The organism is Collinsella aerofaciens, from assembly GCF_005845035.1.
GTDB classification, from domain to species: Bacteria; Actinomycetota; Coriobacteriia; order Coriobacteriales; family Coriobacteriaceae; genus Collinsella; species Collinsella aerofaciens_I.
Genome location: NZ_SPFO01000013.1, coordinates 1 through 57,671 on the forward strand (window position 1 = coordinate 1; position 57,671 = coordinate 57,671).

Consider the following 57,671-nt stretch of genomic DNA (forward strand, 5'->3'; position numbering starts at 1 on the left):
GTCGCAGCCCCGACCCGCGGTCACGAGCGGGGGCTCCTATCTTTTTAGTGCCCTCGGATTGGGTCATAGTGTCTGTCCGCGCCAAAACATCGGCGTTGTTATGGGTAGTCATTGGGGACGTTCTTAAATGACTGGTCGGAAGGGGCACTCTTGTACCAAATCTGCCTGCCCACACCCGGCTCGTCCTGTACTTTACTGAGATAAAGTGAACGTGTAGATTCGTAACCCACTCGCAACCGTTCTATGGCACGATATTGAACGAATGTATGCTATGCGCCCAAATCTTTTGGGCAGAGTGGGAGACAGTATGGTTAAGCTGTACGAGGACGGCATCTACCTGCGCGGTGGCAGCGAGGTTGTGCCTGAGGCCGAGGCTGCCGAGCGCGGTATTACGCAGACGCCCGAGGATGCCAAGCGCGGCACCATCGCGTATTCGATCCTCCAGGCACACAATACGTCCGGCGACCCCGAGGCGCTCAAGATTCGCTTCGACGCCATGGCGAGCCACGACATCACCTTTGTCGGCATCATCCAGACGGCGCGCGCCTCGGGCATGGAGCAGTTCCCGCTGCCCTACGTGCTCACCAACTGCCACAACTCGCTGTGCGCCGTGGGCGGCACCATCAACGAGGACGACCACGTCTTTGGTCTCTCGGCTGCCAAGAAGTACGGCGGCATCTTCGTCCCGCCGCACATCGCCGTCATCCACTCCTTTATGCGTGAGAATTTCGCCGGCTGTGGCAAGATGATCCTGGGCTCCGACTCGCACACCCGCTACGGCGCTCTGGGCACCATGGCCGTGGGCGAGGGCGGTGGCGAGCTGGCAAAGCAGCTGCTGCGCGACACCTACGATGTCGCCTATCCCGGCGTCGTTGCCATCTACCTCACGGGCGCTCCGCGCCCCGGCGTTGGCCCGCACGACGTGGCGCTCGCCATCATCCGTGCCGTCTTTGCCAAGGGTTACGTTAAGAACAAGGTTATGGAGTTCGTGGGCCCCGGTATCGCGAGCATGACGACCGACTACCGCAACGGCGTCGACGTCATGACCACCGAGACCACCTGCCTGTCGAGCATCTGGGCCACCGACGAGGACACGCACGCGTTTTTGACCATGCACGGTCGCGGCGAGGACTACCGCGAGCTCAAGCCCGCCGATGTTGCCTACTACGACGGCTGCGTCGAAGTCGATCTGTCGAGTATCAAGCCCATGATCGCGTTGCCGTTCCATCCTTCTAACGGCTTTGAGATCGACGAGCTCAACGAGAACCTCGAGGACATCCTGCATGAGGTGGAGCTCGAGGCCGCCAAGATCGGCGAGGGCAAGACGCACTTTAGCCTGCTCGACAAGATCGTCGACGGCAAGCTGCACGTGCAGCAGGGCGTTATCGCCGGCTGCTCGGGCGGCAACTACGACTCCGTGGTCCAGGCTGCTCGCGTGCTCAAGGGCGCTAACACCGGCTGCGGCGAGTTCTCGCTGTCGGTCTATCCCACGAGCCAGCCCGTGGCACTCGAGCTTACACGCCGCGGCTACATCTACGACCTTATGGAGGCCGGCGCGATTGTGCGCACGGCATTCTGCGGCCCGTGCTTCGGCGCCGGCGACACGCCTGCCAACAACGGCCTTTCGATCCGCCACACCACGCGCAACTTCCCCAATCGCGAGGGTTCCAAGCCGGGCAACGGTCAGCTGAGCGCCGTGGCCCTGATGGACGCCCGCTCCATTGCGGCGACGGCTGCCAACGGCGGCGTCCTGACGCCGGCGACCGACCTGCCCGAGGAGACTTGGGACGAGGCCTGCGAGTACACCTTTGACGACGCGCCGTACAAGAAGCGCGTGTACTGGGGCTTTGGCAAGGCTGAGCCGGCCGACGAGCTGGTCGAGGGCCCCAACATCAAGCCGTGGCCCGCGATGGAGCCTCTCGGCGACGACATCCTGCTCAAGGTGTGCTCCAAGATCATGGACCCGGTCACTACGACCGACGAGCTCATTCCCTCGGGCGAGACGAGCTCCTTCCGCTCCAACCCGCTGGGTCTGGCCGAGTTTACGCTCAGCCGTCGCGACCCTGCCTACGTGGGCCGCTCCAAGGAGGTCGACGCGGTGGAAAAGCGCCGCGTTGCCGGCGAGGCAGCGGGCGACCTGGCGGCACTCGATGCCGAGCTTGCCAGCGTGTTTGAGGCGCTGACCGGCGCGGGTGTCGCGGCCGATGCCAAGGCGACTGAGTACGGCTCCATGCTCTATGCCAAGAAGCCCGGTGACGGTTCTGCCCGCGAGCAGGCCGCGAGCTGCCAGCGCGTAATTGGCGGCCTGGCCAACATCGTCCACGAGTACGCCACCAAGCGCTATCGCTCCAACGTGATGAACTGGGGCATGGTGCCCTTCCAGATGGAGGCCGAGCCCAGCTTTGAGGTGGGCGACTACGTCTTTGTGCCGGGTATCCGCGCCGCGCTCGACGGCGACCTGAAGGACATCGCCGCTTACGTGGTTCGCGCCGATGGTGCGGTCGAGCAGATTGAGCTCTACATTGCCGATATGACGGCAGAGGAGCGTGCCATCGTCAAGGCCGGCTGCCTGATCAACTACAACAAGTTCAAGGCCGCTGCCGAGTAACTCTGCTGTACGCCCCGGCCACACCTTTCCCTCGTGCTCACGCGCTTCGCGAGGGTCGCCCGAGGGAAAGGTGTGGCCGGGGCTACTGCGACGTTCTCGTTGGGTCTTGAGGGACGCTAATAAATAGACTTGTTTGATGCCGCCTCCTTTTATTGGGGCGGCTTCTTTTTGTCGAAAACCACCACGAAGGGGTAGGCGCCTTTGCGGTGGTTCCGTTTGTCTCGACCTGTAACATCTGGGCCCCTATTTGACGAGCGGCTGTTACAGATTGAGACAAACGATCGCCGCCGATCATTTCATCTCAATCTGTAACATCTAGGATCGAAAAGGGCCGCTAGATGTTACAGATCGAGACAGTGGAACATCGGAACCGAAACCACCACAAAGGTGCCTGCCTGGCGGGTCCTTATTTCGATGGGGCCCAGGTTATTTCATCGTCAAATAGCCAAGTGCGTGCTGAGCCACTGTCGCGCGCTGTCTGTGGATCGGGCTCGCAAGTTTGTTCGTAGGCATCCTCGGTACACCGATCCATAAAATCGACGACTGCCGTCTGGTCGCCCTCCATGACGTAGATTACGTCGCCATCCGAGATATAGACCCCCGGTCCTTCATTGTCCACGCAGCCGGGGTCGTATGAGACGTTGCACAATTTGCTCCCGTTTGCCGCATCGAGCTCAAGGGTCGAATGATACCCGCCAACCATTTGGCCGTTCTTGGCTCGATATGTTGCGGCGCCGTACCACCGCTTAAACGTCTTGCCTTTGAGTAAACTGGTTGCCTTGCCGATAAGCTGCTCATCTTGGGTATAGCGCGTGGCTCCAAGTTCGATTCGGGGATAGTTACTGACCCCAAGCGCTGCGGGCGTACCGTCGAAATCGACGGTGATCGAATCGGGTTTGACGATATCGGTGAGGATTTCGATGGGGTAGCTTACGGTTTCAACCGCCGCCTGCGTTGCCGAGGCAGGGAGAAATGCGAGATAGATAATTCCTACGCCGACTGCGGTAATCGCAAACGCTAAGACGAGCAGGCCGATATAGGTGGAGCGTTTCACGGCGGGTACCTCGCAAACAGTATGCATTCATTAAGATAAGTGATACCAGCTTACGACAATATTCAAAAGAAAGCGATCGGTCGAAATGACGGGGCGAAAAGGCCCTATTGGGCTTCGATTTGACCTCTAATAGGAATATTTGCCTCCCCTCATTCTGGGCGAGGGGTCAAAATTGAGTTCACGAGTTTTGCGCAATACTATTCTCACTAAACCCGCTATTTTTACTATAAGCACTATAAAAACGACAGGGACGATGACGAGAGTATTGTGGCGTACGATAACCAAGCCGTTTAAGCCGGCACCCTTGTCTTGAATCTCCATCTATATCTGCGCGAACGGGCTATCGGTGGCTCTCGATTTTGTCGCTGTGCTCTCGTTGGATCTTGGGATCGCCAAACGTAGACTGGGCTTGATGTCGCCTCTTTTAATCGGGGCTGATTCTTCTCTGGACCACCACAAAGGGGACGGGCATCTTTGTGGTGGTTCTTGGTTTGTCTCGATCTGTAACAGTTAGACCCTAATTTGCCGAGTAGATGTTACAGATTGAGACAAACGGGCGCCGTTGGTCATTTCGTCTTGATTTGTAACATCTGGAGCCATAAACAGTCGCTAGATGTTACAGATTGAGATAGTAAGGGGACGAGACCGCAGTGGGTGAGCGTGCCTGCCCCTATCTCTCAATCACTCAGAAAATCTTATATATAGAGACTTAGATTTGTGTATAAGATCGCGCAAAGCTGGCAACAATACTTCTCGAACAACGTGAAGCCGCCCCGTAGGGCGGCCGCCCCAAGAGAGGTGATTCCATGAGAATCGATAAGCTAGCAATGACGTCGCGCGAGGCGTTGCAGACCGCCATGAGCACGGCTGCCGACGCGCAGGCCGGCGCGGTGGAGCCGATTCACCTGCTGTCCGCCCTGCTCGGTGCCGGCGAGCGCAATATCTCCGTGATCATCGAGCGCATCGGTGCCGACCCGGCTCAGCTTGCACGCTCCACGCAGGATGCCATTGACCACGCGCCCAAGGTTTCCGGCGAGGGTCAGCAGATGGGTCTTTCCAACGAGCTCGTCCGCGTTATCGAGAAGGCCGAGAAGAAGGCCACCAAGATGGGCGACAGCTTTGTGGTGACCGAGCATTTGCTGATGGCGCTTGCCGAGGACAAGGGCGAGGCCGGTCGTGTACTGCGCGACGCCGGCGTCACCAAGGAGCGCATCGAGCAGGTCTACGAGGAGCTGCGCGGCGATGACCGCGTGACGTCCGCCGAGGACAAGACACAGTTTGAGGCGCTGGAGCAGTACGGCCGCAATATCTGCGACCTTGCCCGCGCCGGTAAGCTCGACCCGGTCATCGGCCGTACCGACGAGATTCGCCGTACCATCCAGGTCCTGTCCCGTCGCACCAAGAACAACCCCGTGCTCATCGGCGAGCCGGGCGTGGGCAAGACGGCCATCGTCGAGGGCATCGCCCAGCGTATCGTGGCCGGCGACGTGCCGAGCACCCTGCGCGACCGCGACCTCATCGAGCTCGACATGAGCGCGCTGGTCGCCGGCGCCAAGTACCGCGGCGAGTTTGAGGACCGCTTGAAGGCCGTGCTCAAGGAGGTACAGAAGTCCGAGGGCAAGGTCATCCTGTTCATCGATGAGCTCCATACCATCGTGGGCGCGGGTGCCACCGAGGGCTCCATGGACGCCGGCAACATCCTCAAACCGGCGCTCGCCCGTGGCGACCTGCACGCGATCGGCGCGACCACGCTCGACGAATACCGCAAGTACATCGAGAAGGACGCGGCGCTCGCCCGTCGTTTCCAGACCGTTATGGTCTCCGAGCCCTCCGTCGAGGACACCATTTCGATCCTGCGTGGCCTGAAGGAGAAGTACGAGATCTTCCACGGCGTGCATATCACCGATAGCGCGCTCGTGGCAGCTGCCGACCTCTCCGATCGCTATATCGCCGACCGCTTCCTGCCCGACAAGGCCATCGATCTGGTCGATGAGGCGGCAAGCCGCCTGCGCATGGAGCTCGACAGCATGCCGGTCGAGATCGACGCCACCACGCGTCAGCTCACCCAGCTGCAGATCGAGGAGCAGGCGCTCATGAAGGAGACCGATGACGCCTCCAAGGAGCGTCTGGAGGCCCTGCGCCAAGAGATCGCCGAGGTCCAGGAAAAGCTCAACGTGCAAAAGGCCGGCTGGCTCAACCAAAAGAACGCCATCGACCACGTACAGGAGCTCAAGGGGCAGCTCGACGAGGCCAAGAGCGAAGAGGAGCGCGCGACGCGCAACGGCGACCTGGGCCGTGCGTCCGAGCTGCGCTACTCCGTGATTCCGGGCCTGCAGCAGCAGATTCAGGATTCCGAGGCTGCGCTCGAGGCACAAAAGCAGCAGGACGGCGAGGGCCTCAACGAACAGGTGACCTCTGATGAGATCGCCGAGGTCGTGAGTGCCTGGACCGGCGTGCCCGTGTCCAAGATGATGCAGGGCGAGCTCGACAAGCTGAAAGGCTTGGAGGGCGAGCTGCATAAGCGCGTCATCGGCCAGGACGAGGCCGTCTCCGCTGTCGCCGCGGCCGTGCGTCGCAGCCGTGCGGGCCTCTCCGATCCGGACAAGCCCATCGGCAGCTTCTTCTTCCTGGGCCCCACCGGCGTGGGCAAGACCGAGCTCGCCAAGGCGCTGGCCGAGTGCCTGTTCGACGACGAGCGTGCGCTCGTGCGTATCGACATGTCCGAGTACATGGAGAAGTTCAGCGTCCAGCGTCTGATCGGTGCGCCCCCGGGATACGTGGGCTACGACGAGGGCGGCCAGCTCACCGAGGCCGTGCGCCGTCGTCCGTACTCCGTGATCTTGCTCGACGAGATGGAGAAGGCTCATCCGGATGTCTTTAACGTGCTGTTGCAGGTGCTCGACGACGGCCGTCTGACCGATGGCCAGGGTCGCCAGGTGTCCTTCAAGAACACGATTATCATCATGACGTCCAACGTGGGCTCCAAGGCCATCGCCGATCTGTCCGGTAAGGACGAGGAGGAGATGCGCCATCAGGTCGACGCCGCCATGGCTCAGACCTTCCGCCCCGAGTTCCTCAACCGTATCGATGACATCGTGGTGTTCCATCCGCTCGGTATGGCACAGATCGAGAAGATCGTCGACATTCAGCTCGCCGACGTCCGCGCGCGTCTGGCCAAGGAACGCATGACGCTTGCCATCACCCCGGCGGCCAAGCAGCTGCTCGCCGTGGGCGGCTTGGACCCGGTCTTTGGTGCCCGCCCGCTCAAGCGTCTGGTGCAGCGCGAGGTCGTGGATGCCATCGCGGCGGCCATCATCGACGGCACGGTGCGCGAGGGCGATCAGGTGACGGTCGATGTCGACAAGGACGGCGGCTTTACCGTCGTGTGCGACAATACGCCGGCGGCCACCTACGAGGTCCCCGACGCCGAGTAGATTTTGGGGCAGGCTTTAAACCGCCCCTCATCGCAAAACGCCAAGGGCGGTGGATCCAATCGGGTCCGCCGCCCTTTTTCGTGCGACAATCGATGATGTTGAGCGGATGCGATGCAAGGAGCTATGCAGATGAAAGACGAGAACAAGACGCACGCACCGGTTGCTGAGGCAGCGCCCGCCGCGCCGGTCGCACCGAAGGCTTCTCCCAAACCGGCGCCCAAGCCGCGCGACCCCTACATCCGTGCCGAGAACGAGGACGATGACGGCTACGATCCCTACAGCGATCGCCGCCCCGAGCGCGAGCCGATGTTCGAAGCCGACCCCTGGCGCTAAGTGCCACCCAAAAGGCCACCAATATGTTGCGGTGAAATAGGGACTGTTTTGCGGTTTGACCAGCAAAAACAGCCCTATTTCACCGCAACTGCGTTAGGGATTTTTCTACAGGGGGAGGGTAGTCAAAAAAGCCCCGTCCCAAATTGACTGCTCGGGGAGTCGCATTCGAGCTCGGTTGTCCTCTTAGCCACTCGATATCCTTCGGAGCAATAACGGTGATAAAACTTGCTTAAGTGTTAATCAAGCTACACACAATCTTGCTCTCTAATTAATCAAGAATCGCTATAATTTTGATTAGCTAGAGAGCAAGATTGGAGAATCATGGCATTCAACGACTTGATCGCCCAGAAAATAAAGGACTTTGAACAGCAGGGGGTTCCGCAGGTCTTTGAGCGAGACCTTGATCTAGGAAACCCACAGGAGCCAAAGCGCGACAACATCGTAAATGTGATTGTGGGGGCCCGCCGTTGTGGAAAGACGTATCGCCTGTATCAGGAGATGTGGCGGCTTCAGAACCGGGGCGTCGAGCTTGACCGGATGCTTTACTTCAATTTTGAGGATGAGCGCTTGCGCCCGTATGAGCCATCGCTGCTGGCGGACGTGCTCGACACGTTCTATGCGCTGTATCCTGTTGCTCGAACCGAGGGCGCTTACATTTTCTTTGACGAGATCCAGGAAATTCCCGAATGGGGTGCGTTTCTGCGGCGTGTAGTCGATACGGAGAAAGCGACCGTCTATGTGACGGGATCTTCTTCTAAGATGCTGTCCTCAGAACTTAAGAGCGAGTTCAGGGGTCGTTCTCTTGTGCGAGAGCTTTTTCCGTTGAGTTTTTCGGAATACGTTCGATATAAGACGGGGAGCGTTCTCGAGTCAGATGCGACCTTTTCCCCGAGCGATGCAGCGCTGCTTCGACATCATCTGATCGGGTATCTTGAACGAGGGGGATTCATCGCGACACTTGAGCAGACGCCTGCAGACGCGATTCAGCTGCTACAGGAATATGCTTCGCGAACGGTCGCCATGGACGTCGTTGAACGTTACGACGTCAAGAACCCTCGCCTGGCATCGCTGTTCTTGACGCGGTGTATGGCATCTTCGGGACGAGAGCTGTCAGTGAACAAAGTGTACAACGAGTTCAAGAGCAGACAGATACCCGTCAGTCGTAATTCGCTCAGCGACTTACTTGAGTATTATGAGGACGCCTATCTGTTATTTTCTGTGCCGGAGTTCATGCGTTCACTGGCAAATAACATGCGGTCTGCGTCTAAGGTCTACGCTGTCGACCCTGCGATGTTTGGAGCATTCTCTCCCGCATCGGCATTGGACCAGGGCCAGAGGCTCGAGACCGCAGTGTTCAATGCGCTAAGAAGAAGGACTCCCGCGGTGAGGACCGGCTCGGTCTGCCGCCTGCTAATCAAAGAGAAGAGCAAAAGCCATGAGGTGGACTTTGTGGCTGGGGATGCGCTTCTCATGCGGGCTTATAGCCTGATTCAGGTGAGTGCGGATATGGCAAGTGAGAAAACGCGCGAGCGCGAAATCGCCGCGCTTGATGCCTCGATGGCCCAGTTTGATCTTGGCGAGTCGGCAATCGTTACCATGGATGAACAGACCGATATTCCATGCGAGCACGGTGTGGTACACGTTATGCCCGCATGGAAGTGGCTCCTTGCCTAATCATCTATGGGCCTGTGGGGTCAGGACCTCCTGGCTCCTTCATCACGGTTGGGGAGCACCTTGCTGCGCCAGGCTAGTCCTGGGTTTTGATACTCGGCAGCAGGATCTGCGCGAGGTAGTCGGTCTCGAGTTTGGTCGCGGCGTCTGCGTTGCCGTCTTTGCCAACCAGGTCGTTCTTGATCTGGCTATAGGTGTAGCGGTTGCCGGTCGTAAGCTCGACAAGCTCAATGGCCGTGTCCATGGGGTAGGTTGACACGGGGTTCTGCGTCCGTCCGTTGATGGTCTGGGGCACCACGTACGGATAGACGGGGCCGCTGGCGTAGACGGTATAACCGTTGCCTAGATTGGCCGCGCCCAAAACCGTATCGCCTTCATCGGGCGTAAAGCTCTCGCCCTCGCGCACCGCAACGAGCGTCACGAGCGGCGTATTGGCGTCGTCGCCCAGATAGATGCATAGCGTGCTTCCGTTTTGCCAAGTTGCGACCTTGCCGTACCACTCGACGGGAATATCGAGCTGGTAGAGGTCGGTTGCCTTGTGGCGAGCGTCAGCATCACGGGACGCCTGTGCCTTTTGCGCGCTCACGGCATTGACGGCGGCGTCGCGCCGCGCGGTTGCTGCCTGCTGGAGCACTTTGGCAGCCGCGGCGGAGCTCGCACCGCCCTCCTCGGCATACTTGGCGGCGGCATCGATCTGGTCGTCAGTCACCGTGTCGGCCGAAGGCACCTTGAGCTTAAAGGTGGCCTGGGCACTTAAATCCTGTCCATCGCTCTTAACGGTGACCTGCGTCTTGGTGGTCGGGACGGTATAGATGGTGCCGTCGGCCGCGATGGGGGAGGCAGCGATGGAGAGCGTGTAATCGCCGGGCAGCAGTTTGATGCCGCGGCCGTGCTCGTCAACGTAGAGTGTTTCGCTCACAGAAGAGCCGTCGGAGTCCTGGCCACTCACCTGCACGGGGATCTTTGAGCCAGTGGAACAGTCGAGGCCCGCGGCCTGCACGCCAATCTGCACTGACATCATCGTGTGGGCATTGGCGGCGACAGTGGCAGCCTGCTCTTGCTGATATCCGTTCCAGGCAGCATAGCCTGCGCCGCCGGCGACGAGCGCGACGGCCACAACGCCGGCAACCATCAGGTTGCGGCGCTTGGGCGACATCTTGCGATGGCGAACTTCGGCCTCGCGTGCCGAGGGAACGGATGGTAGGGGAATATCGCCCATGGCGATGGTCTCGTCCACGGCTGGTGCGGAACCCAGGCCAGGAAGCTCGCGGGTCAGCGAATCCTCGGCCGGTAAGCTGTCGAGCAAGACGGTTTCCTCGCCCGTGTCGGATTCGGGCTGGTTGCCGGCCTCGCTTTCGGTGTCTTCGTGATCTGCCTCATCCTCGGCAGGCTCAACGTCGCCTGCATCCTGATCATCGGATTGCGCCTCGGTTTCCGGCTCATCCTGCACATCAACGCCCGAATCGTCAAACGCAATCTCATCGAGTGAAATCCGGTCTAAGCTCTCCAAGGCCTCAGCGCAAGCTTCTGCATCTTGGGCCGCATCCTCTTGGCCCATCGTCTCATCTTTCATATATCCCCCAAGCTCAATATCGGGACAACACTGTACCCAAAAATGGAGCCATATAAAGCGCGTGCGAAATATAAGATCCGATTTAACTCGAGCGCATCGTTCGGCCGCATCCTCGCGGCGGCAAAAGGCCCCCGGAACGCGAACGAATCACATTCCGGGGGCTCTACAATGCGTTGAGTTGCGCGGAGCCGGCTATGCTGCTTCGTGCTCAAGCGATGTCTGCGCCAGGCGCGTTACTCGGCGTGTGCGTAATCCACCTTGGCGCGGCGAGCGGTAGCCTTCTCCCAATCGCTGGTGCCCTCAAAGACATCCTGCTTGTAGGGATTGCGGCCGAGCTTCTTGGCACGGTAGGCGATGTAGATGATCGCGGCGACGTTGGCGACCAGTGCGGCGATCGAGACCGCGGTGGCGGCGCCGGGGTCGAGCGTGGAGTGGGTCACAAAGATGGACTCCTCCTGGAAGTACGGGAACACCTGGGCAAACATGCACCAAATAGCAAGCGTAAAGGCGCGGTTCTGGATCCAGCCGCCCTTGTTCCAGATAAAGGCGGCGACGGTGGGCGCCAGCAGCAGCGCAAAGCCGCAGAACCAGGAGTGGGTGGGCAGGCAGTTGTAGGTGTAGCAGAAGTTCCAGATATCGTAGGCGATGATGTAGACCCAGGTCATGTCGGGCCACAGCATATCGGTCTGATCCTCGGAGGCGTAGACGCTCCACCAACCGGTCATGCAGAAGATGTTGATGATACCGGCGATGCCGTTGAACACGTTGTTCCAGCCGGCCAGCTGCGTAGCACCTTCGGAGGTGACCCAGGTGGACTCGCCCAGGACAAAGAAGTGATAGGCGCTCTCAAAGTCGGATACGACGGCGATCATGATGTTGATGGCGACGATCACAAACGGCCATGCGCGGAACCAATGCGCCTTGCCGATCTTTCCCCACTGGTACTTAATGGCAATGAAGCCCCAGCAACCGGCCAGCGCAGCGTATACCTTGGCGTAGTGGAACCAGCTGTTCTGGTACACATGGGTGGGGTTGGTGAGCGCCCACTCGGCACCCTGCGAAACGCCGATGGCGATGGCGACGCAGTAGATGGTCATGGCCAGCGGAGCCACGCCAAAGATGATTGCCGCGCCCAGCTTAGTGCGGCGGCCGACCTCGTTGAGCACGATCAGGCCAATAAAGACCATGGCCCAGCCGGCCCAGTGGATAAGGTATCGCTACCCCAAACATCGAACAGCATGCTGCTCTCCTTTCACACGCCCGCGGCCCCTCTTCTGATCGCGGGCAGTTTGGCCAAATGTCGTCAGTTCTGGGGCTTGCGCTCCGGATACTTGGCGGTATAGCCCTCGATGTGGAGTGTCGAGGCGATGATTTCCTTGACCGTTTCGTCGGGCACATCGGGGTGCGTGCGGATATACATCAAAAGACCCATGATGAGGGTGTAGAACGTCTCGTAGACATGGTCGATGCGTAGCTCATGATGGGCGACAAAATCCACTACGGTGGTGTCGCAGATATACTGCGCCACGCGCTGGACCACGTTGTGCAAAAAGCCGCCGTAGAGCGCGCCGCTGCTCGAGGTAAGCGTGCTCGGCAGCTCGTGGCCGCTGGCGACCAGGCGCTTAAAGAGCGGGGCGACGGTGTCGAGCGCGCCCTCGATATCACCGACGGTGCGGTCGGCGTTCCACCGCTCGAGTTCGGAGATAAAGCCGTCGATCGCCTCGTCCATAACAGCGGTGACGGCGGCGTCCATGTCGGCGAAGTAATGGTAGAACAATGAACGCGTGCAGCCGGCTCGCTTGGTCACGGCCGATACCGATAGGTGGGACACGCCCAGCTCGGAGCTTACGGTGCGCACGGCATCGAGGATCTCGCGACGGCGTTCGTCGCCCGTCAGGCGCTTTGCCGCGCTATCGGATGCGGGGACGGCATCGACCACAGAGGTACCTGCTGTGTTGTTGCCCATGTTTTGCCGCCTTTCATCCTCTTTTGCCTGACCGTTCGCCTAACAGTCTTGAATATTGTTGACGGTTCGTCAATACTATTTTTGACACAATGTCAACAATGGCGGGTGAACGGCATGGGGCATGCCCGGCCTGCAAAAAAAGAGGGGCGCTGCGGCCTCGTCGGGCTGTGGCAAGAGAAGGGACAACCATGATTCTCAACGGACCGGGGATTAGCTACACCGAGCCCGACATCGGTTCGGAGTTCGTGCCGCCGCTGCCGGAGCATCCGCGCGAGGCCATCGTCAAGCTGTGCGAGCACTGCACCAACCGTCTGCTGCATCGCGATGAGCTGCTGGGCTACGAGTACTGGTCGTTTGCCGAGGCCGCGACTGACGAGCAGGCCGAAGTGCTCTGCAAGATGAAGATGCGCCGTCCCTATACGCTGCCCGAGATGGTCAAGCTCACCGGCATGACCGAAGCCGATATCGAGAAGATGCTCGACGATATGAGCTACACGGGCCTGCTCGAGTACAACTGGGAGAATCCCGAGCGCGCCAAGCAGTGGGTGCTGCCCATGCTGGTGCCGGGTTCCGCCGAGTTCCTCAACATGCGCGTGAGCCAGCTCGACGAGCACCCGGTCTATGCCAAGTTCTTTGAGCAGGCGTCCAAGGGGCCGCTGTCCAAGGCTACGCCGATGGTGCCGCCCGGTGGCGCCGGCATCGGCATGCACGTCATTCCGGTCGAGAAGGCCATCGACGCCGCGAGCACCTCGGTGCCGATCGAGCATATCGAGCACTGGCTCGACAAATACGATGGCAAATATGCCGCCAGCACCTGCAGCTGCCGCGCGAGCCGTCGCGTGATGGGTGAGGGCTGCGCCGACGACCCCGCCGACTGGTGCATTGCCGTGGGCGATATGGCCGACTATGTGGTTGAGACCGACCGCGGCCATTACGTGACGCGCGACGAGGTCTACGACATCCTGCGCCAGGCCGAGGACAACGGCTTTGTGCACCAGATCACCAATATCGACGGCGAGAACAAGATCTTCGCTATCTGCAACTGCAACGTCAACGTGTGTTATGCCCTGCGCACCTCTCAGCTGTTCAACACGCCCAACCTGTCACGCTCGGCCTATGTCGCCAAGGTCGAGAAGGACAAGTGCGTGGCCTGCGGTCGCTGCGTTGAGGTGTGTCCGGCCGGCGCCGCCAAACTGGGCCAGAAGCTCTGTAGCAAAAAGGCCGGTGGACAGGTGCCCGAGTATCCGCGCCAGGAGCTGCCCGATGCCACCAAGTGGGACCACACCAAGTGGTCGCCCAACTACCGCAACGACAACCGCATCGAGACGCACGAGTCCGGCACCGCTCCCTGCAAGACGGCCTGCCCCGCGCACGTTGCCGTTCAGGGCTATTTGAAGCTCGCGGCGCAGGGTCGCTATGACGAGGCCCTAGCACTCATTAAGCGCGAGAACCCGCTGCCCGCTATCTGCGGCCGTGTGTGCAACCGCCGCTGTGAGGATGCCTGCACCCGCGGCCGTGTGGACGCCGCCGTGGCCATCGACGAGGTCAAGAAGTTCATCGCCCAGCGCGATCTGGATGCCGCGACCCGCTATGTCCCACCTGTGGTGACCCCAACGCGTGCCGGCGGCTTCGACCAGAAGATCGCCATCATCGGCGCCGGTCCGGCCGGTCTGTCCTGCGCCTTTTATCTGGCCGAGAAGGGCTACAGGCCCGTCGTGTTCGAGAAGAACGAGCACCCGGGCGGCATGCTTACCTACGGCATTCCCAGCTTTAAGCTGCAGAAGGATGTTATCGAGGCCGAGGTCGAGGTCATTCGCCTGATGGGTGCCGAGTTCCGCTATGGCGTGGAAGTCGGTCGCGACGTGACGCTCGACGAGCTGCGCGCGCAGGGCTTTAAGGCCTTCTACGTTGCCATTGGCTGCCAGGGCGGCCGCCTTGCCGGCATTCCGGGCGAGGATGCCGAGGACGTGACCGTAGCCGTCGACTTTTTGCGCGAGGTCAACAGTGGCAAGATCGACGCGTTGCCCGGCCGCACCATTGTGGTGGGCGGCGGCAACGTGGCTATCGACGTTGCCCGCAACGCCTGCCGTCTGGGTTCTGAGCACGTTGAGATGTTCTGCCTGGAGAGCGAGGCCCAGATGCCCGCCAGCGAGGAAGAACGTCGCGAGGCCGTTGAGGACGGCGCGCACATCAGCTGCGGCTGGGGCCCCAAGGAGATTCACTTGGACGAGGCCGGTCGTGTGTGCGGTATCACCTTCAAGCGCTGCACGCGTGTCTTTGACGACGAGGGCCGTTTTGCGCCCGAGTACGACGAGAACGACCTGCGCCGTGTCGATGCCGACCGTGTCGTCATGTCGATTGGCCAGTCCATTGTGTGGGGCGACCTGCTGGCTGGCTCCAAAGTGGAGCTCGGCCGCGGCCAGGGTGCCCTTGCCGATCCCCAGACCTACCAGACCGCCGAGCCAGACATCTTTGTGGGCGGCGACGTCTACACCGGCCCCAGCTTTGCCATCGACGCCATCGCCGCCGGCCACGAGGCCGCGGTGTCCATCCATCGCTTTGTGCAGCCGGGCTCCACGCTCACCATCGGCCGCAACCAGCGCCGCTACACCTCGCTCGACCGCGACGATGCCGTGATCGAAAGCTACGACAACGCGAGCCGCGAGGTTGCCCACGTGGACCGCGAGCGCGAGAAGGCTGCACCGTTTAGCGAGTATGTTGAGACCTTTTCCGAGGAGCAGGTGCGCGCCGAGACCGCCCGCTGCCTGGGCTGCGGCGCCTCGATCGTCGACCCCAACAAGTGCATCGGCTGTGGCCTGTGCACCACCAAGTGCGCGTTCGACGCCATCCATCTGGATCGCGACCGCCCCGAGTGCTCCACGATGGTCAAATACGAGCAAAAGCTCCCAAGCCTGGGCAAGTACGCGCTCAAGCGCGCCATCAAGATTAAGTTCGGTCGCAAGTAAGTAGCCATAACGGGAACGGCGGAAGAAAAAGTGCATGAATTGGGGATCGTTTACCACATCATTCGCGATGTCGAGAATGTAGCGCGCGCTCATGGCGTGCGTCGCGTTTCGAGCGTAACGTTGCTGTTGGGCGAGGTCTCGGGCGTCGTTCCCGACTTGCTGCTCGACGCTTGGCGCTGGGCAGCAGATAAAAAGCCTATCGCGCAGGGCGCGGAGCTTGTTGTGGAGCCCGTCGAGGCTGTGACGCATTGCGAGGCATGTGGCCGCGACTACGCGACGGTCGAGCACGGCAAGACCTGTCCCCATTGCGGTAGCGGCGAGACATACCTGCTGCAGGGCCAAGAGGTCATGATCAAACAGATCGAGACCCCCGACGAGGACCCGGCAGACGCTGCTCCTGACGGCCTCTCCGACGCCCCCGATGCCGTCGACGCCGCCAACCCTCTCCACATCGCCTAGGATTCCCTATAAGTTGCGGTGAAATAGTTCCTAAATTCAGCCTTCTGGCTCTTAAACAAGAACTATTCCACCGCAACTATTTTGAGTGGTTTCATAGATCATAAGTCACGAAAATAGTCAAGCCATGTCTGTTTAAACAAAATAGCGGCAGTACAAGCGCGTTCGCGCTTGCCTAAAATCGATATTAATGAACAGCCTGCTTGTATCTGTAAAATGCATGGCTTGATGAGCGACGCCTTGTCGTGTAATGAGTCAAAAAGCAGCAACGTAATCAATTTGTAACAAACATAGACGTTTAAACAAATAATCCAACCTTTTGCGAATTTAGCTATAATTCCACAATCCAAACAGGTATACTCCTTTCATGTCGTGTAGGAAATACGTAGACAAAAAGGAGGTTATGTGATGGTAAGTATTGTTCTTGCTAGCCACGGGGACTTGGCAGCTGGAATCAAGCAGACGGGCTCGATGGTCTTTGGCGATCAGCCGTCTGTTGCCGTGGTCTCGCTCGAGCCGAGCATGGGCCCCGACGACTTCCGTGCCAAGGTCGAGGAAGCAATCGCTTCCTTCGAAGACCAGGAGCAGGTGCTCTTCCTCGTTGATCTGTGGGGCGGCACGCCGTTCAACCAGATCAGCGGGCTCATCGAGGGTCACGATTCCTGGGCTATCGTCACCGGTGTCAACCTGCCTATGCTCATCGAGGCATATTCGCAGCGCTTTGACGCAAAGAACACTGCACATGCGATCGCAAAACATCTCGTGACTGAGGCTAAGGCTGGCGTGCGCGTCAAGCCCGAGTCTCTGGAGCCCGAGGAGAAGAAGCCGGCTGCGGCCGCCGCTGCTCCTGCAGGCGCCATCCCTCCGGGAACGGTCATCGGCGACGGGCACATCAAGATTGCCCACGTCCGTATCGACACCCGCCTGCTGCATGGTCAGGTGGCCACCACGTGGACCAAGCAGATCAACCCCAACCGCATCATCGTGGTTTCCGACGGCGTTGCTCACGACGAGCTCCGCAAGACCATGATCGAGCAGGCTGCCCCTCCGGGAGTCCATGCCAACGTCGTGCCCATCAAGAAGATGGCCGAGGTCGTCAAGGACACGCGTTTTGGTGACACCAAGGCCATGCTGCTCTTCGAGAACCCGCAGGATCTGCTCAAGGCCATCGAGGCCGGCGTCCACATCAAGGAAGTCAACATCGGTTCCATGGCTCACTCCAAGGGCAAGGTCGTCGTCACCAACGCCGTCGCTATGGGCGATGACGACGTTAAGACTCTCGAGGCCCTCAAGGCCAAGGGCGTCAAGTTCGAGGTCCGCAAGGTTCCTTCGGATGCTTCCGAGGATCTCGACGCCATGTTGAAGAAAGCTAAGGCCGAACTGGCCGCTCAAGCATAGTAAAGGAGGGTCCGATACATGTCTGCAATCACTATTCTGCTTGTTGCGATTGTCGCGTTGCTTGCCGGTATGGAAGGCATTCTGGATGAGTTCCAGTTCCATCAGCCGCTCGTGGCATGCACGCTTATCGGTCTCGTAACCGGTCACCTTCAGGAGGGCATCCTCCTGGGCGGTTCGCTCCAGATGATGGCCCTTGGCTGGGCTAACGTCGGCGCCGCCGTCGCGCCTGACGCCGCTCTGGCCTCGGTCGCTTCTTCGATCATCATGGTGCTCGCCCTCAACGGCGGCGCCACTGATTCGGCCAAGGCCGTTACCGCGGCCATCGCCGTCGCCGTCCCGCTGTCGGTCGCTGGTCTGTTCCTGACCATGATCTGCCGTACCATTGCTACCGCTATCGCTCACGCCATGGACGGTTGCGCCGAGAAGGGCGACTTCTCCGGCATCGAGCGCTGGCAGTACGCTGCCATCCTCATGCAGGGCCTTCGTATCGCCATCCCGGCAGTACTTCTGTGCATCATCCCGGCCGAGGCCGTTACCAACGCGCTTAACGCTATGCCCGACTGGCTGTCCGGCGGCATGGCTGTCGGCGGCGGCATGGTCGCTTCCGTCGGTTACGCCATGGTCATCAACATGATGGCCACCAAGGAGACCTGGCCGTTCTTCATCCTCGGCTTTGTCCTTGCTGCCATCCCTCAGCTCACGCTGATCGCCCTTGGCCTCATCGGCATCTCCCTTGCCCTCATCTACCTTGGCCTTAAGGATCTGGCCAAGCAGGGTGGCGGCATGGGCGGTGGCTCCGGCGACCCGCTCGGCGACATTCTGAACGATTACGAGTAGGAGGGGAGTGATACATATGGCAGAGAACAAGATTCAGCTCACCAAGGCTGACCGCAAGAAGGTTTGCTTCCGTCATCAGTTCCTTCAGGGCTCGTGGAACTACGAGCGTATGCAGAACGGCGGCTGGTGCTTCGCAATGATCCCTGCGATCAAGAAGCTCTACACCAGCAAGGATGACCAGATTGCCGCTCTTAAGCGCCACCTGGAGTTCTATAACACCCACCCCTATGTTTCCGCCCCCGTCATTGGCGTTACCCTCGCCCTCGAGGAGGAGCGCGCCAACGGTGCTCCGATCGATGACGTCGCCATCCAGGGCGTCAAGGTCGGTATGATGGGCCCGCTCGCCGGCGTCGGTGACCCCGTCTTCTGGTTCACCCTTCGCCCGATTTTGGGCGCTCTGGGCGCTTCCCTGGCCCTGTCCGGCAGCATCGCCGGTCCGTTGCTGTTCTTCTTCGCGTGGAACATCATCCGTTACGCCTTCCTGTGGTACACGCAGGAGTTTGGCTACAAGGTCGGCTCCTCCATCGCCAAGGACCTCTCCGGTGGTCTGATGGGCAAGGTCACCGAGGGCGCTTCCATCCTGGGTATGTTCATCATCGGCGCCCTGGTCGAGCGCTGGGTGTCCATTTCCTTCACCCCGATCGTCTCCACGGTCAAGCAGTCTGCTGGCGCCTTTATCGACTGGGCTAGTCTGCCCTCCGGTTCCGAGGGTATCAAGGAAGCGCTGACGATGTACAACTCCGTCGGTGCTACCGCCCTTGATCAGATGAAGGTCACCACGCTTCAGGCCAACCTCGATCAGCTCATCCCCGGCCTTGCCGCCGTGTGCCTGACCCTGCTGGTCTGCAAGCTCCTCAAGAAGAAGGTCAGCCCGATCGTCATCATCCTGGCTCTCTTCGCCGTCGGCATCATCGGTCGCTTCTGCGGCTTCATGTAAGCACGCTTCGGCTTAAGACCGAGAATTGCTAGGCAAGGGCTTTTGAGCCATTGAAACGGACCGCACCCGGTGGGTACACTGGATGCGGTCCGATTGTTTTATTTGGAGGGCGAGGCGCGCATGGCGCAATCTCAGAACAGCACGGTCGATCTGGCAACGCCGGCAACCTGCCTGATGGGGCTTACCAGCCACGGTAACGTGATGGTGGGCAATAAGGCGTTTGAGTACTATAACGAGCGCAATCCCGAGGATTATATTCAAATCCCGTGGGACGAGGTCGACTATATCGCCGCCGAGGTTTTGCGCGGCACCAAGAAGATCACGCGTTTTGCCATCTTCACCAAGGATACCGGCCACTTTACGTTTTCGACGCGCGATGACAAAGAGACGTTGCGCGCGGTCCGCAAGTACGTCGACGAGGATAAGCTCGTGCGTTCGCCCGACTTTATCGATGTGACGGCCAAGGGCGCCAAGAGCATCCCCTCCGTTATCAAAAACCTCTTCCACAAAGGTAACTAGCTCCTCATAAGTTGCGGTGAAATAGTTCCTAAATACGGCTTTAGATGCTTCAGACAGGAACTATTCCACCGCAACTTCGAAGTCTAGTCATGCGACGTATTGCGATGCAGTAAATCTGCTACACTAGTACAACATGCCTCCGTAGCTCAGGGGATAGAGCACCGCTCTCCTAAAGCGGGTGTCGACGGTTCGAATCCGCCCGGGGGCACCAGAGAAATATCGAGCCCGGTACCGCTACGGTGCCGGGCTCTTCTGGTCTAAGGGCAGGATTCGAGCCGTCGACACCCGCGTCACTCATTTCCCCGCGGGGGAGTTTTCGAATCCGCCCGGGGGCACCAGAGGAATATCGAGCCCGGTACCGCTACGGTGCCGGGTTCTTCTGGTTCAATGCCATGTCAAAAACGAAGCGCCCGCTTGCTGGGGGAGCAAGCGGGCGCCTGTGAGCGAATATGTTTGCGGCGAGAGCCGTGATGAGCGGTGGGGTGGCGACTAGTTGGTCGTACCGGAATCGTCACCCGTGCCCGAGCCAGAGCCCGAACCCGAGCCAGAAAGTGCGACCGTCAGCGTAATCGTGCTGTCGGTGGACTGCTTGCCAGTGGGGGAGACGCCCGTAACGGTGGCATCCTCGTTACCGCTTACGGGATTGCCGTTCTGGTCACAGAAGCCGATGTTATAGAAACCGGCGTTGTTGAGCGCGGTGACGGCGGCGGAGATGCTCTTGCCGTACAGGTTGCCCGGAACACTGGCCTTGCCGGACTTCTTGGCAATGACGACGGTAATCGTGGCGCCGGGCTTCTGCTTGCCACTGGGGTTCCAGCTGATCACGGTGCCCTCGGTAACCGAGTCGTTCTCCTGGTAGCTAACGTCGACGCCAAAGCCTGCCATATCGAGGGCGTTGCGCGCCTGGGCCTCGGTCATGTCGGTCAGATCGGGGACGGACGTGGTATCCGGGCCGCTCGAGACCTTGTACGAGATGGTCGTGCCCTTCGCGACTTCCTTACCGGCTTCGGTGCCCTGCTCAAAGACCTGGCCCTCATCGGCCTCGTTGGCCTGCTCGGAGGCGTTGCCCTTCAGGCCAACGCTTGCCAACGCGGCCTCGGCCTGGTCCTTGGTCAGGCCGACAAGCAGGGGAACCTCAACCTTCTCGGAGGGCTTGGGGCCCTTGGAGATTACTAGGTTCACCTTAGTGCCCTTGGCCTTCTTGGTGTTACCGTTGGGCGTCTGCTCGGCGACCTTGCCCTCGTCGACGTCGTCGTTGTAGCTCTGGTCGATGGTGCCGACCTCGAGGCCGGCTTCCTTGATCAGCTCGACGGCAGTCTGCTGGTCCTTGCCCAGCACGTCGGGCACGGTGACCTGCTCGCCGCCAAAGAGTCCTGTGGCAAAGGCCACCACGATGCCGATGACGGCAACGGCTGCCACCACGGCGGCGATGATCTTGTTCTTGTTGGATTTGGGCTCTTCGACCTCGTAGGAGCCGGTGGAGCCCGAAACCGAGCTACGGGCGGTATTTTGGCCGCTCACGCCCGAGACGGGACGCACCATGGCGCGCGTCTGATCGGAAAGCTCACGAGTCTTGGTGGCGCCCAGCTCACCGGGGGCACCGATGATGCGCGTGGGCTCCGAGACGTTGACGGCACGGCCCGACAGGTAGCTGTTGAGCACCTGACGCAGCTCGTCGGCGGTCTGGAAGCGGTTTGCCGGGTCCTTCTCCATGCACTTGAGGATGATGCGCTCAAGGTCGGCGTCGACACCGGAGTTGATCTGGCTCGGCGGAATAGGCAGCTCGTTGACCTGCTTGAGTGCGACCGAGATAGCGTCGTCACCGTCAAAGGGGACGCGGCCGGTGGCGCACTCGTACATCACGACGCCCAGCGAGTAGATATCCGAGGTGGGGCCGAGGTCCTGACCACGGGTCTGCTCGGGGCTGACGTAGTGGGCGGTCCCCAGCACGTTGTTGTCTTGCGTGAGGTGGCTGTTCTTGGCGCGCGCGATGCCAAAGTCCATCACCTTGATGTTGCCGTCGGGCAGCACCATGATGTTCTGCGGCTTAATGTCGCGGTGGATGATCTCGTGCTTGTGGGCGACCGAAAGCGCGGAGCTGATCTGCGAGCCGATCTGGGCGACCTTCTTGGGGTCGAGGGCGCCGTGGCTCTTGATGCCGCTCTTAAGGTCGGTGCCGCGCAGGTACTCCATGACGATGTAATAGGTGTCGCCGTCCTTGCCCCAATCGTAGACGCCCACGATATAGGGGGAGGAGAGACCGGCTGCTGCCTGGGCCTCCTGCTTAAAGCGTGCGGCGAAGGTTGCGTCGCCAGCATACTGCGGCAGCATGATCTTGACGGCAACCGTGCGGTCGAGGACCTGGTCCTGTGCACGGTAGACGGTCGCCATGCCGCCTGTTCCCACCTTATCCTTGAGGAGGTATCTTCCCCCGAGGACCCTCTGTTCCATTCCTGCTCCTAACATAACTATTCGCTCAACGATGTGTGTAGTACCTACGATGTGGCCGCTGGGGCCGTGTGGCGCGTTGCCGCTAACTCTTCGGCCGCGGCGCGCCTCGGGTGTCCGATTCGATCATGGGCATCACGCTCCCTGTGCGGCAAGCGCCGCGGTCAGGACGATACCGGCAATCTTGGCGGCCTTGACGTCATGCTTGTCGAAATCCTCCAAGGCCACCGAGATGGCGACCGTGGGTGAATCGTAAGGTGCAAAGCCAACAAACATCGAGTTGACGTTGGTGCCGCCGGTCTCGGCCGAGCCGGTCTTGCCGGCGACCTTGACGCCGGGGATCTGGGCATCGGTGCCGGTGCCGGACTGGACGACGGCAAGCATGGCCTGCTTGACCTGGTCGGCCGTGGCGGAGCTGACGGCCTGACCAAGCGAGCGGGACTGCGTGGTCTTGACCACGGTTCCGTCCGGGGCGAGTACCTGGGCTACAAAGTACGGGTCCATGACCACGCCGCTGTTAGCGATGGCGGCGGCAATCACGGCGTTTTGCATGACGGTGGTCTGCGGGCCGGGCGTGTGGTCCATGCCGACAGGCTGGCCGGCGCCGGCCCAGGCGGTCTCCCACTCGGTCATGAGCGACGGGTCGGCCATGATGGAGGCCGCGGAGGTCAGGTCCTGGCCGAGCTTTTGGCCGTAGCCAAAGGCGTTGGCAAACTGTATGAGCGTATTTGCGCCAACTTCGTTTGCCACCTGGCCAAAGACGACGTTGGAGGACACGGCAAAGGCCTGCTGCAGGCTGATGGTGCCGTAGCTCTCGTTGGCATAGTTGGTGACCGGTGCGTTGCCGATGTCCATGGAGCCGGGCGCCTGGTAGGTGCTGGTAAGGCTGGCGGTACCGGTCTCGAGTGCCGCGGAAAGCGTAACGACCTTAAACGTTGAGCCCGGCGTGTACAGCGCGTCCATGGCGCGATTGTACATGGAGCCGTCCTCGCCGCCGCCCGTCTGCAGCAGGGCATCGATGTTGGTGTTGTCGTAGGTGGGCGAGCTGGCACATGCGAGCACCGCGCCGGTACGCGGGTCGATGACCACTACAGCGCCCTTAAAGCCCTTGAGTGCCTGCTCGGCCGCCGTCTGGATGCGCGAGTCGATGGTGAGCTTGGCGGTGTTGCCCGGCTGGGTCTGGCCCGCGAGCGACGCGATGGCGTTGTTCCAGCTGGAGTAGTCCTTAGAACCGGTGAGCGTGTCGTTCATGACGCTCTCGATGGCGGTGGTGCCATACTGCTGGCTCACGTAGCCAACCACGTGCGCTGCCAGGTTACCGTTGGGGTAGGAGCGTACGTAGGTGCCGTCCTCCTGCTGCAGCGACTCGGCCAGCGTCACGCCGTCGGACGTGATGATGGAGCCGCGCTGGATGTACTTGGAGCGGGCGATGGTGTGGTTGTTGGTCGGCATGTCCTGATAGTCCTTGGCCTTAATGACCTGGACATAGGTGAGGTTGCCGATAAGGATGGCGAACAGCGCCGTAAAGGCGAGCACCGCGCGGGTTAGACGGTTGGCGAGCGCAACGCGGCCGAGCACACCGGATTCAGGCGTGTCGAGCAGGCGACGGCGCATGCGCGAGCCGACGGAATGGCTGCCGCTGCCGTAGGAAGACGAGGTGGCAAAGCGCGTGCCCGTCGGGGCGGCGGCAGATGCGACCTGATCATCGGTGATGGCGGCCATGGTGCCGGTGCCGGTAAGCTCGGCCTCGCGTCCGGTCGCCTCGTCACCGGCGCGCAGCAGGAGCGCGACGATGATGAAGCTCGCCAGCAGCGAGGAGCCGCCCTGGCTCATAAAGGGCAGGGTGACGCCGGTCAGCGGGATCAGGCGGGTTACGCCGCCAACGATCAAGAAGGCCTGGAAGCTGATGGCGGCCGTAAGGCCCGTGGCACTAAAGGCGGCGAGATCGGACTTTGCGCGGGCAGCTGTGGTCAGGCCGCGAACGGCAAAGAGCATAAACAGGATGAGCACGGCGCCGCCGCCCAAAAGGCCCATCTCCTCGCCGATAGCCGAGAAGATAAAGTCGGACTCGACGACAGGGATGTTGTTGGCCATGCCGTTGCCGATGCCAACACCGACCAGACCGCCATCGGCAAGCGAGAAGAGCGACTGGACGATCTGGTAGCCCTGACCCTGGGCGTCCTTAAACGGATCGAGCCAAACCTGGAAACGCACCTGAACGTGAGACAGGAACTTGTAGGCGCCCACGGCTCCAACGGCTAAGAGCGCAAGGCCGATAACGACATACGAAAAGCGCCCCGTGGCAACGTAGAGCATCAGCAAGAAGATGGTGTAGAACAGCACGGCCGAACCCAGGTCGCGTTCAAAGACGACGACGAGCAGGCACACACCCCACACGGCAAACAGCGGCAGCAGCAGTCGCAGGCGAGGGATCTTAAAGCCCAGGATCTTGCGGTTGGAGATGGAGAGCAGTTCGCGGTTCTCGGCCAGGTACCCGGCCAGGAACAGCACGATAAAGACCTTGGCGAACTCGCCGGGCTGGATGGTAAAGCCCGCGATGCGAATCCACAGCTTGGAGCCCGAGATCGTGGTGCCGATAAAGATAGGCAGCATCAGCAGAATGATGCCGATGATGCCAAAGGTGTACTTGTAGCGCATGACTACGTCGAGGTTTTTGACCAGTGCGAGCGTTCCCACCATGAGCGCCACCGAGACAAACAGGATGATGAGCTGTGAGATGGCGAGAGCGGGGGCGAGACGCGTCACGAACGTGATGCCGATGCCCGAAAGTATAAATACGATGGGTAGGATGGCGGGGTCGGCGCCGGGCGCCAAGATGCGCACGGCGATATGTGCCGCGGCGAAGGCGGCAAAGAGGCCGATCGGTACGGCGAGCGTCTCAAAGGAGATGGCAGCGCCCGCGGTGAGCACGTACATCGCATACAGCAGGATGACGGGGAACGCCGAGGCGATGAGCAAGAGCAGCTCGGTGTTGCGGCGACTCATAAGCGGCACTCCCTTTCTAATTCTTATCGGAGGCTTCGGCCTCGGCGGACTGTTCGGCGGTTTTCTCGGAATCTGATTCGGAGGTCGATCCCTGATTGGTGTTGTCGCGAATCGTTTGCGCGTCGATCACCTGGCGGGTCTGCTCTTCATCGATCTGGTGGCGGTACTTGGATATCGTGTCCTGCGCATCGTCGACACTTGTTTGCGGAATGCCCGCCTTGAGTCGGTTTTGCGTGTCTTCGGGCAGGTCGGACAGCTTGATGCTGGTTTCGCTTTCGAGCCAGTGGAGCTTGAGTCCGAGCGGCTTGCCGGGCAGGCCGCGCCAGACGGCGACATTGCCCTGGTAGGTACCCAGGTAGTACGAGCCGGTGACACCCGTGTAGGCCCAGATGCCAGCTGCCAGCACAAAGACGAGGGCCAGAATGGCGGCGATAGTAATGTTGCGGCGACGCACGCGCTGCGCCTCGCGCATAACGCCATCGTCAACCAGGTCAACGACTACTACGGTCACGTTGTCGTGGCCGCCGGCGGCAAGCGCCGCGTCCACTAGGTTGTCGACGCAGATTTGCGCGGTTGAGGACTGCGTGGCGATGTTCTCGATATCGCTATCGGGAATCATGCTCGAAAGGCCGTCGGAGCACAGGATCAGGCGGTCGCCTTCCTCGATATGCAGAGTGAAGTGGTCGGCATACATGGCGGGGTCCGAGCCCAGCGCGCGGGTGATGACCGAACGGTTGGGGTGGACGCGAGCCTCGTCTGCCGTGATCTCGCCGGCGTCCACGAGCTCCTCCACGTAGGAGTGGTCGCGGGTCACGCGGATGAGCGTGCCCTCGTGGAGCAGGTAGGCGCGAGAGTCACCCACGTGGGCGATGGCGAGCGTGTCGTTTTCGATATAGGCGCAAGTGGCTGTGCAGCCCATGCCGGGCTTGCCCAGGCCATTCAGGGCCGCCTCGATTACGGCGGCGTTGGCGGCCTCGACGGCTGCCGCCAGGCGTGCGGCGTCGGCAGACTGAGGAGCTGTCTTGGCGATGGTCTCGACAGCGATAGAAGAGGCCACCTCGCCGGCAGCGTGACCACCCATGCCGTCGCATACGCAAAAGAGCGGCGACTGCACCAGGTAGGAATCCTCATTGTGCGGGCGCACGCAGCCAACGTCGGAGCGGGCGCCCCACATGAGTTGCGTGGTGGTGCCGGCATCATAGGTCGAGTCGGTCTCGATGCGCTCCTCGGTTAGGGGTTCAAAGCTCATGGTCGAGCCGGGGTCTTTGAGCTTGGCCTCAACGGCGGCAACGTCGATTTCGGCGGTGTCACCGGGAGAGACGGTGTCGGTCACGGCGTTTGATTCGGAATCGCCGGTGTCCGGGGAGTCGGGCTCCTCGGAAACGCGGGCGGTCGACTCGTCGTCTTGCGGGCTGACGTCTATAGGCTCGGGCGTCGCAAAGTGCGACGGCGCGGGCGTGTTTTGCGAATGGGTGGCGGGCTCGGCCACGGTATCGGACTCGCTTGCGGGCGCAGGCTGCGGGGTCCTGGGTGCAGGGCCGTCCTCGGGGGATGGCCCTGCCTCGGGCGCCGACGTAGACGCGGGCGCAACCTCGGATGCCGGGGCTATGGGAAACGCCGGCGCGGCGGGCTCGGGTGCCGCAAACACCGCAGCGCTCTCGTTGATTGCCGCGGCGACGGGCTCTGCAAAGTGAGCCGGCGCCGGGGTTGCTTCGGGCGCTGTGGGCTGTTCCGCAACATGTGCGCCGATGGGCGCCGCTGCGGCATCCTCTTCGTCCTCGTTATCGGCTAGATCCGAAATATCATGCGTTACATGCGAAAGAGGCAGGGAGAACACGGTGTCCTCGGGCTCCACGGGTTTGGAGCCCGCCGGAGCGGCGTGGGCCGGCACAGCTGTGGCGGCAGCCGGTGCCTCGGTCATAGTTGCGGACTTGTTCTCCTCGTCGATCATCGACGGTTCACCTTCATGACCACGTCGCCAATCTGGACTTCGTCGCCCTCACGCAGCGTCGCGGGCTCCACGAGCTGGCGGCCGTTGACGAGCGTGCCGTTAAGCGAGTTGAGGTCCTCGATGATGAGCGCCGGGCCCTGCAGCGAAAAGCGCGCATGCGAGGCCGAGACGAACGGTTCGTTGATGCAGATGTCCGAAGATGGCGAGCGACCGACGATGACGGGGCCGAGCATGTCTACGTGGATGCCGCGGATACCGCGCGGACCCTTGTCCACATCAATCGTCCAGATAGCCGAGTCGCGGCGCTGCCCGCGCACAAGTCCCACGCCGGTCTTCATGACGGCGAACAGGAAGATATAGAGCAGGGCGACCAGGACGATGCGGCCTGCAAAAAGGACGATATCGATGTTCATAAGCGACTATCCCCTAAATTCAAAGGTGCTCAGGCCAAACGTCAGCAGATCGCCGTTGCGCAGCGGGCAGCGCGTAATGCGGCGGTTGTTGACGAGCGTGCCGTTGGTGGAATTGAGGTCCTCGATCGACCAATCCGAGCCCGTAAAGGTGAGCTGGGCGTGGCGGCGCGACACGTTGGGGTCGCGCAGGGCAATGTCGGAAACTGAGCGCTCGCGACCGATGGTCACCTGTGCGGAGGTGATGCTATGGCTCTCGCCGCTCACGACGTCGACGAGCTGGGCGAGCGGGCGCTGCGGGGCGCGAGTGCTCGCCATGTTGGAGGCGATGCCGGCTGCGGCGCCTAGGCCCACGGCGGCACCGGTCGCGGCGGCTCCGCCCATGCCGGCAAGCGCGTCGCGCGAGACGGTCTGCGGCACCGGGATGGGTGCGGCGGCGGGGTCGGGGACGCTAGGCGCGAAGGGGTCTGCCACGGCAAGCGGGTCGGGAGCGGCGGCGCGAGGCGTCGGCTGCTGCTGGGGCATGGCGGCGGGGCGCTGCTGCTGCGGGGCAGCAAACTGCTGCTGGCCGGCGCGCGGGGCGCTGGCGGCGCGGCTTGCGGCCGAGTTATTCTGTCCCAGGCCGTTTTGGTAGGCGCGCTCTTCCTCGTACAGGCGGCCGAGCGTGGGCGCATCGACGTTCTCGGCAAAGACCGAGAACTTGCCGGCGCGCAGTTGCGGATCGATCATAAAGCGCACGAGGGGCTCGCCGACAAAGACATAGCGGCGCTTTTCGGCCTGCGCCTTCACAAACTCGCGGACCTCGCGCGAAAGCTCGGGGTAGAACGGGGCGAGCATGGGATCGTCGTCGGCGGCGATAAGGATGGTATAGAGTGCCGGCGCCGTGTTGACGCCGTTAATCACCAGAGTCTGATCCTCCATGTCGCGAGCGGCCTGCTTGGCAAGCTTCTTAAAGGAGAACGGGGCACGGGTGGCACCGAAGATGCCGGCCACGTGGTCCTCGAAGATGTTCAGGAAGTTCACGAAAGATCACTCTCCGTATAGGTTCTTTGGTATCCGAGCAAATATAGGCATATCCCAACGATTATAGAGGATAGGGTTCCCGCAACCGCCGCCTTGGCGACGACCGCGGCTGCAAGGCTGGCAATTTCCATATGGTGTGCAAGACAGGACGCCGCTGCGCAGCCGATGCCGGTGACAGCGATGGCGGCGATTGCGGCAAGGTTTGAGCCCTGATCGGCACGCTTGGCACGGGCATTGAGCAGCGCGGATGACACTGCGGCAGTTGCCGCGACCAGCACAAAGGCAGCCCAAAGGAGCGGGTCTCCCAGCGCTGCGGCAACGTTACCGAGCCCCAGCACGCCTCCGGCTGAAAGCGCGACCGTGGCCAGACGGGCAAAAAGCGCGCCCATGCCCGTTGCCGCGGCGGCGCTTGCCGGGCCGAGCCAAAATGACGCGACGCCGGCGGCGACCCCAGCTGCCAGGAAGGTATTGCCGGTCAGACAGCCAAGCGCGAGTGCGCAGGTGAGCGTGGCGCTCGCGGCAGTCTCGGTGCGACCCCAGGCGATCCACCAACCGGACATGGCGGCGGCAAAGATCACCGCGACGGGCAGCATCGACAGGATGCCCTGTGCCTGCATGGTGGCGTTGGCCATGAGCACCAAAAAGCCCACAGCCGAGATGGCCGAGCCAATCTGGGGGGCCAGGCCAGCCGCCGCTCCGATCGCGATGGCCGCAATGACCAGACCGGGAAGCGCCGCGACCCCGGCCGTTTGCATCAGCAAAAAGCTAAAAGTGCCGCACGTTAGCGCCGAGATAGCGCGCATGGTGTAGTCGCGCGCAGGGCTCCAGCGCGTGCCCGCCCAGCCGAGTGCGGGGTCGACCTCGATGGCGTCGTCCTCGTAGTGCGACGGCTCGATATCGTCGAGCTCCTGCTCGTCATCCGAAAGCTCGCCAACCATTTGCTCCAGGCTGCGACGGCCCTCGCGCACACTGCCCAGACCGGCAAGGAGCTGGTCGCAAAATGCCTCGATGCTGTTGGGGCGGTCCTGCGGCATGGGGGAGAGCGCGCTCATGAGCGCGGCCTCGGCTCCCGGGGGAAAGTGTGGTATCAGCTCGCTGGGATAGGTGGCGCCGCCGATGATGCGGTCGAGCGAGTCGGCGGGCGTGGCCGCCATAAAGGGAGCGCTGCCGCACAAGCCCTCATAGATAACGCAGGCAAGGGCAAAGACATCGGCGCGTTCGTCGACCGTGCCGGTCTCGATATCGAGCTGCTCGGGCGGCATGTAGCCGATGGTGCCGCCGCGCGAGCCGCCAAAGCCACCGGCGGACGACAGTCGCGCCATGCCAAAGTCGGTGAGCTTTACATTGCCCGAGTGGTCGATGAGCACGTTGGCGGGCTTAATGTCCAGGTGGAGTACGCCATTGCTATGGGCGAAGGTGAGCGCCTGGCCCAGGGCATCGGCAATGGCCGCGGCCTCGTCAAAGGTGAGCGAGTGGCCGTCCACGCGATGCAAAAACTCGGCCAGCGACATACCGTCGACATACTCCATGACCAGGTAGGCATAGGCGGTGTCATGCGTAAAGTCGATGACCTGCACGATATTGGGATGTTGAAGCATGGCGGCAGTGTGCGCCTCGCGCAGGACATCCATGATGTCGCTGGCGGGCATGCCGGCGCCGTTGATAAGGGGGATGCGCTTAATGGCGACGCGGCGGCGCAGGTGCGTGTCGCGGCAAATCTCGATGGAGCCAAAACCGCCGGTCGCAAGTGTCTCGAGCGGCTGGTACCGCTTGAGCAGCTCGCGAGAGCTGGTGCCCTCCAAAGGAACGTCCGGCGAGAACCGGGCGGTATGTTGCGAGAAAAGCGGCATGGCCAACCCTCGTGCGTTTAAAGTTCGTTTGCGAGCGGCGGGCGTGGGGCCGAGCCATTCGCGGTGGCATAGATGCTGCTAGTGTAGCACGCTCGGGTGCATGGGGAGGATAGCGGGATGCGAGGCCGTCTGTCTGGTTTGGTCTTAGCGCTTCTTCTTGTTCTTCTTCTGCTTGCGCTGCTTGCCTTTGGTCTCCTGGGGCTTGTCGCCCTGCTTGGCCTCGGCGGCGGCCTTCTCGGCCTTCATCTTCTTGCGTTTGGTCTCGATGCGGAGTTTTTTGTTGATGCGCGCCTTGAGGAAGGGACCGAACTGCTCGGCATCGCCGCGGACAAAGGTGTCCTTAGGGATCGTCACGCCCTGGTCGGCGAACATGGCCACAAAGATGCGCTCGCCGTCGAGCACGTGGTCGAGCTTTTCAAACGGGAAGAACTGCGACTTGCCGCTCTTGCCCCAAACCATCAGGCCGTCCTCGTTGGCGGCGACGCGGCGATAACGGCCACCCATGGACTCGTCGGCCTCGACGGCGTCGATAAAGTCGCGGGCGAGGGTGTGGTGCAGGTTTTTGCTCCACCAGGCCAAAAAGGCGCCGAATACGATCAAGACGACGCCAAACTTGATCCAGTTGCCGCCGGCCACCAGCATGCCGATGCCGATGAGCGCGGCAATCGCGGCGGCGACATACAGCGAGCCGCGACGCCTGGGCGAGGCGACCAGGCGGGCGAAGTCGGTGACGAGGTCGTTTTCGTACTGATACTCGTTGAGGTACAGAATGCCGTCATCGGCCGCGGCCTGCGCCTCGAGCGCGACCTCGACCTGGTCGGCTGCTTCGGAGGGAATGAGGTTGCTCTCTGCGTCTGCCATGCTCTTTGGACTCCTATCGCGGCGGGCTCGCCGTACGGGTTATTATGGAATGCAGTATGCCGTGCGACCGCATGACCGCCGCGGCAACAAGACTCAGTATACCCGGGGGAGCACCCATGGAATCGTTGTACCGAAAGTATCGCCCGCTCACCTTCGACTCCGTGGTGGGCCAGCAGCATATCGTCTCGACGCTCGAGCACGCCATCACCGAGGGGCGCCTGTCCCACGCCTACCTGTTCTGCGGACCGCGCGGCACGGGCAAGACCACCATGGCGCGCATTCTGGCCAAGGCGCTGCTGTGCCGCAATGCCGAGGCGGCGCGCGCCGAGGGTGCAAGCGGCTGCATGCCCGACGGTACTTGCGAGGAGTGCGAACTCATTGCCGAGGGCAACCACCCCGATGTCTACGAGCTCGATGCCGCAAGCCGTACCGGCGTGGACAACGTGCGCGAGGAGATCATCAACTCCGTCAACTTTGCCCCGGTGCGCGGCAAGTACAAGATTTATATCATCGACGAGGTCCACATGCTCACGACGGCGGCGTTCAACGCGCTGCTCAAGACGCTTGAGGAGCCGCCGGCACACGTGATCTTTGTGCTGTGCACCACCGACCCGCAAAAGATTCTGGAGACCATCCTCTCGCGCTGCCAGCGTTTCGATTTCCATCGCATCGGCAACGAGGATATTGAGCATCGCCTGGCATACGTGTGCGAGCAGGAGGGCTTCGATTACGACGACGAGGCGCTGGCTATCGTGGCGCGCCATGCCAAGGGCGGCATGCGCGACGCGCTCTCCACGCTGGAGCAGCTGAGCGTCTTCGGCAACGGCACCGTGCATGCGGACGATGCCCGCTCGCTTTTGGGCGAAGTTTCGGACCAGATTCTGGGCGAGTTTGCGCGCGCCATTGCTAATCGTGATGTCGCCGAGCTATATGGGCTTATTCGCGCGCAGGTCGAGGAAGGCAACGATCTGCTGGAACTGACGCGCGACCTGGTGGCGCACGTGCGCGACGTGTATGTTGCCTGCGTTGCCGGTGCCCGTGCCGAGTTGTTTGAGGGCGGTGCCGAGCAGGCCGAGGCGCTTGCTGCCGAGGCCGCTGCCTTTGGCGAGCATCCTGCCGACCGCCTGGCCCGTGTGCTGACGGTGCTCGACGATGCCGCACTGGAGATGAGGGGCGCGAGCGACGTGCGCCTGGTGCTCGAGATCGCCTGCACGCGTCTGGCGCGTCCCGAGGCTGATTTAACGATTGAGGCATTGGCCGAGCGCGTGGCACGCCTGGAGGCCATGGTTGCCAACGGCGCCGTGCCGGCGAGCGTGGCTGCTGCTCAGGCCGCCGCGCCTGCAGCATCCGTACCCGCTGCTGCCCAGCAGCCGACTCTAATTTCGGGCGCCCGTGCTGCCGCTCCGACGGCATCCGCTGCCCCCGCTGCTACGTCCGCGCGCCAGGGCGGTATGCCTTGGGACCGTGGTGCTGCCGCTCCGGCGGCTCAGCCTGCGCCCCGTTCTGCGTCCGTGTCAGTTTCCAAGCCTGCAGCGCCTGCACCTCAGCCTGCGCCGGCTCCGACGTCTCAGCCCGTTGCGGCCCCCGCGCCTGTCACCGCTCCGGCACCTAAGCCCCAGTCCAACAATGCCGCCCAGGTTGCCGCCGCCGGTGCTGCCGAGACGCCCGCGGTCGAGGATGCCGGAGAGCTGCAGCGCAAATGGGTCGAGGTTGTCGAGCGCGTCAAGGCGCGTCAGGCTTCCTACGCAGGGCTTTTGCTCAACGCCCGCGCCACGGCCGACGACGGCTCCAAGCTCACCGTCTCGTTCCCTGCGGGCTCGACCTTTGCCATCAAGATGCTCGGCCGCGCTGACACGCAATCGGTGGTCCTGCCGACGGTCTGCGCAGTCTTCGGTCGTCGTACCGTCGACTATGTCCTGGATGGGGGTGGCACGCCGGCTCCTCAACATGAGGAGCATTCTCCATCTGCACGGGCTGCGGCATCTGCGGACCCGCAACCCGTGTCCTCGGCGGCCCCTGTATCCTCGAGCGCCAGCGCGCCGCAGCAGCAAACGGCGCCGGTAGCGGCATCGACCCCGTCGGCGCCTAAGCCCGCGGCGCCCAAACCGGCTGCTCCGACACCAGCGCCCAAGCCCGCCTCGCCCGCGCCCAAGTCGTCTGACCTGGGCAAAGCCCCCTGGCTACGCTCCGACAACCCTGCCGGCGCTCCTGCCACGGGTAAGCTCCCGACCGAGCCCGCACCCCGTGCGCCCGAGCGCTCGGCTGCCCCCAAGGCTCAGCCTGTCGCGCAGTCCGCGCCGTGGGAATCCGAGCAGGTGCCCTACGACGACGCCATGGTCGGCGGCTTTGCCGGCGATGCGAGCGGGGACGATTTTCCTCCGTTCGACGTGCCGGGTGCGACGCCCGCGCCCAAGTCCGCTGTAGCTGCCCCCGAAGAGGAGGACGCTCCTGCAGCTCCCTGGGAGTCCAACCCCGGCGCCGGCAGCCCCTTCGGCCACCAGGGCGCAGCCCCGAGCATCCCGCAGACCGAGGACGAGGCCAAAGACCTCATCCGCAGCGTCTTCGGCCAGGCCACCATCTTCAAACCGGTGGAGTAGCCGTACGGGCGGGTATACTGCTCAAGAAGAGAACCCCTTGCCCGGGCGCATTTGTATTTCGGACATGTGCAGCGTGGTGCCGCGTATATCGCATTCGAGCAGACAAGTGCGTGACGGTCGGCCTAGGATGCTGAGGTCGATACGATACGTCGCATGGCTGTCCGTGTATTCGACTTGCTCGGCGTTGACGGTTGCTCCGATTGTCAATAAAGAGCCTAGTTCGGCATCGACAATCTTGAAGTCCTTTATCTTGACCTTGACCTCTTGGTAGAGGGACGGGCTGTTGTAGTAAATGGTTCGAGTTCCGTCGGTGCACTCATCGGTCGCTTCCCATTTGACGACGGGCTGGTCCGAGCTGGCTATCAGTAGTTCTGCTCCAAAGGCTATAGCATGGGTGATGATAACCAGCAATGCCCAGCCGACAAAGAGATAGAGAACCACATATGCAACGGGGTGTTTTGAGCGGATGTTTTGGAGCACGTCGGGGGCATTCATGGGGCACCTCCAAATTGCTATCTATGGCAATCAAATTATACCCCGCCGTCATGAGCGCCGCCTCGAGTAGTGGCTCGGCATTTAGCCATTTAGTGGTACGCATTAAATGTCGGATTCCGGCTCTACAAGATTTAGCTTTCAATATTATGCAGCTGCGAATTATTCAACTTTGCATAATCTATGGGTGCGGCTTGCACTCCAGGACATGTATATCGACTGAGGTAGCGTGTCCGCCCCGCTTGCTTGCCCCGCGCCGTGGTACGATTTTTGAGTTTGAAAGTCCCGCCGTGCTCCGGCTGCCCTTGCAGCTCGGCGTGCGGCCGCACGTAAAGGAGCCGTCATGGCCGGTATGAACATGCAGCAGATGATGAAGCAGGCCCGCAAGATGCAGGAGCAGCTTGCCGCCGCGCAGGAGAACCTCAAGTCCCAGACCGTCGATGCCTCTGCCGGCGGCGGTATGGTCAAGGTGACCGTTAACGGCGAGATGGAACTCGTCAACCTCACCATCGATCCCGATGCCCTCGATCCCGAGGACGTCGATATGCTGCAGGACATGATTATGGCTGCCGTCAACGAGGCCGTTCGCGGCGTCAACGAGCTCGCCAACAAGCAGATGGGCGCCATCACCGGCGGCCTCAACATCCCGGGCATGCCGTTCTAAGACGCGCATATATATGAGTGCCAACCATAGCCTGCAAAAATTGCTCGATGAGCTGGGTCGCCTGCCGGGCATTGGCCCTAAGTCGGCTCAGCGCATCGCCTATTACCTGTTGGAGGCTGACGCCGAGGAGGCGCGCCGCCTGGCCGAGGCCATCCTGGAGGTTAAGCAGGAGGTTCACTTTTGCAGCCGCTGCTTTAACTACGCCACGGCCGACGAGTGCTCCATCTGCCAGGATTCGATGCGCGACACCACTCGCATTTGCGTGGTGGGCGAGCCGCGCGACGTCCAGGCAATCGAGCGCACGGGCAGCTACCATGGCCTGTACCATGTGCTGGGCGGCGTGATCAGTCCCATGGACAAGATTGGCCCCGAGCAGCTGCACATTCGCGAGCTGCTGGCACGCTTGGGCCACGAGGACATCCACGAGGTCATCATCGCCACCAACCCCAATATTGAGGGCGAGACCACGGCGAGCTACCTGGCTCGCACTATCAAGCCGCTGGGCGTTGAGGTGTCGCGTCTGGCGAGCGGCCTGCCCGTGGGCGGCGACCTGGAGTATGCCGACGAGCTTACGCTTGGGCGCGCCATCGAGGCCCGTCGCACGATTTAGGTGGCGAGCCTGCTCCTGCCGTATGTTTTCCTCGCGACGCACGGGGTAGTCATAATTTCCCCGTGCGACTGTAAGTTTGTTGTGCAACAAAGATGCTTTGTATCCGCTTATCGCATGGATGCTTCCACTCGCATCCTTAATTTGCCCATTCGTTGCGCAACCTTTTGGGTTCGCTGATACACTCAAATATGGATTCGAATGAATGCGCCGCTCCCGAGCGGCGTGTTTTTGTTGGAGGAGAACGCATGCGGCCCGGTGGCACTCAGACAAAGCGCGGCGCCGCGGTGCGCATGCGACGCCGACTGGGCTTGGCGCCTCGGGCGTACGCGCTGCTGTCGTGCTCGCTGGTGCTGGTCATAGCTGGCGTTTCTGCCTATGGCATGACCGTGCCGTCCATGATACAGGCACATGCCGCATGCGAACCGCGCGTGGGGCATGAGGTCAAAAGTGATCTGGGCACCACGACTGGATATGCTTGGGCAAGTGTGGTCGCGCATATTGTGTTTGGCGCCGACGACGCGGACGGCGCCGAGGCCCCGGACAACGAAGTCACGCTTGCCAATGGCAAAACCATCGTGCTCACCAACACCAAGATCATCGATCGGTTGTCCAACAATAGCGTGGCGGCAACGGTGAATAAGGTCGAGCGGCAGAAGGAGCAGGACGCCCAGCAGTCCGGAAAGCCCGGTAGCTCGGATACTTCTGGCTCCGGCTCAGATTCGTCGAGTTCGGGCGGCGGCTCTGGGTCGGGTTCCTCTGCCGGAGGGTCTGGAAACGGCGGCTCGACGGGCGGCAACGCTGACAACGATGCAAACTCCGGTGGCCTTTCCGCTGCTGAGGAAGAGAGCATTCACAGTTGGCTTGTGACCAAGTACAACATGCTCGACGGCTATGTTTCTCGTGCCAATGACGTGGTCTCGACCTATAACTCTACGGGAGATCCCAGGCCGTGCGACAGCTTGGTCGGGGAGATGTTTGTCATTCGAGCCGAGTTCGGTCGTCAGACATTCTCGCCCCGGTCAAAGTGGTATCAGCAGTATGCCAATCTGTGGGGCTGTTACACCAACCTATGTCAATGGGTCGGCCATTACGGCGATGATGACGTCGCGCTCGGTAACTTCAACAATAACGTGGCGGCGCTTGCCCTATGATGACCGATCTTGCATCCACCACACCACAATCGCTCGGTCGCGATCCCATGGTCGGCCTGCGCCTGGCGCGTGTCGACGGGTTTGAGCCGGCCATTGCGCTCGGTCAGGACGAACTGCCTGCCTATCTGCGTCGTTTTACGATACTGTTTGCCGACGATGCCACCATGCGCCGTGGCGGTATCGGCCGCGTGACGCGTGCCGTCAACGCCCAAGGCGAGGCCGTAGCACTCAAACAGCTCATCTTGCCGACGCGCGATGAGTTTGACGACGATGCCGCCCATGAGGCGCTGGTCGCCAAGTTCAAAGCGGCATTTCGCGAGGAATATGAATGCCATCGCGCCCTTTCGGGCCTTAAGGGCTTTCCCCGCCTCTATGGCTGGGGCGAGGTTGACGGTGTGCCTGCAATTGTCATGGAATGGGTCGAGGGCGAGACGCTTGCCCGCTTGCGTTCGCGACTCGCCGTGGACGATGCCGGACGCCTGTCGCCGCTTGTGGCGGCGCGTCTGGGTCGCGACCTGTTCGATCTGCTCTGCCGTATGAGCCTGGTGGGCGAGGGCTTTGTCCATCGCGATATCTCGCCCGCTAATATTATGGTGCGTACGGCGCGCCTGCCGCTTGACCGGCAGCTTGCCGAGGGCACCTTTGACCTGTGCCTGATCGACTTTGGCTCGTCGCTGGCGCTCGAGCCTGCGTCGGCCGTGGCCGGTACCGGCGGCAAGGCGTCGTTTACGGAGCGTTATGCCACGCTGCGTCGCGCGACGGTTGCCTATGCCCCGCCCGAGATGCTCACCGACGATATTCCCGACCTGCGCGCTTTGCGTATGTCGCCGGCGATTGACGTTTATGCCGCGGCAAGCACGGTTTACGAGCTCATTGCCGGCGTCGCGCTATACGAAGCCGCGCCGAGCACTTCGGGTTCGCGCAAAAAGACGCGCGACATCGCGAGCCCCTACCGTCTCAAGATGGACACGCGGCCCGACTATCCCATTGGTGCCCATGCGCCCGGTTGCGATTTGACTCAGCTGCTTCGTCGTGAGCCCGATGTGGTGCTCGCCGCGGCCGAGCAGGCCCAGCAGCTAGGGCTTGAGCCGGATTCCGAAGAGCTACGCGATGCGCTGGCGTTTGTCGATGCCCAGCTGTTCGACGTGGTGATGGCCTGTCTGTCCAGCCATCAAAAAGATCGTCCCGAGCCGGCGGCGGTCGAGGCGGCGCTCTCGGCGTTTTGTGACCACTATGCGCAAAATGTCGGTCGTTCGCTCCGCGGCGAGCCGCTCACGCCGTGCCCCATGGATGCGTCTGGCCGCGCGGTTCGTCGCGCGCTGATGGTCGGCGCGACGGTCGTCTGTGGCGTGGTTTGGGCTGTGGTCGTGGTTTCGGCCGCGCTGCTGGCGTCGGGCGCTCGCGTGACGGCGACTTTGGGATCGCTCGTGTGGTCTGGGTCGCTACCGGGTATTATTGCCGCACTGGCGTTGGCGCTGCCAGGCATAGCCGGCGTTGCCGCGGGGGCACTTGCGCGTGATCGGCGCTCGGGCTTCCTGCAGGGTGTGCTTGCGCTTTCTGCCTGCGAGGTTCCGGTGCTGGTTGTGGCTGCATGTAGCGTATTTTCCCAACGCGCCGTGATGGGCGGCCTTGTTGCCGCTCTGGTTGCAACCTATACGCTTACGTGGTTTTTGCTTGCGATGGGCTTTGCCTTTGAACTTCCCGTTTCGGCACCGCGACGCACAAAAGCCCAGATGGCGACTCCGCTTGCCGGTGGAGCCGCAGCTGCCCGTACTTTTGGCGGACCTGTCGAAGTATCGTCCGATTCTATTTCTACGACCAAGGAGGCCTAGGTCATGGCATCTCAAGTTGAGCTCACCCCATGCGGGGCCATGTTTGACATCTTTAAGCGCGCGGCGCATCTGAGCCATATCGAGCTGTGCGGCTTGGTGCTTTCGTCCCGTCCGCTCGCCGACGGCCGCAGCCCGCAGAGCCGAGCCGCCGATCGCTCTTGGGTTTCCCGCTTTATCGTTCGCGCGCCGGTCGGCACGCTTCAGCAGCGCTACTTTGCCGAATACGGTACCTCGGCTGCGCGTATTATGTCGCAACTGGCCCTGCGCCAGCGCAATCCCATGGACTCCACGGCTGTGATCAATATGGTGTGCGGTTCTGCAGGTGAACCGATGGTACGCGCGCTCGAAGAGTGCCACCAGGACACGAATCTCTATCGCAACGCGCTCGATCGCCTGTCCCAGGCGGCGGAACTCATGCCCGCCGAGCGCGCCGAGGCCGTGCTGGTGCTGTTTGTCGCCGTTGGTTGTTCGGCGGATGTGCGGTCCTCGGTGAACTATGCCATCGACTACGCGCACGCGACCTGTGGCGGAGGCACATCCACGCCGCGTTCGCTTGGCATGTCGATGACCGCGGGCGAACGCGAACCCGCCCCGGCGCACCCCTTGGGCTTGCTGCGCGTGCAAAACAGTTTTGTCGTGAGCGCCCCGCGCTGGATTCAGCCGAGTGAGCAGGGTGTTGAGATTGGCGCGCTGGCCACTGGTGAGGGCGATATTACCGACGTCGGCGACGATGTCTCGGCCCGCCATGCCCATATCTGGTGCGATGCTCAAAATATCTGGCACGTCGAGGACTTGTCGTCCACCAACGGAACCGTGGTGGTAAACGGGGCCACGCGCGTCTGCATTCAGGTCGAGCCCGGCCGTTCTGCCCAACTCAATCCCGGCGACGAGCTCAAGCTCGGCGAATCCACTACCTACGCCATCCTCTTCGGTGCCCTCTAGCCGGCAGATAGGGACGTTCCTTTTCTCTGCCGGCTGGGGACACTCCTTGGCGCGCCAGAGCCGGTCGCCCGGGGATGGAGGGGCCATTTTGGCCCTTGGCGGTCACCCGAGGTAAACCTTTACCGCCCGCCTATATTTGCCGAAATTACACTTGACGGCGGGGTACAATAAACCCGCATGCGGATTTCCGTTGCGGGTGCTTCCCATCGCCGGGGCGTGCCCGGGAGCATCCGGCATGCGGCCTTTGCGGCGCTCGGTCATGTGCAAGACGGGCGGTCGGGTCTGTGGGGCGCATCAGCTGTCCCTCGCCTCGGCATGTCTTCTCTCCACGCCACGTACCTGCTGCTGAGCCTGCCTGCCAGATGATTGGAAGCAACAGCGTAAATCCCATCACGCCAACATCCCGGCGATCGCCGGGGCCTGTATACCTATATGAGAGGAGAGGGGTATATGGCGCGTAAGTTTAAGTCTATGGACGGCAACGAGGCGGCCGCATATGTTTCGTATGCGTACACCGAGGTAGCGGGAATCTATCCCATTACGCCGTCCAGCCCGATGGCCGACCATGTCGACCAGTGGGCGGCCCAGGGTCGCAAGAACATCTTCGGCACCCCGGTCAAGGTCGTCGAGATGGAGTCCGAGGCAGGTGCAGCCGGTACCGTTCACGGTTCGCTGGGCGCCGGTGCTCTGACCACCACCTACACGGCTTCTCAGGGTCTGCTCCTGATGATTCCGAACATGTACAAGATCGCGGGCGAGCAGCTCCCGGGCGTCTTCCACGTCTCCGCGCGTTGCGTCGCTTCCCACGCCCTGAACATTTTTGGCGATCACTCCGACGTCATGGCCTGTCGTCAGACCGGCTTCGCCATGCTCGCCGAGGGCAACGTCCAGGAGGTCATGGACCTCTCGCCGGTGGCTCACCTTGCCGCCATCGAGGGTAAGACCCCGTTCCTTAACTTCTTCGACGGCTTCCGCACCAGCCACGAGATCCAGAAGGTCGCCATGTGGGACTACAAGGATCTGGCCGAGATGTGCGATATGGACGCCGTCCAGGCTTTCCGCGACCACGCGCTCAACCCTGAGCACCCGCACACCCGCGGCAGCCACGAGAACGGCGATATCTTCTTCCAGAACCGTGAGGCCTGCAACAAGGTCTACGACGAGCTTCCCGCCGTCGTCGAGGGCTACATGAAGAAGATCAACGAGAAGCTCGGCACCGATTACGGCCTGTTCAACTACTACGGCGCTCCCGATGCCGACCGCGTCGTCGTGTGCATGGGCTCCTTCTGCGACGTGCTCGAGGAAGTCATCGACTACCTCAACGCTCACGGCGAGAAGGTCGGCCTGGTCAAGGTTCGTCTGTTCCGTCCGTTCTCCATCAAGCACTTCGTCGACGTTCTCCCCGAGACCGTCCAGAAGATCGCCGTCATGGACCGTACCAAGGAGCCGGGTTCCATCGGCGAGCCGCTCTACCAGGACGTCGTCTCCGCTCTCTACGAGGCCGGCAAGACGGGCATCAAGGTCGTCGGCGGCCGTTATGGCCTGGGCAGCAAGGACACGCCTCCCGCGTCCGCGTTCGCTGTCTTCGAGGAGCTCAAGAAGGATGAGCCCAAGCGCGAGTTCACCATCGGCATTGTCGATGACGTGACCAACCTGAGCCTGCCCGAGGCCGAGGATGCGCCCAACACCGCAGCCCCCGGCACCATCGAGTGCAAGTTCTGGGGTCTGGGTGGCGACGGTACCGTCGGCGCCAACAAGAACTCGATCAAGATCATCGGCGACCACACCGACAAGTACGTCCAGGCCTACTTCCAGTACGACTCCAAGAAGACCGGCGGCGTCACCGTCTCGCACCTGCGCTTTGGTGATTCTCCGATCCGTTCGCCGTACTACGTGACCAAGGCCGACTTTGTCGCTTGCCACAACCCCAGCTACATCGTTAAGGGCTTCAAGATGGTCCGCGACGTCAAGCCGGGCGGCACCTTCCTGGTCAACTGCCAGTGGAGCGACGAGGAGTTCGCCGAGCACATGCCCGCCGTGGCCAAGCGCTACATCGCGAACAACAACGTCAACGTCTACCTGATCGACGCTATCGACCTGGCCGCTAAGGTCGGCATGGGCAAGCGCACCAACACGGTGCTCCAGTCCGCCTTCTTCGCGCTGGCCAAGGTCCTGCCCGCCGAGGATGCCCTGCAGTACATGAAGGACGCGGCTACCAAGTCCTACATGAAGAAGGGCCAGGCTATCGTCGACGCCAACCACAAGGCCATCGATGCCGGCGCTACCGCCTTCCGTAAGTTCGAGGTTCCGGCCGACTGGGCTACCGCCGAGGATGCCGCTCCCGTCGAGCTCTCCGAGGAGACCAAGTCCGCTATCGCCCAGCAGGTCAAGAACCTGCTCGAGCCCATCGATCGCATGGACGGCGACAGCCTGCCTGTTTCCGCCTTCGTCGATTGCGCCGACGGCCAGTTTGAGCTGGGCGCCTCCGCATACGAGAAGCGCGGCGTCGCCGTGGTCGTTCCCCACTGGGACGAGACCAAGTGCATCCAGTGCAACCAGTGCGCCTACGTGTGCCCGCATGCCACCATCCGTCCGTTCGCGATGACCGAGGACGAGGCTGCCGCCGCGCCCGAGGCTACCCGCACGCTCGACGCCATGGGCCCCAAGGCCAAGGGCATGAAGTTCACCATGGCCGTGTCCCCGCTCGACTGCATGGGCTGCACCAACTGCGTCAAGGTTTGCCCCAAGGGCGCGCTCGAGATGGTTCCCACCGAGCAGGAGATGGACCAGCAGCCCGTTTGGGACTATATGGTCGAGAACGTCTCCGAGAAGAAGGAGCTCATCGCGGCCAACGTCAAGGGCAGCCAGTTTAAGCAGCCCTACCTGGAGTTCTCCGGCTCCTGCGCCGGCTGCGCCGAGACCGCCTATGCACGTCTGGTGACCCAGGTCGCCGGCGACCGCATGTTCATTTCCAACGCCACCGGCTGCTCCTCCATTTGGGGCAACCCCGCTGCCACCGCTCCTTACTGCAAGGACAAGGACGGTCACGGCCCGGCGTGGAACAACTCCCTGTTCGAGGACAATGCCGAGCACGGTCTGGGCATGGCCGTCGGTTACGAGGCCGTCCAGAAGAAGCTGATCGCCGCTACCCAGGACATCATCGCTGCCGATGGTCCGTCCGATGAGCTCAAGGCTGCCGGCCAGGCTTGGATCGACTCCGTCAACGACGCCGAGGCTTCCAAGACCGCTGCCGCTGCCTACGTTGCCGAGCTCGAGAAGTGCGGCTGCGACGCTTCCAAGGCGATCCTCGCCGACAAGGCTTACCTCACCAAGAAGTCCTTCTGGATCTTCGGCGGCGACGGCTGGGCCTACGACATCGGCTTCGGTGGCCTGGACCACGTCCTGGCTTCCGGCCACAACGTCAACGTCTTCGTCTTCGACACCGAGGTCTACTCCAACACCGGTGGTCAGGCCTCCAAGGCCTCGAACCTGGGCCAGGTCGCTCAGTTCGCCGCTGCCGGTAAGGTGACCAAGAAGAAGTCTCTGGCCGAGATTGCCATGAGCTACGGCTACGTCTACGTGGCGCAGGTCGCCATGGGCGCCAACCCGGCTCAGACCCTCAAGGCCATCCACGAGGCCGAGGCCTACGACGGCCCGTCCCTCATCATCGGCTACAGCCCCTGCGAGATGCACTCCATCAAGAAGGGCGGCATGCAGAACTGCCAGGCCGAGATGAAGAAGGCCGTCGAGTGCGGTTACTGGAACCTCTTCCGCTTCAACCCCGAGGCTGCTGCCGGCAAGAAGTTCTCGCTCGATTCCAAGGAGCCCGCGGGCGGCTATCAGGAGTTCCTGATGAACGAGGCCCGTTACGCTTCGCTGACGCGTTCCTTCCCCGAGCGCGCCGAGGAGCTCTTCAAGGAGAATGAGCAGGCCGCTATGGACCGCTATCAGCACCTGCTGAAGCTCAAGACGGTGTACAACGAGGCCTAGGTCTCCCACCGCAGGATCTGAGGGCTAACCTTCGCGGACGTCCTCGGACATGAAAGAACCCCCGCTGCGCACTACGTGCGGCGGGGGTTCTTTCGTCCTACGGAGTGTCCGCGAAGGTTAGCCCTCAGATCCTGCTACGACTACGTCCTCGGATTGTGCGGGCGGATGAAGGACGTAGTTGGCCGGGTATTCCGTCCCCCTTCGCTGTTTCGCGGCTTTGCCGCGAAACCTCGCGCCACTTTGGGGATGGATGGGGGACTTGGCTGTTGCCGCCTTTTCGGAGCTCTTCTTTATTCCTTTTGTTGGATGAAAAGCCCCTTGTTTTTGCAGGGGTGCATACTCGTCTTATAAGTGCATAGAATCTCGTATAGTGCGAGTAAGATTTTGCGCTGTCCGTTTTGTGTTTAGCAAAGATATAGTTTGCATAATCTGGTCTAATCCCTGCTCTATTTAAATAAAGTTGCACGTAAATGACGTAGATATGCGTGAGCTGGGGTTCTTTACGCTGAGCGGGTAAAAACGACCGTTCACCGTTCAACTATTTTCAAAATGAATAAAATGAGGGATAACAGGAATATAAACCTTAATAAACTCGCGTATCGCACGGACACGAGTTATTAATGGGTTGTAGGCCTTTTACAGAAAGGATTCCAGCAATGTCTAAGCCTCTTGGCAAGCCCGATCGCATTGTCGTCGCCCTCGGCGGCAACGCCCTCGGCAACAACCCCGTCGAGCAGATCGAGGCCGTGAGCAACACCGCTCACGCTCTTCTCGGTCTGATCGAGCAGGGCAACGAGATCATCATCACCCACGGCAACGGCCCGCAGGTCGGCATGATCCAGAATGCCTTCGCCGCTGCTCACGACGCCATCGGCACCCCTGAGATGCCGCTGCCCGAGTGCGGTGCCATGTCCCAGGGCTACATCGGCTACCACCTGCAGCAGGGCATCGGCCGCGAGATGCACAAGCGCTACAAGCGTTGGCACGCCGCCACCGTCGTCACCCAGATCGAGTGCGACCCCGACGACCCCGCGTTCAAGAACCCGACCAAGCCCATCGGCCCCTTCTACACCGAGGAGCAGGCCAAGGAGTTTATGGCCGAGGATCCTTCCAAGGTCTTCGTCGAGGATTCCGGCCGCGGCTGGCGTCGCGTCGTCGCTTCCCCCGATCCCAAGAAGATCGTCGAGGCTGACTCCATCCTCAACCTGCTCGACAACGAGTTTATCGTCATCGCCTGCGGTGGCGGCGGCATCCCCGTCGTCCGCGACTACGAGAACAAGGGCTGCTACAAGGGCGTTCCCGCCGTCATCGACAAGGACCTGGGCGGCGAGCTGCTGGCCGAGGACTGCGACGCCGACGTTCTGTTCCTGCTGACCGCCGTTGAGCATGTTGCCATCAACTTCGGCAAGCCCAACCAGGAGGAGCTCGAGGACATCACTGCCGACGAGGCCGAGCGCCTGGCCGACGAGGGTCAGTTCGGCAAGGGTTCCATGGAGCCCAAGGTCCGCGCTGCCATCAAGTTCGCCCGTTCCCGCAGGGGCCGCACCTGCATCATCGGCGCCCTGGACAAGGCCGCCGAGACCATGGCCGGCCTCTCCGGTACCCGCATTCACGAGTAGTCTCTACTCTGCTGCCTCTCTTCATGAGCCCCGCAGTCCGCTCCGGCTGCGGGGCTTTTGCTATCTAGTCATTGGGCGGCACTTGGGGACGTTCCTATTGTGCCGGCAGTTAGGGACAGTCCTTATCGGCCCCGCGCGAAGGGGCAGCCGCAAAGACTGTCTCTAATGACTAGTAATAGGCCCACATGGCTTCGATTTCGTTGAGGACCTCGACGACGCCCCAGCGGCGGGCGCTGCGGCTTTGCGAGTTGGGGTCGTAAACGCCGATCTGGTCGGCGTCGTCGATGCCGTAGAGCACGATATAGTGGCCAACGTTGGTAAACGTACCGGGGCGCACTGCGGCGATGACGGGCGCACCCGAGCGAAGTGCTTGAGTAATCGATTCGCGATCGTTATAGAGCTGTGTTCCGTTGAGCCCCAGCTGCCACGCACCGCCTGTCATAAACGACCACTCGGTGGCACCAGTGGGGGCGTAGTTGCCGGCTTCGGCCAGTGCGCATATATCGACCGGTGTCTTATCGGTGTGGCCGGTCTTAAAGATATAGACCATGGTGAGGCAGGTGGGACCGCAAGCGTTTTCGCGAATAGTGCCACCGGCATAGGGCAGCTCCGACCATGCGGGGTCAATTTGGTAGATGTGGGGCATGGTGCCGGCCTGCCATTGCGAGCGTGGGGTCGAGAACGCAAAGGAGTAACCGGGCGCGACGGGAGCTTTAAGCAGCTTGTCCTCGGCAGTGGGCTCAAGACCGGCTGATCCGTGGGAGATGCAGGATCCCAAAAACACAAAGACGAGGCAGGCGGCGATGGAGCAAAGCGCAAGACGTAGGCGGCGGGCCGGAAGCGTGTGGCTTGTGGTATGCGACGCGGGGTGAGGGGCGGAATTGCCGCGATCGCGTTGAGGTCGCGAAAAGGAGCGCTTGACGTAGTAGTCGGTCTTATGCCGATCGTAGCGGCGTGGCTGCGATGTGTCGGTCTGGCGTTGGCGTGTGCTCGTACTCACGCGGTCTGACTGCTGCACGGTACGGCTTTGTTGCCGCGAAGAAGCCCCGAGCTGCTCTTGGGGGCGCTGCGGGTTGTCGTTGTCGGAGGTGCTTCTGGGCGTTGGCATGGTGCGGCCGGCAAGGCGCACGCTTTGTGGCCGTTGGTCGCCGTCATTGTATCCGTATGCCATTCGAATCACCTTGCCTCATGTGTAACTTGTCTATCCTACATAAAAAGATGCACGACACATGGGCATGTGCGCCAAAAGCCTGACAAATGGTATGAACGTTGCCGCGCCGCGCGCCAAGCGTCACGGCAGCAGGTATTCAAAAGCAGACAAGATGAAAGCGTCCAAGACGAATGACGTCTCCCGCCGTTCGTCCCAAAAACGGTGCCGCTCGTTTTGCAGTTCTGCCTTCGGTCGAGCTGCGAGCGGCGCTGCTGCGCCAAGGCCGTATCTTAAAGCCATGGAATAAAAGCGCGCGGCAAAACGGACCGCGCAAGGGGTGACGCCAAGGGCGTCAAAAAGGAAAGGAGGGGAACAATGGCGGACAAGAACGCAGAAGTTGCAGTCGAGGATAACGGCGGCATGAAGAAAACGCTCTCGCTCTGGAACTTCTTCACCATCGGCTTTGGTGCCATCATCGGTACCGGCTGGGTCCTGCAGGTTGGCGACTGGATGGTCGTGGGCGGCGGCCCCGTTCCCGCTATGATCGCATTCCTCTTGGGTGCAATCTTCCTCGTGCCCGTCGGAGCCGTTTTCGGCGAACTCACGGCTGCTATCCCCATCTCGGGCGGCATCGTCGAGTACGTCGATCGTAGCTTTGGCCGTACGCTGAGCTACATCACCGGTTGGCTCCTTGCCCTGGGCAACGGCATTCTGTGCCCGTGGGAGGCCATCGCCATCTCGACCCTCGTGTCCGAGATGTTCGGCAGCCTGCCCGGTCTTGAGTGGCTGCGCGCCGTCAAGCTCTACACCATCCTGGGCGCCGACGTTTACCTGTTCCCGACGCTGATCGCGCTCGGCTTTGCAGTCTACGTTATCTTCCTCAACTTCCGCGGTGCCAGCTCGGCTGCCAAGCTCCAGGCCTTCTTGACCAAGGCCCTGCTCTGCGGCATGCTGCTCGCCATGGGCGTCTCGCTGTTCACCGGCTCGCCGGACAACGCCATGCCCGTGTTCTCCCAGGTCACCGGTGCTGGCGGCGGTAAGGCCGCTACCGAGGGCACCAGCCTGGTCGCCGGCATCGTGTCGGTCCTGGTTCTGACCCCGTTCTTCTACGCCGGCTTCGACACCATTCCTCAGCAGGCTGAGGAAGCTGCCGAGGGCCTCAACTGGAACAAGTTCGGTAAGATCATCTCCCTGGCCCTGCTGGCCGCCGGCGGCTTCTACATGGTCTGCATCTACTCGTTCGGCACCATCCTCGACTGGCATGAGTTTGTTAAGAGCCCGGTTCCCGCGCTTGCCTGCCTCAAGGGCATCAATATGCTCCTGTACCTGGCCATGCTCGTCATTGCCACGCTTGGACCCATGGGCCCGATGAACTCCTTCTACGGCGCTACGAGCCGCATCATGCTCGCCATGGGCCGCAAGGGCCAGCTGCCCGAGAAGTTCGCCGAGGTCGATCCCAGCTCCGGCGCTCCCAAGCTCGCCTGCGCCGTTCTGGGCGTCATCACCGTCGTCGGTCCGTTCCTGGGCAAGAACATGCTCATCCCTCTGACCAACGTGTCGGCTCTCGCCTTCATTTTCTCCTGCGGCATGGTCGCTCTCGCCTGCCTGCGCATGCGCTTCACCGAGCCCGACTTGCCTCGTCCCTACGAGGTGCCCGGCGGCAAGTTTGGCATCTCCCTCGCTATCGCTGCCTGCGCCATCATCATCGGCCTGCTCGTGATTCCGTTCTCTCCCGCCTCCCTCAACATGGTGGAGTGGAGCATCGTGATCGGCTGGCTGGCCGTCGGCCTGGCTCTCATGGCCTTCACCAATTCCCGCAAAAAGTAACGCCGAGCCGGGGCGGATCAGGTGCGCGGGACCCTCTCTTCCGCGCACCGAACCCGGCACCACTTGGGTAGCTTTGTGAGGCCTTAACCCAACACGGCCTCGCCCACTATATGGATCCATAAGGAGGAACCATGTCCACTAAGTATGCAATCGTTGGCGGCAAGCTCATCGACGGTACCGGTGCCGAGCCGGTCGAGAACTCCCTCGTTCTCGTCGACGACAACGGCAAGATCGAGTACGCCGGCGCCATGCGGGACCTTCCCGAGGGCGTTGAGGTCATCGACGCCGCCGGCAAGACCGTCCTTCCCGGCCTGATTGACACCCACCTGCACTTCTCGGGCAACTTGACCGACGATGATACCGATTGGGTCATGCAGCCGCTCCTCGAGAAACAGGCCGTCGCCGTCAAGCAGGCCTACGACTGCCTTACTCACGGCCTCACCACCGTCTGCGAGATCGGCCGCTTTGGTATCCAGATCCGTGACTGCATCGACAAGGGCGTCTTCAAGGGCCCGCGCGTTCTGGCCACCGGCCTTGGCTTCTGCCGCGTTGCCGGCCACGGCGACTCCCACCACTGCACCCAGGAGCTCAACAAGGAATCCCACCCCTGGGGCGACCAGGTCGATGGTCCTTGGGATCTGCGCAAGGCCGTCCGTCGTCGCCTGCGCGAGAACCCCGATGCCATCAAGATTTGGGCTACCGGTGGCGGCATCTGGCGCTGGGATTCCGGTCGCGACCAGCACTATTGCTCCGAGGAGATCCAGGCCGTGGTCGAAGAGGCAAAGATGGTCGGCATCCCCGTGTGGAGCCACTGCTACAACAACCACGCCGCTGCCTACGACTCCGTTCGCTTTGGCTGCGAGCAGCTGATTCACGGCTTCGATATCGATGAGCGCACCATGGACCTCATGGCCGAGCAGGGTACCTTCTTCACTCCGACGATCGCCTTCCTGCCCACCTGGTACGCCACCTATCCGCCCGTCTACGTCCCCGAGCTGCACGACAAGTACGAGGGCACCCTGGTCGAGAAGGAGCTGCAGCGCAACTACGACTGCCTGCGCGAGGCCAAGAAGCGCGGCGTCGTCATGACGATCGGCTCCGACTCCTTCTCCTTCGTCACCCCGTACGGCACCTGCTCCATCGAGGAGATGTACGAGTTCGTCGACAAGATCGGCTTCACCCCGGTCGAGACCATCACCTGTGCCACTCTCAACGGTGCCAAGATGTGCCACATCGAGGACGAGACCGGTTCCATCGAGGCCGGCAAGTGCGCCGACCTGCTGGTCGTCAACGGTGACGTCGCCGCCGACATCCACGTGCTCAACACCGACAACATGGACGTCATCATGAAGGACGGCTGGATTGTCGAGGCCGGCACCTTCGGCGAGGCAAACAAGTACAGCGCCTAAGCTACCGTTCATCGATGGCTTGATGTAAAACACAGTATTTGATTGCATAATGCAATGGAGAGGGTCGCTTGCGGCCCTCTTTATTGCTATGGGGTGCGTCAGTAAGAAGGAGATGACGGTGGATCTCAATAGGCTGATTCTGGGCAAGAGCTACAACTCTACTAAGGTCTTTCGTACCGCTCAGCATGTGGTTCAAGCCATCTTGCTCGGTATTGTCGTTCCGCTGCTTATCCTGCTGCTCATCTGGGATCTAACCGATAATCCCAATCCCGTTCCGGCCGTTGTCGTCATTGCCGGCTTGGTCATGCTGTGCTTCTTCTTCTCGTACGTCTTTGTCGTTCCCGACGACCTTACATCGAGCGCAACCGACCGCACGCTCGCCATCGCTTCAAAAATATTCGCCTACACGTCGCGCGGCCTTACGCCCGAAGCTGCCCTGGGCGCCTCTAAGATCATCCTGTCCGAAACTATCGCCTCTGCCATCTGCTTTACCGACGGCAAGCAGGTGTTGGCAAGCTGGGGCGAGGACTCGGCAAAATGCCCCGCGGGCACCCCGGTGGTGCTGCGGACTACGCTCAACGTGATCAACAGCGGTGAGCAAAGCGTGTTCTCGCGCGATGCCTCGACCGAGACGGGTGGCTACTTTCCGCGTCTGCGCGCCGGCATTGTCGCGCCGCTTACCGTGCGCGGGCATTGCGTGGGCACGCTCGAGTTGTATTACCCCCGCCTGAGCAGCATCGATATGCGCCAGACGGCCCTTGCCTCGGGTTTTGCCGATCTAATTTCCACGCAGCTCGCCAGCTTTGAGCTCGAGCGTCAAGACGAACTCACGGCCCGCGTTGAGCTTCGCGCCCTGCAGTCGCAGGTCGACCCGCATTTTCTATTCAATACCATTAGCACGATCGTGTCGCTCGTTCGAACCGAGCCCGACAAGGCGCGATCGTTGCTGATCGACTTTTCCAACTACTATCGACAGACGCTTTCTGACTCCGATACGCTCACCACGCTCGAGCACGAGGTGGAACAGGGCACTCGCTATATCAATCTTATGCAGGCTCGGTATGGCGACGGCCGTCTGCGCGTTTCGGTCGACATCGACTTTGAGGTGCGCGACAGCTTGGTACCGCCGTTTATCTTGCAGCCGCTGCTCGAAAACTGCATCAAGCATGCGCAGCGCGAGACCGAGCCGCTTTCTATTCGTGTTAGGGCTTTTGAGACCGATGACGGCTTGGAGATCATCGTCGAAGATGACGGCATCGGTATGAGCGAAGAAGTCTGCGCGCATCTGTTTGAGCAGCATCGCCGAGAGGAGCCCGAAAGCATTACCGCCGACGGCTCCGTCAAGCGAGGCTGCGGCCTGGCGCTCTTCAACGTGCTTCAGCGCATCCATTTCTTTTACGGAGAAGATTCTGGCATGCGCGTGAAGTCCCAGGAGGGCGTGGGAACGCAGGTCATCGTTGAGTTGAACGGCGAGCCGCATGAGCCGGCACCGCTAACGGTGTAGCGCGCGGTTGGATTGAGAGAAAAAAGAGGGGAAGCGCATATGTCCGAAGGCTGGAACATCTTGGTGGTTGATGACGAACCTCCAATTAGGGCTGAGCTACGCTATCTGTTGGAAAAGGATGCGCGTGTGGGCCAGATTGCCGAGGCGGGCAATGTCACCGAAGCCGTGGAGTCGATTCTGTCGAACAAGCCCGACGTGCTGTTTTTAGACATTACCATGCCCGGTCGCTCGGGAATTGAGCTTGCCGAGACGCTGCAGAACCTAAAGACACCGCCGGTCGTGGTGTTTGTGACGGCATTTGCCGAGTATGCGGCTGATGCCTATAACCTCGATGCCGTCGATTATGTCGTCAAGCCGGTCGAGGATGCCCGCCTGTCAAAGGCACTCGACAAGATCGAGGCAGCCTTGGGTGTCCGTCGTGTTATCCGCGCCCCGCGTCAGCCTTTGCGCCTGACGGTGGATCGTGGGGGCAAAAAGGTGTTCATTCCCGCCGCAGACGTCTGCTACTTTGAGGCGCGCGCCGATTTTTGCAACGCCGTCTGCGCCGAGGGAACATACCTGATCAATGAGTCGATCTCTTCGCTCGAGCGTCGCTTGGGCTCCGAGGGCTTTATTCGCGTTCATCGCAGCTATCTGGTCAATTTGGAAGACGTGCACAATGTTGAGATTGGCTCCACGGGGTTGATGGAGCTCAGGCTCGACCGCGTGAGCTCGACGGTACCGGTGTCCCGTCGTCGTGCCGCCGAGGTCAAGTCGCACCTGGGGCTTGCGTAAGAGGCTTGCGTGCCGTCGTTTACCATCGCAGGTTTGGCATGGGCGCGCGGTGGGCATAATGGGTGGCATCGAATGAAATCGAAAGGATCATTATGCCCGCGCTTATCACCCATCATCTGTTTGGCGAGGAAAGCATCGACCGTCTTCCGCAGGGCGTCATCACGTCCGATGAAGAGCACATTGCCTTTATCTTGGGCAACCAAGGCCCCGACCCGTTTTTCTTTCACATTCTGACACCGCGTGTTTCCGACTGCACGCTGCTGGCGCAGGTCATGCATCGGTCGCGCATGTCTCGCCAGTTCGCGTGCCTGCGCGACGGCGTGTCGCATCTGCTGCCGCGCGACGCCAGCTTGGGTCGCGCCTTTGCGCTGGGCCTGCTGTCCCATTACGTGCTCGACCGCAACGCCCATCCCTTTGTCTATGAGCAGCAGTTTGGCATCGTGGAATCCGACTCAGAGCTTGAGGATTCGAGCAGTCAGGTCCATGCCGTGATCGAGAGCGACCTGGATGTACTGATGCTGCAGCTTAAACGCGCCGGCGCTACGGTCGACGATTACCCGCCGGCGGGCGAGATCGTCACCACCGATCGCATCAATCGCGTGGCCGGCGTGCTGATGAGCTATGTTGCCGGACGCGTGTACGGCATAGACATTCCGGCGGGGGAGTACGGTGCTGCCGTTGCCAATATGCAGCGACTTTACCGCGCGATTGAGCCGGCCGGCTCCGCAAAGACGCGCGCGATCTCGCTGGTTGAGGGCTTGGTGCACGACTACTCGCTGCTCGACGGCCTTGCCCATCGCGTGACGACGGAGCTGCCCGAGCGCACCGGTAACCTGGGCCATCTGACATGGAAGAATCCCTTTACCGACGAGGTCTCGAACGAGAGTTTCCCCGAGGTCTTTGATCGCGCGCTGGTCGATTACGAGTGCACGGTCGCACGTTTTATCGAGACCGGTGACATGGATGCCGTGACCAGTCACGTCAACTACAGCGGTCGCGTGCTCAATGCCGATGAGGAGTTCGACCGCGAGGAATAGGGCTCGTGCGTGTCCCTTTGCCGAATCCTTACCGGTGCTTCTGGACAATTGGGGTACGATGAACTAACTGCATATCGGGCAAATACGAAGGGTCCCTGTCCATGAAATACACCAAGCTCGAGCGTAACTGGGTTATGTACGATGTGGGCAATTCGGCCCTCGTGCTGCTCAATACCTCGGTGGTGCCCATTTACTTTAACGCCATCAATACCGGCGCTTCCTCGGCCGACCTGGTGGTCGCTTGGGGCAATGCGCAGACGATCGCCTCGCTGGTCATCGCCATGCTCATGCCCATTCTGGGCGCGCTTGCCGACTACGCCGGCAACAAGATCAAGTTCTTCTTGGGCTTCTTCCTAACGGGCCTGGTGCTTTGCCTGGCGCAGGCTATCCCAATGTCCGCCATGGCATTTTTGACCGTGTACGTGCTGTGCACCATCGGCCTTAACTCTTCTATGACGTTCTACGACGCCATGCTGCCCGACATTACCACCGACGAGCGCATGGACGCCGTGTCCAGCTCGGGCTATGCCTGGGGCTACATCGGTTCCACCGTGCCGTTCGTCATCTGCCTGGCGCTTATCATGGGTGGCCCCGCTCTTGGCGTCCCCACCATGCTGGCAACGCGTCTGTCGTTTGTCATCACCGGTGCCTGGTGGCTCATCTTTACCCTGCCGCTCATTCGCACCTATAAGCAAAAGTACGGTCGCGAGCGTGGTCCCGAGGATACCATCGGCCACATCGTGGGCGGCGTGTTCTCCGAGGTCGGACACACCATGCGCGAGATCGCCCACAACAAGACCGTGCTGGTCTACATGGTCGCGTTCTTCTTCTATATCGATGGCGTGCACACGGTCATCTCCATGGCAACCAGCTACGGATCGGCCTTGGGCATCGATTCGACCCAGTTGGTCCTGGCGCTGCTCGTTACGCAGTTCGTGGCCTTTCCGTCCGCTATCATCTACGGCAAGCTTGCCGGACGCGTGGGCACGCTCAACATGATCCTGGTGGCGGTCGCCGCCTACATGGGCATTGTGCTGTTCGCCGCGTTCTTCTTAAAGACCGCCTTTGAATTCTGGGTGCTTGCCATTATGGTCGGCCTGTTCCAGGGCGGCGTGCAGGCGCTCAGCCGCAGCTACTTTGGCCGCATTATCCCCAAGGAAAAGTCCAACGAGTACTACGGCTTCTTTGACATCTTTGGTCGTTATGCAAGCGTTATGGGCACCTTCCTGGTGTCGGTCGTCACCTCGCTGACCGGCAACCCGTCGCTGGGCGTCCTTTCCATTGGTGTGCTGCTGGTCGTTGGCTTTATGCTGCTGGTCCGCCTGTCCCGCATGACTCGGGTGGCAGAGCATGCCGCATAGGAGCGAGCGGCTATTGTGCCTGTCCACGGTACTCTTTTGGGGTTATCCGCAATAAACATTGCGACTTGCGAGCAATGATTTGCCCAAGTGGGTATGATGGAATCAGCTAGGTCGCGGGGCGTCGCCTGTGTTTGGCGGCGTCCCGTTTTTGTGTTGCAGGGAGGGTAAGGCATGAACGCCACGGTCGTGATTCCAACGTATTGGGCGGGCGATGACGCTTGCGCAAACGCCCCTGGCACCTATGACCATTCGACGCGACTCAACGCCGACAATCCCGAACTCGACCGCTGCCTGGCCTCGCTTGAGCAGGTACGTGACATCCCGCGCATCATCCTTTTGGTGGTCTGTCCCGTTTCTGCCACAGCCGATGTGTCGCTGCGCGTGCACGAGATTGTCGACGCGCATCCCACGCTCAAGGTCACCGTTGTCACCAACACCCAGGCCTCGCGCATCGCAGACCGGGTTGCTCAGATCGCGCCCAAGGGTTCGGGCGAGTGCGTGAGCCTGCGAGGCTACGGTGCCATCCGCAACATGGGGCTGGCCTGTGCTGCGGTGCTGGGGCATGACGCGGTTATCTTTTTGGATGACGATGAGACTGTCATCGACGCCGACTTTATGAAGCGCGCGACCTATGCGTTGGGGCAGCAGACGCGTCAGGGCTTGCCGATCTTGGTCAAGAGCGGCTATTTCTACGATCGCGACGGCTCGCCGTTGGCTCCCACGGACAAGGCGGGCATCTGCCATCGTTGGTGGACCAAGCGCATCGAGTTCAACCGTTGGATGAAAAAGGCGCTCTCGGGCACCCGCATCTCGCGCTCCAACTACGTGTGCGGCGGCCTGATGGCCCTGCACGCCCGCGCCTTTACGCGTGTGGCCTTTGACCCGTTTATCACCCGCGGCGAGGACTTGGACTACCTCTTTAACATGCGCATGTTTGGCTACGACGTGTGGTTCGATAACGAGTGGACCGTGCGCCATCTGCCCCCGGAGTCCGAAAAGCGCTCACCGCGCTTTATGCAGGATGTATACCGTTGGTACTACGAACGGGCCAAGTTGACATTCGCCGCGCATCAAAAGGAGCTCATTCCCGTTACGGCGGCATCGCTCATGCCCTACCCGGGCCCGTGGATTTCGCGCGAGCTCGACGACCGCGTGCGCAAGACCGCTATGGTCCGCAGCGTGTTTACCCGCGAGCATGAAGGCTACCTGCGCATCTGGCGCCATGGTATCGACGAGGCAAAGGCCTATGCGCGCCAAAACGCTGCAAGCTACCTGCGTTTCCAGAGCTTTTGGCCCAAGATCATGGACGGGCTTTGGCGTGACGCACAACTGATCAGTATCCTGGAGGGGGCCGAATGATCGACCGCCGCGCCCAGCGCGATAGTTCAATATCAATCTTTCGCATCATTGCCGTTGCCTGCGCCATTTGCGTGCTGGTGTACTTTATTTTTGCCTTGGTGACCGGTATCGAGCCGATCGCCACGGTGATTGCCTGCGCGCTGCTGTGCATCTTTCTGTGCATCTTTATCTTTTTGACGCTCAATCCCGATTCGGTGCGCTCCCAGTACACCGAGGAGACGCTCTCGGTGGCCTCGGCCATGCTCGAGGACATTAAGGGCGGTCTGACGCAGGAGTCGGCGCGTTTGGTGTGCCAGCGCATTTTGCCCGAGACGCGTGCCATGACGGTTGCCATCACCGACGAGGGCAACGTGCTGGCCTGCGCGGGCGAGCTTGAGAAAAAACTACTGCCAGATTCTCCCATCCACACGCTTGCCACGCGCTACGTTATCGAACATGGCATCGTGCAGTCGTTCAACCGTATGGTGGATGTCGTGGGCTCGGACGGCTCGCACAACCAAGTCCCCGCCGGCATTATCGCCCCCATCAAGGTGGGCGATCGTACCGTCGGCACGCTCAAGTTCTACTACAAGACCCCGCGTGCCGTCGACCGTACCCAGTATGCGCTCGCCTCGGGTTTTGCCGAGATCCTGTCCACGCAGCTCGCCATCCACGAGCTCGAGGTGCAAAAGGAACTCACGGCCCGTGCCGAGGTGCGTGCCCTGCAGGCGCAGATCAACCCGCACTTTCTGTTTAACACGCTCAACACCATCGCGTCGTTTACGCGTACCGACCCGCTGCGTGCCCGCGAGCTGCTGCGCGAGTTCTCCTCGTTCTATCGCGCCACGCTCGACAACTCGGGGTCGCTTATCCCGGTCTCGCGCGAGGTTGCCCAGACCAAGCGCTACCTGACGTTTGAGAAGGCGCGCTTTGGCGAGGACCGCGTACTGGCGACCTTCGATGTCTCCGAGGATGTCGAGGACACGTTGGTTCCGGCCTTTGTAATCCAGCCCATTGTCGAGAACGCCGTGCGGCATGGCATGGGCGATGGCGATGCCCTGCAGATCGATGTGACCGTCCATCAAGACGGCGACGACGCAATCCTGATTGCCGTGGCCGACAACGGCGTGGGCATGGACGAGGGCACCGCCGCCAGGCTGTTTGATGAGCGCTCCGCCCGCCCCGATGCCAGCTCTCCGCAAGGTGGCGGCGCCGGCGTGGCCATGCACAATATTTCTGAGCGCATCCATCGCTTTTATGGACCGCACTCTTATACGCGCGTCGAATCGGCGCCGGGCAAGGGCACCAAAGTGCTCCTGCATCTTGATTTGTCAGAGAGCATCTTTGACATTCAAGAGTAAAATAAAAGGCTATGGGCTCAACGCCAAGCGGCGGATGCCCAGCGTAGTTTGATGACGAAAGGTTTAATCCCTATGCTGCGTGCGATGATTGTGGATGATGAGGCCCCGGCCCGTTCGGAACTTCGCTTCTTGCTCGAGCAGACGGGCAAGATCGGCACGATCACTGAGGCGTCGAGCGTCCGCTCCGCCATTGAGATGCTGATGGAAAGCCGCGTCGATGTCGTCTTTCTCGATATCTCGATGCCCGGCGCTTCTGGTCTGCAGCTTGCCGAGGCGCTACATAAGCTTAAGAATCCGCCGGCGATTGTGTTTGTGACCGCGTATAGCGATCATGCCGTCGAGGCGTTCGACGTAGATGCCGTCGATTACCTCATGAAGCCGGTTGAGGAGGCACGCCTGGATCGCGCGATCGAGAAGGTCATGCAGCACGCCAAGCCCGTCACGGACAGCAAGGTGACCATCGAGCGTATCCCGGTGGAAAAGGGCGGCCGCAAGGTGCTCATTCCCGTGGACGACATTCGCTTTATCATGGCCAAGGACGATTACTCCTGCATCTATACCGTCGATGATCGCTTTTTGTCGACGACCCCGCTGGCGCAGTTTGAGGCCAAACTCTGCGACTTTGGCTTCTTCCGTGTTCACCGCCGCTATATCGTCAACTTGGCGTGCGTCACGGATGTGGAGACGGTGCCCTCGGGCGCCATCCAGCTGG

The 57,671-nt window shown here is 61.4% G+C and carries 40 protein-coding genes and 1 tRNA gene (1 of these 41 running past the window's edge); 28 read left to right on the forward strand and 13 right to left on the reverse strand.

Translation table 11 applies throughout. The features are described 5' to 3' along the window. Positions 1 to 307 precede the first annotated feature (307 nt). Entirely contained in the window at positions 308 to 2,608 is a 2,301-nt protein-coding gene (locus tag FGQ67_RS06805) for a hydratase (RefSeq protein WP_138340852.1), read from the forward strand. Between the two features lie 406 nt (positions 2,609 to 3,014). Here the strand turns inward: FGQ67_RS06805 and FGQ67_RS06810 are convergent, their stop codons facing one another. Next, complete coding sequence (locus FGQ67_RS06810; protein ID WP_138340855.1) at positions 3,015 to 3,662, reverse strand: hypothetical protein; 648 nt, start codon at positions 3,660 to 3,662, stop codon at positions 3,015 to 3,017. Positions 3,663 to 4,468: 806 nt separating this feature from the next. Here FGQ67_RS06810 and clpB point away from each other — a divergent pair. From clpB to FGQ67_RS06825, 3 genes are all read left to right on the forward strand, one after another. After that, positions 4,469 to 7,096: an ATP-dependent chaperone ClpB gene (gene clpB, locus FGQ67_RS06815; RefSeq protein ID WP_138340857.1), complete on the forward strand. Its 2,628-nt coding sequence runs from the start codon at positions 4,469 to 4,471 to the stop codon at positions 7,094 to 7,096. A 129-nt stretch (positions 7,097 to 7,225) separates the two neighbouring features. Continuing rightward, a complete protein-coding gene (locus FGQ67_RS06820) occupies positions 7,226 to 7,429 on the forward strand; it encodes a hypothetical protein (protein ID WP_138340859.1) in 204 nt (67 codons plus the stop codon). Positions 7,430 to 7,750: 321 nt separating this feature from the next. Continuing rightward, positions 7,751 to 9,103, forward strand: a complete 1,353-nt coding sequence (locus FGQ67_RS06825) for an ATP-binding protein (protein WP_138340861.1) — start codon at positions 7,751 to 7,753, stop codon at positions 9,101 to 9,103. A 73-nt stretch (positions 9,104 to 9,176) separates the two neighbouring features. On the opposite strand, the gene FGQ67_RS06830 is transcribed toward FGQ67_RS06825, so the two are convergent. The 3 genes from FGQ67_RS06830 to FGQ67_RS06840 form a co-directional block, all read right to left on the reverse strand. Next, a complete protein-coding gene (locus FGQ67_RS06830; RefSeq protein ID WP_138340863.1) occupies positions 9,177 to 10,673 on the reverse strand; it encodes a hypothetical protein in 1,497 nt (498 codons plus the stop codon). A gap of 233 nt (positions 10,674 to 10,906) precedes the next feature. Then, entirely contained in the window at positions 10,907 to 11,860 is a 954-nt protein-coding gene (locus FGQ67_RS06835; RefSeq protein ID WP_249934417.1) for a DUF5692 family protein, read from the reverse strand. Positions 11,861 to 11,976: 116 nt separating this feature from the next. Next, positions 11,977 to 12,639 carry a TetR/AcrR family transcriptional regulator gene (locus FGQ67_RS06840; RefSeq protein ID WP_138340865.1) on the reverse strand — a complete coding sequence of 221 codons (663 nt, stop codon included), beginning with the start codon at positions 12,637 to 12,639 and terminating at the stop codon, positions 11,977 to 11,979. A gap of 188 nt (positions 12,640 to 12,827) precedes the next feature. Here FGQ67_RS06840 and FGQ67_RS06845 point away from each other — a divergent pair, with 188 nt between their 5' ends. The 7 genes from FGQ67_RS06845 to FGQ67_RS06875 all read left to right on the forward strand — a co-directional run bounded on the left by FGQ67_RS06845 (position 12,828) and on the right by FGQ67_RS06875 (position 19,963). Further along, positions 12,828 to 15,605 (forward strand): FAD-dependent oxidoreductase, encoded by a 2,778-nt coding sequence (locus FGQ67_RS06845; protein ID WP_171025235.1) that lies wholly within the window; start codon positions 12,828 to 12,830, stop codon positions 15,603 to 15,605. A gap of 30 nt (positions 15,606 to 15,635) precedes the next feature. Further along, positions 15,636 to 16,064 (forward strand): hydrogenase maturation nickel metallochaperone HypA/HybF, encoded by a 429-nt coding sequence (locus FGQ67_RS06850; protein WP_138340867.1) that lies wholly within the window; start codon positions 15,636 to 15,638, stop codon positions 16,062 to 16,064. Between the two features lie 405 nt (positions 16,065 to 16,469). After that, positions 16,470 to 17,459, forward strand: a complete 990-nt coding sequence (locus tag FGQ67_RS06855; RefSeq protein ID WP_138340869.1) for a PTS sugar transporter subunit IIB — start codon at positions 16,470 to 16,472, stop codon at positions 17,457 to 17,459. A gap of 18 nt (positions 17,460 to 17,477) precedes the next feature. Next, a complete protein-coding gene (locus tag FGQ67_RS06860; protein ID WP_117770278.1) occupies positions 17,478 to 18,296 on the forward strand; it encodes a PTS mannose/fructose/sorbose transporter subunit IIC in 819 nt (272 codons plus the stop codon). A 16-nt stretch (positions 18,297 to 18,312) separates the two neighbouring features. Beyond that, positions 18,313 to 19,233, forward strand: coding sequence for a PTS system mannose/fructose/sorbose family transporter subunit IID (locus FGQ67_RS06865; RefSeq protein ID WP_138340871.1), 921 nt, complete (start codon positions 18,313 to 18,315; stop codon positions 19,231 to 19,233). 120 nt (positions 19,234 to 19,353) lie between these two features. Beyond that, the gene (locus tag FGQ67_RS06870; RefSeq protein ID WP_138340873.1) at positions 19,354 to 19,752 is read left to right on the forward strand and encodes a DUF956 family protein; all 399 of its coding nucleotides are present in this window, start codon (positions 19,354 to 19,356) and stop codon (positions 19,750 to 19,752) included. A 135-nt stretch (positions 19,753 to 19,887) separates the two neighbouring features. Continuing rightward, positions 19,888 to 19,963, forward strand: a tRNA-Arg gene (locus tag FGQ67_RS06875). Positions 19,964 to 20,241: 278 nt separating this feature from the next. Here FGQ67_RS06875 and pknB read toward each other — a convergent pair. From pknB to FGQ67_RS06910, 7 genes are all read right to left on the reverse strand, one after another. Next, on the reverse strand, positions 20,242 to 22,203 hold the full coding sequence (gene pknB / locus FGQ67_RS06880) for a Stk1 family PASTA domain-containing Ser/Thr kinase (protein WP_138340875.1): 1,962 nt from the start codon (positions 22,201 to 22,203) through the stop codon (positions 20,242 to 20,244). A gap of 132 nt (positions 22,204 to 22,335) precedes the next feature. After that, positions 22,336 to 25,206 (reverse strand): FtsW/RodA/SpoVE family cell cycle protein, encoded by a 2,871-nt coding sequence (locus tag FGQ67_RS06885; RefSeq protein WP_138340877.1) that lies wholly within the window; start codon positions 25,204 to 25,206, stop codon positions 22,336 to 22,338. Positions 25,207 to 25,222: 16 nt separating this feature from the next. Further along, positions 25,223 to 27,157, reverse strand: coding sequence for a Stp1/IreP family PP2C-type Ser/Thr phosphatase (locus FGQ67_RS06890; RefSeq protein ID WP_138340879.1), 1,935 nt, complete (start codon positions 27,155 to 27,157; stop codon positions 25,223 to 25,225). Next, positions 27,154 to 27,570: an FHA domain-containing protein gene (locus FGQ67_RS06895; protein WP_006235180.1), complete on the reverse strand. Its 417-nt coding sequence runs from the start codon at positions 27,568 to 27,570 to the stop codon at positions 27,154 to 27,156. Before FGQ67_RS06895 ends, FGQ67_RS06890 begins: the two co-directional genes overlap by 4 nt. Before the next feature lie 6 nt (positions 27,571 to 27,576). Next, positions 27,577 to 28,590 carry an FhaA domain-containing protein gene (locus tag FGQ67_RS06900; RefSeq protein ID WP_035136732.1) on the reverse strand — a complete coding sequence of 338 codons (1,014 nt, stop codon included), beginning with the start codon at positions 28,588 to 28,590 and terminating at the stop codon, positions 27,577 to 27,579. Next, complete coding sequence (locus tag FGQ67_RS06905) at positions 28,587 to 30,440, reverse strand: serine/threonine-protein kinase (protein WP_138340881.1); 1,854 nt, start codon at positions 30,438 to 30,440, stop codon at positions 28,587 to 28,589. The genes FGQ67_RS06900 and FGQ67_RS06905 overlap by 4 nt, the downstream gene beginning before the upstream one ends. Before the next feature lie 144 nt (positions 30,441 to 30,584). Then, positions 30,585 to 31,301: a hypothetical protein gene (locus FGQ67_RS06910; protein ID WP_138340883.1), complete on the reverse strand. Its 717-nt coding sequence runs from the start codon at positions 31,299 to 31,301 to the stop codon at positions 30,585 to 30,587. Positions 31,302 to 31,417: 116 nt separating this feature from the next. On the opposite strand from FGQ67_RS06910, the gene dnaX reads away from it, so the two are divergent. Beyond that, positions 31,418 to 33,898, forward strand: a complete 2,481-nt coding sequence (dnaX, locus tag FGQ67_RS06915; protein ID WP_171025236.1) for a DNA polymerase III subunit gamma/tau — start codon at positions 31,418 to 31,420, stop codon at positions 33,896 to 33,898. A gap of 21 nt (positions 33,899 to 33,919) precedes the next feature. Here the strand turns inward: dnaX and FGQ67_RS06920 are convergent, their stop codons facing one another. Further along, positions 33,920 to 34,393: a hypothetical protein gene (locus tag FGQ67_RS06920; protein ID WP_138340887.1), complete on the reverse strand. Its 474-nt coding sequence runs from the start codon at positions 34,391 to 34,393 to the stop codon at positions 33,920 to 33,922. A 340-nt stretch (positions 34,394 to 34,733) separates the two neighbouring features. On the opposite strand from FGQ67_RS06920, the gene FGQ67_RS06925 reads away from it, so the two are divergent. The 7 genes from FGQ67_RS06925 to arcC all read left to right on the forward strand — a co-directional run bounded on the left by FGQ67_RS06925 (position 34,734) and on the right by arcC (position 45,198). Next, positions 34,734 to 35,054 carry a YbaB/EbfC family nucleoid-associated protein gene (locus tag FGQ67_RS06925; protein ID WP_006235174.1) on the forward strand — a complete coding sequence of 107 codons (321 nt, stop codon included), beginning with the start codon at positions 34,734 to 34,736 and terminating at the stop codon, positions 35,052 to 35,054. 13 nt (positions 35,055 to 35,067) lie between these two features. Next, positions 35,068 to 35,664, forward strand: a complete 597-nt coding sequence (recR, locus tag FGQ67_RS06930; protein WP_089573257.1) for a recombination mediator RecR — start codon at positions 35,068 to 35,070, stop codon at positions 35,662 to 35,664. 245 nt (positions 35,665 to 35,909) lie between these two features. Beyond that, the gene (locus tag FGQ67_RS06935) at positions 35,910 to 36,815 is read left to right on the forward strand and encodes a hypothetical protein (protein ID WP_171025237.1); all 906 of its coding nucleotides are present in this window, start codon (positions 35,910 to 35,912) and stop codon (positions 36,813 to 36,815) included. After that, positions 36,812 to 38,647 carry a serine/threonine protein kinase gene (locus FGQ67_RS06940; RefSeq protein ID WP_138340891.1) on the forward strand — a complete coding sequence of 612 codons (1,836 nt, stop codon included), beginning with the start codon at positions 36,812 to 36,814 and terminating at the stop codon, positions 38,645 to 38,647. Before FGQ67_RS06935 ends, FGQ67_RS06940 begins: the two co-directional genes overlap by 4 nt. Before the next feature lie 3 nt (positions 38,648 to 38,650). Further along, the gene (locus tag FGQ67_RS06945; protein ID WP_138340893.1) at positions 38,651 to 39,589 is read left to right on the forward strand and encodes an FHA domain-containing protein; all 939 of its coding nucleotides are present in this window, start codon (positions 38,651 to 38,653) and stop codon (positions 39,587 to 39,589) included. A gap of 450 nt (positions 39,590 to 40,039) precedes the next feature. Beyond that, entirely contained in the window at positions 40,040 to 43,579 is a 3,540-nt protein-coding gene (nifJ, locus tag FGQ67_RS06950; RefSeq protein ID WP_138340895.1) for a pyruvate:ferredoxin (flavodoxin) oxidoreductase, read from the forward strand. A 656-nt stretch (positions 43,580 to 44,235) separates the two neighbouring features. Continuing rightward, a complete protein-coding gene (gene arcC, locus FGQ67_RS06955; RefSeq protein WP_138340897.1) occupies positions 44,236 to 45,198 on the forward strand; it encodes a carbamate kinase in 963 nt (320 codons plus the stop codon). Positions 45,199 to 45,367: 169 nt separating this feature from the next. Here arcC and FGQ67_RS10280 read toward each other — a convergent pair whose 3' ends face one another. After that, positions 45,368 to 46,369: a C39 family peptidase gene (locus FGQ67_RS10280; protein WP_249934418.1), complete on the reverse strand. Its 1,002-nt coding sequence runs from the start codon at positions 46,367 to 46,369 to the stop codon at positions 45,368 to 45,370. Between the two features lie 354 nt (positions 46,370 to 46,723). On the opposite strand from FGQ67_RS10280, the gene FGQ67_RS06965 reads away from it, so the two are divergent. The 9 genes from FGQ67_RS06965 to FGQ67_RS07005 all read left to right on the forward strand — a co-directional run. Next, complete coding sequence (locus FGQ67_RS06965) at positions 46,724 to 48,175, forward strand: APC family permease (RefSeq protein WP_138340899.1); 1,452 nt, start codon at positions 46,724 to 46,726, stop codon at positions 48,173 to 48,175. Between the two features lie 131 nt (positions 48,176 to 48,306). Continuing rightward, positions 48,307 to 49,584: a metal-dependent hydrolase family protein gene (locus tag FGQ67_RS06970; RefSeq protein ID WP_138340901.1), complete on the forward strand. Its 1,278-nt coding sequence runs from the start codon at positions 48,307 to 48,309 to the stop codon at positions 49,582 to 49,584. A 112-nt stretch (positions 49,585 to 49,696) separates the two neighbouring features. Beyond that, positions 49,697 to 51,088, forward strand: a complete 1,392-nt coding sequence (locus tag FGQ67_RS06975) for a sensor histidine kinase (RefSeq protein ID WP_249934419.1) — start codon at positions 49,697 to 49,699, stop codon at positions 51,086 to 51,088. A 39-nt stretch (positions 51,089 to 51,127) separates the two neighbouring features. Further along, a complete protein-coding gene (locus tag FGQ67_RS06980; protein WP_138340905.1) occupies positions 51,128 to 51,862 on the forward strand; it encodes a LytR/AlgR family response regulator transcription factor in 735 nt (244 codons plus the stop codon). Positions 51,863 to 51,954: 92 nt separating this feature from the next. Then, positions 51,955 to 52,899, forward strand: coding sequence for a zinc dependent phospholipase C family protein (locus FGQ67_RS06985; RefSeq protein WP_138340907.1), 945 nt, complete (start codon positions 51,955 to 51,957; stop codon positions 52,897 to 52,899). Positions 52,900 to 53,000: 101 nt separating this feature from the next. Then, positions 53,001 to 54,260: an MFS transporter gene (locus tag FGQ67_RS06990; RefSeq protein ID WP_138340909.1), complete on the forward strand. Its 1,260-nt coding sequence runs from the start codon at positions 53,001 to 53,003 to the stop codon at positions 54,258 to 54,260. A gap of 171 nt (positions 54,261 to 54,431) precedes the next feature. Then, positions 54,432 to 55,619 carry a glycosyltransferase gene (locus FGQ67_RS06995; protein WP_055285281.1) on the forward strand — a complete coding sequence of 396 codons (1,188 nt, stop codon included), beginning with the start codon at positions 54,432 to 54,434 and terminating at the stop codon, positions 55,617 to 55,619. Continuing rightward, a complete protein-coding gene (locus FGQ67_RS07000; RefSeq protein ID WP_138340911.1) occupies positions 55,616 to 56,959 on the forward strand; it encodes a histidine kinase in 1,344 nt (447 codons plus the stop codon). The genes FGQ67_RS06995 and FGQ67_RS07000 overlap by 4 nt, the downstream gene beginning before the upstream one ends. Positions 56,960 to 57,031: 72 nt before the next feature. Next, a protein-coding gene (locus FGQ67_RS07005; RefSeq protein ID WP_138340913.1) for a LytR/AlgR family response regulator transcription factor crosses the window boundary here: on the forward strand, positions 57,032 to 57,671 show its 5' portion. The gene runs 77 nt beyond the window's last position; 640 of the gene's 717 nt are visible here — the first part of the coding sequence; it begins with the start codon at positions 57,032 to 57,034; the stop codon falls past the right edge of the window.

Coding starts and splice junctions, on each gene's coding strand:
- FGQ67_RS06805 (WP_138340852.1), top strand. CDS start 308: ATGGTTAAGCTGTACGAGGACGGCATCTACCTGCGCGGTGGCAGCGAG.
- clpB (WP_138340857.1), top strand. CDS start 4,469: ATGAGAATCGATAAGCTAGCAATGACGTCGCGCGAGGCGTTGCAGACC.
- FGQ67_RS06820 (WP_138340859.1), top strand. CDS start 7,226: ATGAAAGACGAGAACAAGACGCACGCACCGGTTGCTGAGGCAGCGCCC.
- FGQ67_RS06825 (WP_138340861.1), top strand. CDS start 7,751: ATGGCATTCAACGACTTGATCGCCCAGAAAATAAAGGACTTTGAACAG.
- FGQ67_RS06830 (WP_138340863.1), bottom strand. CDS start 10,673: ATGAAAGATGAGACGATGGGCCAAGAGGATGCGGCCCAAGATGCAGAA.
- FGQ67_RS06835 (WP_249934417.1), bottom strand. CDS start 11,860: ATGGTCTTTATTGGCCTGATCGTGCTCAACGAGGTCGGCCGCCGCACT.
- FGQ67_RS06840 (WP_138340865.1), bottom strand. CDS start 12,639: ATGGGCAACAACACAGCAGGTACCTCTGTGGTCGATGCCGTCCCCGCA.
- FGQ67_RS06845 (WP_171025235.1), top strand. CDS start 12,828: ATGATTCTCAACGGACCGGGGATTAGCTACACCGAGCCCGACATCGGT.
- FGQ67_RS06855 (WP_138340869.1), top strand. CDS start 16,470: ATGGTAAGTATTGTTCTTGCTAGCCACGGGGACTTGGCAGCTGGAATC.
- FGQ67_RS06860 (WP_117770278.1), top strand. CDS start 17,478: ATGTCTGCAATCACTATTCTGCTTGTTGCGATTGTCGCGTTGCTTGCC.
- FGQ67_RS06865 (WP_138340871.1), top strand. CDS start 18,313: ATGGCAGAGAACAAGATTCAGCTCACCAAGGCTGACCGCAAGAAGGTT.
- FGQ67_RS06870 (WP_138340873.1), top strand. CDS start 19,354: ATGGCGCAATCTCAGAACAGCACGGTCGATCTGGCAACGCCGGCAACC.
- pknB (WP_138340875.1), bottom strand. CDS start 22,203: ATGGAACAGAGGGTCCTCGGGGGAAGATACCTCCTCAAGGATAAGGTG.
- FGQ67_RS06885 (WP_138340877.1), bottom strand. CDS start 25,206: ATGAGTCGCCGCAACACCGAGCTGCTCTTGCTCATCGCCTCGGCGTTC.
- FGQ67_RS06890 (WP_138340879.1), bottom strand. CDS start 27,157: ATGATCGACGAGGAGAACAAGTCCGCAACTATGACCGAGGCACCGGCT.
- FGQ67_RS06895 (WP_006235180.1), bottom strand. CDS start 27,570: ATGAACATCGATATCGTCCTTTTTGCAGGCCGCATCGTCCTGGTCGCC.
- FGQ67_RS06905 (WP_138340881.1), bottom strand. CDS start 30,440: ATGCCGCTTTTCTCGCAACATACCGCCCGGTTCTCGCCGGACGTTCCT.
- FGQ67_RS06910 (WP_138340883.1), bottom strand. CDS start 31,301: ATGGCAGACGCAGAGAGCAACCTCATTCCCTCCGAAGCAGCCGACCAG.
- dnaX (WP_171025236.1), top strand. CDS start 31,418: ATGGAATCGTTGTACCGAAAGTATCGCCCGCTCACCTTCGACTCCGTG.
- FGQ67_RS06920 (WP_138340887.1), bottom strand. CDS start 34,393: ATGAATGCCCCCGACGTGCTCCAAAACATCCGCTCAAAACACCCCGTT.
- FGQ67_RS06925 (WP_006235174.1), top strand. CDS start 34,734: ATGGCCGGTATGAACATGCAGCAGATGATGAAGCAGGCCCGCAAGATG.
- recR (WP_089573257.1), top strand. CDS start 35,068: ATGAGTGCCAACCATAGCCTGCAAAAATTGCTCGATGAGCTGGGTCGC.
- FGQ67_RS06935 (WP_171025237.1), top strand. CDS start 35,910: ATGCGGCCCGGTGGCACTCAGACAAAGCGCGGCGCCGCGGTGCGCATG.
- FGQ67_RS06940 (WP_138340891.1), top strand. CDS start 36,812: ATGATGACCGATCTTGCATCCACCACACCACAATCGCTCGGTCGCGAT.
- FGQ67_RS06945 (WP_138340893.1), top strand. CDS start 38,651: ATGGCATCTCAAGTTGAGCTCACCCCATGCGGGGCCATGTTTGACATC.
- nifJ (WP_138340895.1), top strand. CDS start 40,040: ATGGCGCGTAAGTTTAAGTCTATGGACGGCAACGAGGCGGCCGCATAT.
- arcC (WP_138340897.1), top strand. CDS start 44,236: ATGTCTAAGCCTCTTGGCAAGCCCGATCGCATTGTCGTCGCCCTCGGC.
- FGQ67_RS10280 (WP_249934418.1), bottom strand. CDS start 46,369: ATGGCATACGGATACAATGACGGCGACCAACGGCCACAAAGCGTGCGC.
- FGQ67_RS06965 (WP_138340899.1), top strand. CDS start 46,724: ATGGCGGACAAGAACGCAGAAGTTGCAGTCGAGGATAACGGCGGCATG.
- FGQ67_RS06970 (WP_138340901.1), top strand. CDS start 48,307: ATGTCCACTAAGTATGCAATCGTTGGCGGCAAGCTCATCGACGGTACC.
- FGQ67_RS06975 (WP_249934419.1), top strand. CDS start 49,697: ATGACGGTGGATCTCAATAGGCTGATTCTGGGCAAGAGCTACAACTCT.
- FGQ67_RS06980 (WP_138340905.1), top strand. CDS start 51,128: ATGTCCGAAGGCTGGAACATCTTGGTGGTTGATGACGAACCTCCAATT.
- FGQ67_RS06985 (WP_138340907.1), top strand. CDS start 51,955: ATGCCCGCGCTTATCACCCATCATCTGTTTGGCGAGGAAAGCATCGAC.
- FGQ67_RS06990 (WP_138340909.1), top strand. CDS start 53,001: ATGAAATACACCAAGCTCGAGCGTAACTGGGTTATGTACGATGTGGGC.
- FGQ67_RS06995 (WP_055285281.1), top strand. CDS start 54,432: ATGAACGCCACGGTCGTGATTCCAACGTATTGGGCGGGCGATGACGCT.
- FGQ67_RS07000 (WP_138340911.1), top strand. CDS start 55,616: ATGATCGACCGCCGCGCCCAGCGCGATAGTTCAATATCAATCTTTCGC.